We start from the raw sequence: 57,671 nt of genomic DNA, 5'->3' as shown, positions 1-57,671 counted from the left end.
TTGGCAACGGGAGGCAAGTAACCATGGAGAACGTGAACTCAAAGGCGGTCGTGCAGCCGCAGAACTCACCGGGAGGCAACTGGCGCAGCCGGTTGCGTATCAACGTACGGCAGTACACGATGATCATTGCGCTGCTGCTCGTGTGGAGCATCTTCACTGTGCTTACCAAGGGGATCTTCATCAGCACAAGGAACCTGTCGAACCTGTTCCTCCAGTCGGCTACCGTTGCCGTCATCGCGTGCACAATGGTGCTGGTCATGGTTGCAGGCCACATCGATCTGTCGGCGGGTTCCGCGGTTGGTTTCACCGGCGCCGTGGTTGCTACCCTCATTACCAAGGCGGGTTGGCCGACACTGCTGGCCATCCCGGTGACGCTGCTCCTTGGTTTGGTCATCGGGGTATTCCAAGGGTACTGGGTGGCGTACGTCGGTGTACCGGCGTTCATTGTTACGCTGGCAGGACAGCTCATCATGCGTGGTGGAATCCTTGGCGTGAGCGGTGGCAACACCATCAGCCCCAACAGTGAGCTATTCCGTCAGTTTGGCCAGGGGTACCTTCCTCAACTAGTCTTCAAGGGCGCCGGTTTCAACGATTTCAGTGCTCTCATCGGCATCCTTGCCGTTATCCTGTACAACGTCTCGGCATTGCGCAGCCGCAGAGGGCGTATCAAACATGGATTTGCGGTTTCGTCACCACGCAATCAGATGTTCAAGCAAGTGATCATATCTGTTGTCATCGCGCTGGTCTTTTCCATCATGGTCTTCTATCGCGGGATCCCGTACGCCATTCTCATCGTCATGGCGATGGTTCTCATTTTCAGTTTCGTCTCACAGAACATGACGTTCGGGCGGTACGTGTACGCTATCGGCGGCAACAAGGACGCCGCACAACTCTCTGGCATCAACGTCAAGAAGACGAACTTCCTGATTTTCGTGCTTCAGGGACTTGCGATCGCCATCGGTGGTATTGTCTATACCTCCAGGTTGAATGCAGCAACGGGCGGGGCAGGCTCGGGCATGGAACTGGACGTCATCGCGGCGTGCATCATTGGCGGCACCTCGACGATGGGTGGCGAAGGCACGGTATTCGGAGCCATCATTGGTGCTCTGGTCATGGCGTCGTTGGACAATGGCATGAGCCTGATGAACCTGGGCGTCGTCTACCAATATGTCGTCAAGGGAATTGTCCTGCTGATTGCCGTGGCGGTCGACGTCAGCACACGCAGGAAACAGTAACGGCATGGGCAGGAAGGCCGTCTCCTCGTAGCTGACCTGCCCGCATGTCAGGAGTGCGTCGTGAGCAGCGGCAAGGTCGTGACCATAGGTATTGTGTGTGCCGATGTCATTGCGAGACCAGTGAACAGCATGCCTGGACGCGGACTGCTTGTGCCCATTGACCAGCTGGAGCTGCACACGGGTGGGTGCGCGACCAACGTAGGCATCGACCTTGCCCGACTTGGGGTGGCCTGTAGCGTTTTGGGGAAGATCGGTCGCGACGGTCTTGGCGATTTCGTCCTGCACACACTGGAACAGGAAGGGGTGGACGCCAGGGGTCTGCGGCGTGCAGAGGGCGTGCAGACGGCGGCTACGGTCGTGTTAGTAGGGCCCGACGGCGAGCATTCGTTTCTCCATTGCCTCGGTGCCAATGCCACGCTTGTTGCTGAAGACGTCGACATGGAGCTCGTGCGGTCGGCTGACATTCTGGTCGTTGCCGGATCTCTCCTCATGCCAAACCTGGACGGAGAGCCGACGGCGGAGATCCTCAGAGCCGCCAGGGAATGTGGGGTGGTAACCCTGCTCGATACGGCGTGGGACGCGTCAGGAAGGTGGATGAAGTCAATCGAGCCGTGTTTGCCGTTCTGTGACTATTTCCTGCCAAGCGAGGCCGAGGCGGCCATGTTGAGCGGCGTCACTGAGCCGGAGGCGATGGCAGCGTCGTTTGTCGCTCGTGGCGCACGGAACGTCATCATCAAGCTGGGCGACAGGGGCTGTCTTCTGCGGACAGAGGACGATGTCATAGAGCATGTTGCCGCTCCTTCCGTTTCAGTCGTCGACACAACCGGCGCAGGTGATGCGTTCGTTGCCGGGTTCACGGTGGGCCTCGTGCACGGGTGGGATGCCTCCCGGTGTGCTCACCTTGCGGTGACCGTCGGGGCCATGTGCGTTACTGCTGCAGGGGCTTCGAGCGGTGTACGGTCATTCGCCGAGACGGTTCAGGTCATGGAGCGGGGAGGGCTGATGTAGGGAGGCCTGCGTGAGTGGACTGTTCACCGGGTATGTCGGTGAGTCCACAGGGTTTGCCGGCAGCCTCCTTTGCAAGTGGCGCGGCTGCGACAGCCGCGCCACCCTCTCGTACTCCAGATGCCCCCGGTTAGACCGACGACAGCCGGTCTCCTCCCACCGGGGGCATGTGAGTCTGTTGTCTGGAAAGGGGGAAATGACATGATCGAAGGCAAGCTGAACGACACAGGGGCCAGCCTTCTGTATGGGCAGGTAGGCGGGGGACCAGGGTCTTTCATCGGCCCAGTGCACCGCGCCGCTATCGCATTGAACAACCAGGCGAAGCTGGTTGCCGGAAGCTTCTCCGACATCCCGTCGGAGACGGTCCAGGTTGCGAAGGACCTCGGCATCGACACTGACCGCGCGTATGCCGATTTCTATGACATGGCCCTCAGGGAGGGAGCGCGAGCCGAGAGCAGGATCGACTTCGTCATCATCACGGTCCCCAACCACATCCACTTTGCGGTAGCCAAGGCATTCCTCGAACAGGGCATCAACGTTGTTTGTGAGAAGCCGATGGCGTTCACCGAGCAGGAAGCGAAGGAACTGGTCGTACTTGCCGGCGCCCACAAGGCCGAGTTCATGGTGACGTATACCTACACCGGCTACCCCATGGTGTGCGAAGCCCGAAACCTCGTCAGGACCGGCGCTCTCGGGACCCTCTGCGTCGTGGCTGCAGAGTACCTGCAGGACTGGCTGGCCGACCCCATCGAACGTGCAGGCACCAACCGCCAGGCCGTCTGGCGCACGGACCCGCAGTATGCCGGCGTGTCCTGTTGCGTTGGCGACATCGGCACGCACATCGAGAACCTGGTGCACTTCATCACGGGACTGGAGATCGAAAAGCTGGCAGCCAGCCTCGAGACGTTCGTCGAGGGGCGTCCGCTCGACGACAATGCCTACATGCTCGTGAAGTACAAAGGGGGAGCGTCCGGGAACTACTGGTCGTCGCAGGTGGCCATCGGCAAGGAGAACGGCCTCCGTATCCGCGTGTACGGGACGGATGGCGCCATCGAGTGGGAGCAGGAGAACCCCAATGTCCTCCGATTTCAGAAGAAGGGCGGCCCCCTGCAGTTGCTGACGCGTGGCAGCGGATACCTCTCGGCCGCTGCAGGGCACTTCACGCGCCTCCCTGCCGGTCACCCGGAAGGGTACTTCGAGGCATTTGCGAACCTGTACAGGAGCTTCTGCAATGTGCTTATGGCCAGGAAGCAGGGCCACGCCCCGGATCCGCTGGACATCTTTCCGACCGTCGTCGACGGCGCCCGCGGGACCAAGTTCGTGTTTGATTGTGTGAAGAGCAGCAAAGAAGGCGCGGCATGGGTCGACGCCTCCTTCGACATCTAGTAGGGGCAATATGCGAACAAGCCGCGGAAACCGGTGGTTCGTGCTTGGGACTCTTTTTGGGTTCATGCTTCTTCATCAGGCCGACATGCTCCTCATAGGGCCACTCACGACGCCGATCATGGAGACGTTTCACATCAACGAGGCCCAGATGGGTGCCGTTGTGACCGGTGCCCTCATTGTGGGAGGCATCCTCTACCCGGTGTGGGGATATCTGTACGATCGGTATTCGAGGCCGAAGTTGCTCGCGCTGGCCTCGTTCCTCTGGGGCTCGACCACATGGCTGTCGGCCCTGGCGCCTACGTTCCCCATCTTCGTCGCCACGCGTGCTTCGACCGGTATCGATGATGCCAGCTACCCGGGCATCTACTCGTTGCTCGCAGACTACTTTGCTCCCGCTGTGCGGGGGCGCGTCTATGGTTTGCTGCAGATCTCAGCGCCATTTGGCTACATCGTCGGCATGGTCCTGGCGACGGCGCTCAAGGACGTTATCGGATGGCGAGGAGTGTTCTATGTGACGGGATCGCTGGGGCTCGTTGTCAGTGCGATCATTTTTCTCGGCGTGCACGACGCTGCACGCGGGAGATCGGAGCCTGAGCTCCAGAACGTTGCGGTGCTTCAGGAACACCACTTCGAGTGGCGTACCGCAGGTTGGCTGCTGCGGAAGAAATCACTGGTCCTTCTCTACCTGCAGGGGTTCTTTGGAGTGTTTCCCTGGAACGTCATCACCTACTGGTTCTTTCGGTATCTCGAGAAGGAACGCGGCTATAGCGCTGGTGAAGTCCTTTCGACCATGATTGTTGCCATTCTGGTGCTGGCAGCAGGGTATCCTCTCGCCGGTGCGCTGGGCGACCGCCTGTTCCGCAGGACCACACGTGGCCGTCTCATCGTGAGTATCGTCGGCGTCGTCATGGGCACCGTGCTATTCTTCATCACCATGAACGTCCCCGTAGTTGCGAAGACCACGTTTCTGGTGATGCTCGCCGCTTCGGCTCTCTTCACCCCGTTCGCATCGCCCAACGTCATCTCTACAGTCTGCGATGTTACCCTGCCTGAAGTGCGCAGCACGTCCGTTGCCATCCAGAATTTCGTCGAGAGTGCGGGAGCGGCACTTTCGCCGCTGGTCGCAGGTCTCATCGCAGTCAGGCTGGACCTGCGGACGGCGATTGTCGTCATCTGCACATCGACGTGGGCCGTGTGTGCCTTGCTGTTTGTGGGCGCCATCATCCTCGTGCCACACGACATCGAGACCGTCCGCGCTGAACTGCGCCTGCGAGCGCAAGCTGAGCAGCCGCTGCTGTAGCCCCCTGCGGGCTCGGCACCAGGGGGTCGACATATCCAGACGCTCGAGCTACGGTGGTGACACGATCGTCGGGGACTGACCCGCCATGATACGGGTCGCCTGCTCGAACAGTCCAGGAAGACCTTCCATTTCCAGGCCAAAGCGCACGATGACCAGCAGGGCGGCTTCACCATCACGGGCCGCCTCAGCGACCGACTGGACAGCCCCGTTGTGGCCGGACCAGTAGTCTGTGAGGCTGTTGGCGCCAAGGAGCGAGCTGTTCTCGAAGCAGTTGAAAAGGGCGTCGATGCTTGCCGCCTTGGCCTCGACGGTGGGGACGGCGAACACGAAGAAGGCTCCGGCTGGATCGAACCCGATAGAACCCTTCGCTTTGACGTCGATGACAGGCATGGGGTACGGAGCGCGTGTCCATCCGTCGGCTCCAGGAAACGGGTTTCCGTCCACCGACATCAGGTGCGCGGATAGACCTGACGCTCGAAGCTCTTCCAGGCACCTCGACGCCTGGGCATAGAGGAGTACAAGACGCTGGTGCACAAGACGAGCTACTTCGTCCATAGACGCCTCCCGGGTTCCTCCCAGCAGTATAGAAGTGCCTTGGCATGGTGCAAGGAACGTCGCCTGTCCCGGCTGTAACGCGCCGGGCCGGAGTGGCGATTCTGTAAGTGCCGGACCTCGTCCACATCCACGAGGTCGAGGCCCGGCAGCCTTCCTCAGGGGCGGAGTCGCGCCCGCCCCTCATGTTGCCGGCCCGGTCGTTCCTGCAGCGTTGTCCGGAGTGAGACACAATTGCGAATTCCATGCCTGCTTTGGAGATGAGGATCAGGGCGCATACCAGGGTTAATGTCAAGCAGGATTCGCGACGAGTTGGATTGACGGACCCCCTCAGAGAGGGCACAATCCTGCTGTGGCAAAATCTCTGAATTGGAAGGAGTACCACAAAACATGACCAGAGGAATTGTTTCTTTTGACCTCGTCGCTGCTCTCATGGTTGTTGCTTTCACCGGGTGCGCAAAGAAGGCCGTTTATGTCGACGGTTCCTATGTCAGCCACTCTGCCGCCGATGATCGTGGCAACGTTGGTCAAATCACGCTGACGATTGCTGGTGACAAGATCACCGAGGCCAAGTACGTCGAGCTCATGCCCAAAACCAAAGACAACTACTCATATCCGACTGCTATCGACGCTATCGCCACCATGCAGGCCAAGCTCATCGAGACTGGCGACATCGCCATGGTTGATGCTGTTGCAAAGGCAACCGGCACCAGCACGCTCTTTAAGGAAGCAGCCACTGCTGCCCTGGAACTGGCCAAAAACAAGTAGCCTCTCTTGAAGGACATACCACGTACCATCAGGCCGGCCTTCAGGATCCGGCCTTTTCCATTGTGCACCAGGCTTCTCTCCGTCGTTGCCGCGAAGGCCGGAACCCACATGTTGCCAGGAACACGCCGTCACGCGGATAAGCCAGTGCACTTTCGCCCGGAGGACCTATACTATCATGGTTGAGCAGTGAAACGGAGTCTGGGAGGCAACGATGCACAGGGATGAGTTCCGCTATCGCAGCAAAGACAACCTGAACCTGTATGCCCGCGTGTGGACGCCCGAGGGAGACGTGCGCGGCGTGGTCGCCTTGGTGCACGGTGTCGGCGAATATGGGGGCCGGTACGTGGATATCGGAGGCAGCTTCGTCGACCGTGGGTACGCGTTTGTGGCAGGAGACCTGCGGGGACACGGCGTGTCCGAGGGGAGGCGGGCGTTCGTATCCCGCCTCGACGACTTCATGGAGGACCTGGACCGGTACTGTGCCGAAATCCGGGCACACTTCCCCGGCAAGCCACTGTTCCTGTACGGCTTCAGTATGGGATCGACCATCGGTGCCGCGTACCTGGTTCGCAGACACCCACGGCTGGCGGGCGCCATTCTCTGCAGTGGTGGCTTTGTCATGCCGGCGGCATCAGCCGCGGCCATGGGCAAGGTCAGGGTGCTGCGGCACGTTGTGCCCACGATGACCGTCAGCAACGGCATGGGCCCCATGCGCGGCAAGGTATGCCATGACGTCGGCGTGCTGGACGCGTATGATGCGGACCCGCTGGTGTACAAGAAGATCACCGTCGGATTGGCGGCCGTCATCGGCGAAACCAATACCGAAGCACTCGCGCGTGCCGGGGAGGTCCAGGTCCCTCTGCTCGTGATGCACGGCGAGGACGACGTTGTCGCACTGCCCGAAGGGTCACAGCGTCTTGCCGCAGGAGTATCGGGCGATGTGACGCTCAAGCTGTGGCCAGGGCTGTACCATTTCATCCACCATGAGCCGGATGGGGCAAAGGAGCGCGTGCTGGCCTTCGCTGCCGACTGGCTGGACGCGCACATCACCAAGGCATGACTGAAGCTCGTTGAACCGGCGATCCTCAGAGGCCATCGCCTGGAACACAAACGCCCCCGCGTAAGCGGGGGCGTTGAACGTTTGAGACAGTGGGCCGCTAGGGTGTTGCCGCAAGGGCGGCGTCAGCAGTAGCCAGACCTGCACCCGTGGCGTCATCGAGCCAAGAGATCGTCTCCGAGCTTCCATCGGGGTTGTAGATCGTGCGCGAGCCGGCCGGAAGCGGAATGGCGCTTGCTTCGAGGAACGTCTCTGCCTGAGGCGCTGTCAGTGAGGGGTACTTCTGTGCCATCAGCGCAACAATGCCCGCCACGTGGGGTGATGCCATGCTCGTGCCACCCAGGTAGTAGTAGCTGATCTGACCATTGACCTGGTAAGGCCCAACACACCACGAACCCGGAGCTGCGACATCAAGGTCCTGTTCAGTATCGATAGCGCGACTGGAGAAATCTGTGATGTAGTAGTCGGCGATATTCGTGGGGTCAGGAACGTTCAGAGTGCGCCACCATCCTGCCGTGGTCCACTCACCTATCCACCCTGATGCTGCGACCGAGATGACAGGTGCATACGCTCCAGGATACCCCATGCCTGCCGTGCCTTCATTGCCGGCGGATGCCACGATGATGACACCCTGCTCGATGGCATAGTCGATGGCCGCCTTCTCCATGGCGTCAAGGCTGGGTCCACCGAGGCTCATGTTGATGACGACAGGGTAGTTTGCAAGCGGACCAGCCTTCAGTTCGCCCACGTACTCGATGCCGCGCGCGACGACCGACGACCAGCCAGAGCCATTCTGGTTCAGGACTTTGACAGGAATGATCTTGGCCATCGGAGCGACACCGTTCACGAGCCTTGTGCCCATGTTGTAGCCAAGGATCGTGCTGGTGACGTGTGTCCCGTGGCTGTTCTGGTCCTGCCCCCACTTGTTCGGCTGCTCTGAGACGAAGCCGGCCTCCCCTCCGCCACCGCCGAAGCACTTGGCATACTGCGTGGCAATTCGCTCAGTCGGGAAGTAATACGGCCAGTTGTTGACAAGGCCGGTATCCAGCACCGCGACATAGACGCCCGTCCCATCATAGCCGATGGTGCGGCCCACGCCGAAGTCAGTGACGTTGATCGCATCGAGGTCCCAGGTGTTGATGCCCCCAGAGAAGTCAGTGACGGCGGTTGTGGACACAGGTCCTGTCTTGCGCTCTGTATCCGGGTTGGCGGCTGCGACGTAGGGTAGTGCCTGGATGACAGCCAGCTCCGACGCCTTGGCCTGTATGGTCACAGCTTTGATCTCGGCGATGACGTCCCGGACCGTACCGTGAGTGCCCAGGTCGGCCAGGATGGATTTTGTGACGTCGGTCTTCAACAGGACATTGATGCCAATCATGCCCTTTGTCTGTGCAACAGCCACATTCGACAGTGCAAGCATTGCGACCAGCGCAATGCAGGTGATGAGAGCCATCAACCGTGTGTGTCTCATAGTACCTCCTGTGGTATGAACTACCATCACGGTACCACACTGCAGTTTCTTTTCAAGGGCGGGCCGAGTAGAGCGTGTCGTCGAAGCAGGAGTGTCAGTCCAGAGTGTCCAGTGTCACTTCATCGACGCCGATCTGAGCACGGCTCAGACGGCCGGCTCGCTCTCGAGTTTCTTCTCGCCTGTAAGGGCACGGATTGCGGTGCAGTCCTGGGAGACCTCGAGAGTCCCCTGGTAGATGCCGTCCTTGCCGTAGACGGCGAAGTACCGGATGTAGATGAACTTGCCGCCGAGTTCCAGCCAGAAGTCGGCCGTGGAGCGCTTTTTCGCGCGGAAGTCGTCCAGAATTCGCTGGACCTTGTCCACGCTCTGGGGCGGGTGGCAGCGCTGTACCCTGCGCCCGATGTCCAGCCGTGTGCGCGGAAAGATGCGCCCTGCGGCAGGCAGGTTGAAGTAGGTCACCTCGTCGTCCGCGTTCACAAACGAGACGTCGACCGGCAGCGTATCGAACAGTGCAAGCAGGACGTCGAGGTCCATGCCCTCGAACAGGTCGCAACTGGTATCGCTCATCGGTTCTCCTCCTCTGGCAGTGCAAAGAACCCCAGTTCCTGGGATTCCTGCTGAAGATCCTGCCAGTCCTTTTCGGACAGCAGGTCGAGTGCTACGTTGTACAGAATCTCCTGTTCTTTCTTTGCGTGCTGGACGAAGGTCTCCAGCCAGTGCTGAAACGCGCCCGCCAGCACCTGCGCAAACTGCGCGTAGGGCAGGGCGTCGGGTGCCCCGTGGATCGTCTTGTCGATGACGTCGCGCGTTGCCTTCATGCGGTTGTGCTCAGCCCACATGATCGCGGGAGGTTCTTCGACGCCATACCGTTCCAGCAGGGGGAACAGCGTGTTCTCTTGCCGGGCGTCGTGGCTCTGGGCCTCGTGCAGATGCTGCATCAGGCGGCGCAGCTCGGTGAGCACGCTCTCCGCCTCTGCGTACCCGTTCAGCGCGCCGAGTGTCCTGGCCAGGACAAGTCCTTGCTCGAGCCAGGCAATGATGGCATCCTGCTCGTCGATGAAGTGTTTCAGCGGATGGTCATCTGGCACCACCGTACGCGAGCTTGCCAGCTGGTCGCGAAAGACGTCCATGTGGACGTCGCACGCTTCCATGAGCTGGTCGGTGGAGAAGCCCTCACGTGCCAGTTCCGCCTCGGCTGTCGCGATGAGAAGTGGGTCCGCCCTGGCAATCAGCTCCTTGAACTGCGCCTTGCACCTGACAGGGTCTTCGCCTGCGTACAGTCTCCGGAGGACAGCCTTGAGGTCTTCCTTGAGCTTGGCCGGAGCATCTCCCGATGTCGCTGGAGCGGTTCCCTCGGTATCACTGCGGACCACGGCCGCTTCCAGCTCTTCCACAGTCCAGCCGGCACGTTCTGCGACCTTCCGCAGGTCGGTGCGAGGGGCCATGAGGCCGATGACGACCGGGTTGCCGAGGAGCTTCAGTTTTGGATTGATCGATGCAAGATAGGCCGCCGCCCGCGGGTGTTCGGTCAGGACAGCGGAGAGTTTTGTTGTCGGTTTGTACATCAGGTTACCTCCCATACTGAACGCTGCATGCCAGGAAACTCGTGTCTCACTGTGCTCAGTATACAGGAAACCCCGCGGCGGTATAATGAATGCTCGCGTGGCACAGCGCCGCGATGACAGGAGCCCGCATGAACGAAGAACTGGCAGTCCATATCGCGGCGTTCGCCGCTGCAATCGAGGACGAAGTCACCGCCGAGAAGGCCTCGGAGCGGACGAATCGCCATTCCCTCGTCGAGGGCACATTGGTGTCGGACAGCGGCGACGAGAACTTCCTCTACTTCTTCAGCACCCCGTACGAGGTCAACCTGCCCGAGGAAGCTATGGTACAGCTCGACGTGGACGGCCGCGTCGTGCAGGGCGTCTACGTGGGCGGGGACCGGGACCTGGTGTCGATTGCCTCCAGCGAGTTCCTTGGGGCTCTGGTGCGCGCGGCCACGATGATTGCTACGCCATGGGACCTGCTGTTGAAACTGGAAGACAGGCTGAACGCGCTGAAGGACGAGGACGATTGTGGCCGGGCTCTTGCTCTGCTCAGTCCTCCTGCCCCCGGGGATAGTCTGCCAGAGCTGAACGGGGCCTTCGCGGACAACCGGTGGCTGGACCCGTCACAGCGCGACGCACTGCAGAAGGTCGCAGAGTGTGACGTCAGCTTCATCTGGGGTCCACCTGGCACCGGTAAGACGCGGACTATCGCCTACCTGGTGCGCGAACTCATCGAGCGTCACAAGAGTGTCCTGCTGCTGGCACACAGCAACGCGGCAGTCGACGTCGCGACGCTTGCCGTGGTGAACGCCTGCCGTGGGACACCGTACCTTTCCTGCGGTGCCGTGATCCGGTACGGCATCATCACCAAGCGCGACCTCCTGGTCGAGTCCGACATCAACCCACTCAACATCCTCGCTAGGCGCAACGTCGACGCTGAGCGCTTTGTGGGTCTTCAGTCGCGGCGTCGTGACCTGCTGGAGCATGCGAAGCGAGAGGAGCTGTTCGACACCGCCGAATTCGAGACGGTGAGGGGCGACATGGGCAGACTGCGCCACCGTGTCGACAAGGAACTGAAGAAGCTGGTTGCGGAGACGCAGGTCGTCGCCACGACGCTGACGAAGCTGGCCTTGTCGGACGAACTCATGGAACGCTCGTTCGACGTGGTCATCATCGACGAGGCGAGCATGTCGCTGGTACCGTATGACGTCCTGGCTGCCTCGAGGGCGCGGGGCAAGATCGTCTTCGCGGGCGATTTCATGCAGCTACCCCCCATCGCCTCCGGCACGACGGCGGCCGTCCGCGAGTGGCTGCAGCGGGACATCTACCAGGTGCGGGGCATCACGAAGGCGGTGCGCGCCGGCGAGGACGTGCCCGATATGGCCATGCTGCGCACGCAATACCGCATGCACCCATCCATCCGTTCGGCCGTGAGCCGGCTGTTCTACCAGGACCGGCTGGACGACGGCGAGCGCGTCATCGTTCGCACCAGCTCGATTGCACGCCTTGCTCCGTTCGAGGGACAAGCCTTGGCCGCCGTGGACACATCGCTTCTGCAGACACGGTGCTACCGGGAGGTCAAAGGGTACTCCCGCCTCAACCTGGTGGAGGCGGTCACGGTGATGACGATCGCCGCCGGCATGCTCTCCCGCTACCCGGACATCAGCATCGGGGTGGTGACGCCCTATGCCGTCCAGGCACGTCTCCTGGGGACCATGGCGCGCGAACTGGCGCTGGACCGGGAACGGCTGACGATCTCGACCGTCCACCGCTATCAGGGTTCAGAGGTAGACGTCGTCATCTTCTCGCTGACCGACGGAGAACCACAGTGGTCTATGTCGACACTGACACGAGGCAATCTGGAGGACTGGGACGTCGACCCGGCGCCTCGCCTGCTCAACGTCGCGCTCAGCCGGGCACGCGGCAAGTTCATCCTGGTGGGCGACCTCGATTTCGTGCACGACCGTGGGGCGCAGGATTCGGTCCTGAGGCATATTGTCAGCATCATCGAGCAAAAGGGAGCGGTGCGCCGCGTCGACCCCAGGGCTCTCCTCGACATCAAGGAGTGGTTACCCAACAACGTCGTGGGCGGCCAGCGGATCATGGTGGGGGAGCGCGCCCGTCATCAGGGCTGGCTGCTCGAGCAGGCGCGTGCCGCACGTCACACGGTGACCGCGGGTGTGCCGCAGGGTGCCCACGTCTCGCCGCTCATGGCACGCCTGCTGGCGTCGGTTTCACCAGATTGCCGCCTGCACTACGCCGACCATGACGGCCTGCGCGCGGCCGCGGCGCATTTCGGCGCATCCGAGCCATATCCCGGTGAGGGCGTCCTTGAAAGTTTCGTCCAGATCGGGTCGCATCCGCTGCTGCTGGAGGGGACGCTGGAACGTGGCGCACGCTCGGCATACCTGGCCCTCGACCTGCCTGCAACCAACTGGTTCTTCCTCAAGAACGCGGGCTTTGTCCCTGAGTCCTTGCTCGGGCGCAATCCCGAGGCGGCGAAGGGCAAGGGGCGCAGACGACGCGGACTCGGGGACGACGTGACAGCACAGGATACTGCGTCCGCATCTGCAGCCCATCGCAGTGTCGCGCCCGCGCAGCCCGAAGAGGCGCCATTGCCACTCACCGATGGGGAGCCGTAGCCCCCAAGGCAAGAGGGTTCGCCCCGGCCGAAGAGCGATGAACAGGGGCGCATGGGCCTTGGCCATAGTGCGGCAGTTGACAGGCGACAGTCCTCCGCCACACTGATACAGGAGATGTATGTTTTCCGGAGGTGCCGATGTTCCTGCTGGTTGCTGTGCTGAACAGTGATGCACATGTGCGCAAGGTACTGGAGGGTTTTACTGCCATCGATGTCGGTGGCGCAACGGTCATCGACAGCCGGGGCATGGGTCAGATGCTTGCGGCCGACATCCCGATCGTGGCCAGTATTGCCCGCCTGCTGGGTGGTTCACCGGTGCAGGCGAGCAGCAAGATGATCTTCTCGGTCATCAGCAACACAGAAGCCCTGGAGCGCGCCAAGAAGATCGTGCTGGGTGCAGTTGGGGACTTGACCCAGAAGGGCGTTGGCATCATGTTTGTGGTCCCCGTCTCGGAGGCATACGGATTGATCGAGCCGGAACCGTTGCGCTCGGACATCCCCTAACCGGACTTCGCTTCCGGCCAGAGTCGCCTGCTAGCCGGCTGGACGGATACCGATGGCCTGTCGCAGTGGCTCGAACTGAGGCAGATCCATGAAATTGCGGGTGGCCTGCGTGAGCGAGGGCATTTCTTCGAAGTCCGTCCGAGTCTGGAGGACGACGTCGAGAATGCGCGAACGCAGCAGGTGACATGCCCCTTCGATGCGCTTTCGTTCACCCTCCCCGCCCTCAGCGCAGAACACCTCTATCTCGAGCCGCTCCACGAATTCGACGACTGGATCATCTGCCGACGCCGATGCGTCGGCAGCCTGGATGAGGGTCACGAGCGGGATGACGTGATCCACGAGGACGTAGTAGCCAAGCTGAAGAAGTCCTGCCACCGTCAGGCGTGGTTGTATGCCCGCGAACCTGTCTCCGTAGCTGGTAGCCAGCTCACGCTCATAACGAGTGATATTTGCGGCCATCAGGTCGACAGCCTGCTGGGCTGTCAGGGCTTGTTTGTCCGTCGAACCGGCTGCCCCCTCTTCCTGAAGGTCGGCATCAGAAGCAGTGCATTCCAGCACAGAGCCTGTGCGTTCGCGGTACAGGTCGACAAGAGTCCGCAGGACGGCGTGCGCGAAAAACCCATTCTCGTCGACGAGATGGCTGGCTGCAGCTCCGGATGCTGCCGATCTTCTGGCCACTTCGGCATCGACAACCTTGCGGTCAGGGCCATCCTGCGAAGAGAACCAGAGGGCCACGTCCGGGTAGGCTGCGAGAAACCATGTTGGGAAGCCAGTGGGATGCTGCATCGACAAGGCCATTTGTGCCGCAGATGGAGTCGGCTGGACGCCACTTTCCTCGGTCGACTGTTCCATGAGCGCAGCCACGTTGGCCAGATAGACAGATGGGGCAATGCTGTCAGGCATGAAGAATTCACGGGCGTAGTGCTCGAACTGCTCCGCCTGCTGGTCCCCCTTTGGCAGATCTGCGATGCTGTTTTCCCAGATGCGTGTGTTGATGTTCATGACAGGCCTCCCAGTGGACGAGCACGGTGGTCATGCGCTCCATGACTATCAATTCATGCTACCGTCCCTGCGCCGGTTTGTCAATCGTGCCCCGTCGTGAACGCACGCACGGCATGTGGAGACCGAGGAGAGTGCGTTGACAATAGGCAAGGAAGCGATATATGTTCCATGAGTAGAAGAAACCAGTGTGCTGCTATACTACATGAAGGCACGGCACAAGTGGTGATTGTCCGGCCGATTTGGAGGTACTGATGGACGAACTCAAGAGGGTACCCATCGAAATAAGGGGCCTGGACGATATCCTGAAGATTGTTGTCGACCGCGGGGCCTCAGACCTGCATTTACAGGCGGGAACGCCGCCCATGCTGCGTATCCACAAGCATCTGTTGCCGATTGGGACCGAGATGATGTCAGGAGGCGGCATCGAAGCGCTTGTGTTTCCCATCATGAACGACGACCAGAAGACTGTGTTCAAGCAGCATCTGGACTTCGACTTCTCCTACTCGGTCAAAGGCCTGGCGCGGTTCCGTGTGAACGTCTTCCGGCAGCGGGGCACGATGGCCGTGACCATGCGGCGTATCCCATTCACCATCCCCGACTTGGATTCACTCGGGCTGCCAGAGGTCGTGAAGGACCTGATCAAGCTGGAGAAGGGCTTTGTGCTCGTGACGGGGCCGACCGGCCATGGCAAGTCGACAACACTTGCGGCGATGATCGACAAGATCAACCAGGAACGCGACGTCCATACGGTCACCGTCGAGGACCCCGTCGAGTTCCTGTTCCAGCACCGCAAGGGCATCGTGGTCCAGCGGGAGCTGGGCGAGGACACGGAATCGTTCGCACATGCTCTGCGCGCCGTGTTGCGAGAGGACCCCGACATCATCCTCGTGGGCGAACTGCGAGACCTGGAGACGATTGCGGCAGCTCTGACGGCCGCCGAGACCGGACACCTGGTGTTCGGGACCCTGCACACCAATTCGGCTCCGCAATCCATCGACCGTATCATCGATGTCTTTCCCGCCGCTCAGCAGGGGCAGATCCGGGTCCAGCTGGCGAACGTGCTGTCAGCCATCGTGACGCAGCAACTTCTGACGCGCAGAGACGGCAACGGGCTGGTCGTGGCCACGGAAGTGCTGATAGCGACACCGGCCGTCCGGAACCTCATCCGTGAGAACAAGTCTTACCAGATTGTCTCCACGATGCAGACCAGCGGTGCCATGGGGATGATGACCATGGAGAAATGCGTCAAGGAGCTTGTGGCCAAGGGGATCGTTGCGGCTGACGTGGCCCTGCGGGCAGGAGTCAACGTCAAGGTCTGACGCTGGAAATGCAGAAGGGGCGCAGCCATGGCTGCGCCCCTTCTTGTTATGCCCTGATGGACGTGCGGCTGCTACGATATGACTTCCGTCACCTGACGGGTGATGATGCCGGCGCTTTCGATGCTCGTGAGCATACCGTTCGTCCCGCTGACCAGCTGGCCGTCGATGAACTGCTGCATCACCGGACGGATCAGAGCGTCCGTGAGGTCCGGCTTGGGGCTGTTGAACTCCATTGCATAAGTCTTTCCGGGTGTGTCGGTGCCGAACACGAGGCGAAGGACGGTGGTCTGAGAATCAGCCATGGGTTACCTCCTTACTCCACGAACGCGGACCGCCTGTTGCGTACGATGGCGGCCGTCTGCTCAGTGAGCAGAGTCATGAGCTGTCCGGCGCACGCATATGCGACGGCGTCTGTGGCAAGCGGGTTGACGTAGGCGATGGTCTCGCCCTTCTTGCTGACGAACGTGATACGGATCGTTCCTGCCTGTTCCTGGACGGTCATCTGTGCCTCCTGTGTTCTGGATTTCGGGTACCCGTTGGAGTTATGGTGCACCCATCGACAGAAGGGTTCAGGATGAGCCTGTGGTGCTGTTTACGCTCGATGTCACCCCGTGGGACCGGCGAAGAGGAGCCCTCGTTCCATGAGCTGCCGGACGACGCGCATCGAATCCACAGTAGGAGCAGTGTTCGCTGCGATGAGATCGTTCAGGGTCATGCCGTCGCGCATGACCGCCAGAAGGCGGAACTCCTCGACACTGATGTGGACGGGGTCATCGGAAGGGACGCCGTGACTGAATGCCACGCCGGTGGCAGGAAGGGCCGCACTCAGGGATTTCATCGCATTTCGTGCCTCGTCGATGGTCGCCAGCGCTACATCCATTGGAACCGGGACGTTCTCGTCCTGAGGGGAGAGTGCGCTGTCGACGCTGAACTCGAATGAGCCATCCACACATATTGCTGCTTCACGCAAGGCCTCAAGCCCATGGAGAGAGCCACACTGGACGGATGCTATCTCCCCTCCCAGAAAGGACAGGTCGACCCGGCGCGGTATTCCCAGTGGTGTCGTAACGACGAGACGCAGTGTGCCTGTCTTGTGACCGTTCCGAATCAGGCCAAGGATAGCCTCGAGAGAGAAGTCCCTGAGTGTTCCACGTAGCTCCATTTCGTGCTCCCCTTGCGGTCGCCCGTGACCATCGCCATCGGCGTTCCACGTGAGCGTTGAGCGGACCTGCAACTTCATGGTATGCCACCGCGTCCCTTTTGCAACAGTGTTGCTGCAGGGAGTACGGCGAACATGGCATTCTGAAAGGGAGTCCGCATCGAAACCTGATCTACAGCGCGTCTTCCGGCGTCTTGCACAAATTGTGAACGATTGTCTGCGAGACCTGCCCTTGTGTGCCGCGATGAACTTGCTAAGATTACGAACGTGTTAGATGAGAAGGTTCCGACTTTCTTTCTCCAGCCAACTTCCTACAATGGCGAGAGGCGTAAGCCTTTCGCCTTTTTCATTTCCTGTCAGCAGCGATGTCTATTCCTGCTGTCTCAGATGGTATCGTTTTACTTGACACCATAACGCGCTAAACTCTCTTGAAGGGGCGTGGTACGTGACGCTTAGGAGGCGCATATGGCTCAGGATGATGGTGAACTGATACGATTGGCTCTCGAACAGCTTCCTGACGGCGTCGTCGTGGCCGATGCTCATGACCATGTGGTTACGCTCAACGCTCAGGCGCGACTCGTCAGGGGTCCGCGGCCGGATGCCGGCATTGCTTTTCCCCTGCTCTTCGCCGGCTCGGTGACCGAGGATGTCGAACAGGGGCTTGGAGCACTCCGGACAGGAACAGCGACGGAGTTCTCGGTTGTCGAGGGCAACCCGTCAACAGGCAGGGTCTATGAACACCGATGCGTCCCCGTGAAAACGTCGGGAGGTACCTATGCCGGTACTACCGTTACCTCTCACGACGTGACAGACCGGCAGCTTCAGGATGCCTGTCACGAGGCGCGAGTCAGTGGGCTTCAGCAACAGGTCGCGGCCCTGCAAGATGCGCTGCAGGAGCGTTTTGTGGACGGCATGATCACGCTGGTTGATGCACTGGAGGCTCGAGACCAGTACACGTGCGGGCATTCCACCCGAGTCGCCTTCATGGCGGGCAAGGTTGCTCGCAGGATCCTGGGCCATGCCGCCGATGCAGCCGAGATCCAGCTGGCCGCCCGTCTCCACGACATCGGCAAGGTAGCGGTCCCCGACCGCCTGCTGGACAAGCCATCCCGTCTGACGCCGGAAGAGGTGGTGCTCATGGACACACATCCTCTGGTCGGCGAGAGCATCCTGCGCCCCATCGCGCAGCTGCACAATGTTGCGGCTATCATCCGCAATCACCACGAGCGATGGGATGGAGCAGGCTACCCAGATGGCTTGTCGGGAGAACACATTCCGGTCGGCTCTCGAATTATGGCTCTCGCCGACACATTCGATGCAATGACGTCTCAGCGTCCATATCGCTGTTCTCTCTCGGTGGCAGAGGCTCAGGAGGAAATTGCAGGACACCTTGGGACGCAGTTCGATCCAACAATAGGGCTGACATTTCTCGACATGATCGGTTCTGGCGAGATTCTGTCTGAGGACCAGCTCGACAGCGAGACCGGATGATCCGCCGCGTAGCATCGCAGAAGCGACACCTCGCCGTGTCGCAGAGTTCCGAGAACTTCCTGCTGTTCTCGTACGGTGACTACTTTGAGCCCGGAAACGTCCGATGGGGCGGTCTCCGTTTTTTCAACGATGACCTGCTTAACCCCGCGGGTAGTTTTCCACTCCACTTCCATGATGAGATTGAGGTCGTCACCATCGTCGTGGCAGGGGAAATACGACAGCGGCAGGGGGTTCAGCCTCCGGTACGCCTTCGTCCAGGAGATGTCCAGGTCCTGTCTTCCGGCACCGGCGTCCGTCACGAGGAGATGAACGAGTGCCCCGGAAAGGCCCATTTGTATCAGGTGGGGATCTTTCCGCGGGTGCCGGGACTGATGCCCTCCCATGTTGAGGCTGCATTTGGAGCGCTTCCTCCTCCTAACGAGCTGGTCGCAGTTGCCTCGGGTCAGAACAAGGCCGGGGCGATTCCGATGAACGCGGACGCGACCGTTTTCGTCGGCTTCCTCGAGCGCTACCAGATGATCGAGTACCGGATGACCCCGGACCGTTGCGCATTCCTCTACGTGACCCGTGGCGCTCTGACTGTCAATGGGGTCGACTATGAGTCAGGGGACCAGGCGCGCATCGCGGACGAGCCCGAGTTCATGGTGGGAGCGATCGACCACTCGGATTTTGTCCTCGTGGATGTGCCGACGCTGGGGCAGACGATTCGCGAATAGCGTACCGGAACAGGTACAAGCCACGGGGAAAAAGCGAGGGGCCCCAGACGGGGCCCCTGCGAAGGAGGGCATGTGATAACGTTTGGCGCTATCACATCTCTATTATATCACTTCTGTGCAAACGCTGTCAAGAGGTTCGGATACTGGCCGGTCTTCTCGTTGCTGAGCGATGATTCGAGCTCTTTGGCGAATTCACGCTGTTTTCATGATGTTTCGCGGCCAACGTGGACTGACCGTCACGGCCGGCCGAACGCTGAGGACGGCTGGAACCCGTACTGGATCTGGGGTCCCAGGCAAACTCGGTTTCGCGCCTTGGAGCCGGGGCCTTGTAGTCGAAGCCGGAGAGGGTACGCCGTTCGATTGGTGTTCCCAAAACCTTCTCAATATCACGGACCAGGATCGTGTCTTCCTCTGTGACCAGCGTGAACGCATCTCCCGAACGGAGAGCTCGGCCGGTACGCCCGATGCGATGGGTGTACGCGTCCGTCGTGTCCGGGATGTCATAGTTGATGACGTGGGAGATCTGCGTCACGTCGATGCCGCGGGCCGCGATATCGGTAGCGACCAGTACCTTGTAGCTGCCGTCACGAAAGCCGCCAAGTGCCGCCTGGCGTGCGCGCTGTGACAGATTGCCCTGCAGCGACGTCGCACGGTAGCCTTCATTAGCCAGCTTCTCGCCAAGTTTCTTGGCACGGTGCTTGGTGCGGGTGAAGATCAAGACTGACTCCGTGTCGGTGTGCTTCAGCAGCTCGATGAGCAGCGGTGTCTTGAGGTGCTGCGGTACCGGGTAGAGAGCATGTGAAACCGTTTCTACCGGAGCGGAGTGGCCGATCTGGATAGTCACGGGGTCATGGAGGATAGCATCGGCCAGATGGCGAATATCCTCCGGCATGGTGGCGCTGAACAACAGATTCTGACGCTGGGCGGGGAGGTTCTTGATGATGCGGCGGACATCGGGCAGAAAGCCCATATCCAGCATCATGTCCGCTTCGTCGAGGACGAGGACCTGGATCCTGGTAAGGTCGACTGTCCCTTGAGTGATATGGTCCAGCAAACGGCCTGGGCAGGCGACGACGATGTCGACGCCGCGCCGGAGCGCATCGATCTGTGGATTGATGCCGACGCCGCCATAGATGGTGAGGACGGTGAGGCGAGCCTTGTGGCCCAAATCACGGAAGTCCTCGGCGATCTGCTCGGCCAGTTCCCTGGTTGGGGCAACGATGAGGGCGCGCAGCGAGCCATGTGGCCCCGTCAGCAGGCGCTCCATGATTGGAAGTGCGTATGCGGCCGTCTTGCCTGTGCCGGTCTGGGCAAGGCCCATGACGTCATGTCCTTCCATGACAGGGGGAATACCCTGCTCCTGGATGGGTGTGGGTGTGGTGTAGCCGCATGAAACAATACCCGCGGTGAGGCGGGGGTCGAGATGGAATGAATCAAATGTCACGTGAGCTCCTTGTGCCGGCGCTCGACAGGATGACGCTCTCAGACAGTCAGCAGACGGCTCTTTCATATGTCGGATGTCGCCGCACGGGTGTGGCGAGTGCTATTGGACCCATGCTATGAGACATCGACAGTGAGCGTTCGATCGGGTTTCCCCGACCGTCTGTTTCCCTGTGCACAGACCTGCAAGACACTATAGTATGGGATCAAACAGGGCACTGTCAACGAAGGTTGTGTGGTGATCGCGATTAGGGGCACTGCGGCCCTTTGCCGAACGTGGTTGCCCGATCGGCAAAGAGGTTCCCAGGTGACCATCTTCCTGTTCCGTCGAGCGTAATGAAGTGTCGGCCGACGGCTTCTGCAAGTGCCACGTCGTGTGTGACCATGACCAGAGCTCCGGGGAAGACGGACAGGGCCTGTTCCAGCTGTGCTACAGCGTCGATGGCGAGGTTGCCCTCGAGTTCGTCGATGACCAGGAGGTCGGGTCTGGTGGCGACCAGCCGGGCAATGAACACGCGTTTCTGCTGGCCTATGGACAGCTGCTGCATGGGTTGGAAGACCTGGTTGCCTTCGATGCCGAGTGTCCCAAGGAGCATGCGTGCGTCCTCACTGCCGATGCCGCTCGTCTGCCGTACGAGGTCGATGGGAATGTCCTCGCCATGGTCCAGTGCAATTTGCTGTGGGACGAAGCCGACCTTGACCGATGGCGACAGCATCACGTCTCCTGCATCCGGTCGCCGCTGCCCGATCATTATCTGGAGCAACGTGGACTTGCCCGCCCCATTCGGTCCCAGCAGGCACCAGTGCTCACCACTGTGGATGGTCAGCGACAGGTCACGGAACAGGGTAAGCCGGCCGGCCAAAGTTGTGACACGCACCAGCGAGACCAGGATGCCACCGCGGGTCGAACCCTCCAGGACGTAGTTTCTCGTCTTCTCGATGAAGGGTTTCGCCACGCGTGCCTCGGCAAGGGACCGTGCCAATTGCGTGCGCATAGCCTTGGCACGTTTCTCCATCTTGGCGGCCTTGTGGCTGAAGAAACCCGAGCTCGACTTGTACGCCAGCGCCTCGATACTGCCAGCCCGCTCCTTGACCATGCCGATGGCTTTCTTCAACTGCTTCACCTTGCGTGTCTGCACAGCGTAGATATCGCGGTCGTGCTCCTGTTCAGCCTTGACAGTCGACACGTACGTGGCATAGCCGCCGGCGTACAGACGCGCGCGTCCACGCGTCAGCTCCAGGACTTGCGTGCTGACCAGGTCCAGGAAGTGCCGGTCGTGCGACACGACCACATACGGCCGGTCGAGGTCCTGAAGCATTGCGGCCAGCTCTGCGCGCTTCTGGATGTCGAGATGCGAGGTGGGCTCGTCAAGGATCAGGAGGTCGGCTCGAGCGAGCAGTGCTTCCGCGATGCGCAGCCACAGGCGCTCTCCGACGGATAGCGACGCAACGGTGTGATCCCAGAGCTCTTCCGGCAGTCCGATGCCTGCCAGGGTGCGCTTGACGTCGGCCAGAACCGTATAGCCGCCCTGCGCTGCAAACTCGGCGGCCGCTTCTGCTGTGCTGTCGACACTGGAGTCCAACTGCATGATGCTCCAAACCGTGGCGAGGCGCGGGTCGCGAACCGCGAGGGCGCATGTCATGACGAGCCGGCTGTCGCCCGGGTCCATCTCGACGAGAGCGATGCGAGGGGATGGGCGTGAACGCGCGACGGTACCTGTGCTGGGATGCAGACTGCCTGTCAGGAGACCCAGCAACGTCGATTTGCCGCTGCCGTTCGGACCGATGATGCCGAGGCGTGACGCATCAGAGACGGCGAAGGTGACTCCCTCGAACAGGGGCGTGGTCTGGTTCGGATATGAGAAGGATAGGTTGGTGCATGTGATCTGCATATGTTCCTCCGTGTTGGTCGCCACGGTGCCGAAGGCATGTGACGGAGTTGGTGCTACGGTATAGCGGAACTATGCAATTCGCACTCGAGCAACCTCCATGGGCGGCCAGGCAAGGCCTGATCGTGCAACCATCGTACAACTTACTATCGTATTGGCAAGTGGCGGTCCAACTCTACCGTGGTTTGTCCTCGTGCCTGCGGAACGGGTTCCAGGACCTTCTGGCTGCGGCCGGCGGTTCCGGCTCAACGGGACGGGAGATGACAGCCTCTGGCGTCGAGCGGAGCGGCGCCACCGGGGTAGGCGGTGTGACCACCGGCTCGACCGGAGCCATGGGGGCAGGCGTCTCCACTGCAGGCTCCACGACCTCTTCAGGCGTTGCCGGCTCGATGGGGCGTGTGATGGCAGGCGTCTCGATCATCTGGGAAGGAGTCTCTTCACGCTGGGGGACGGATACCTTCGGCTTGGCAGGCAGGGGTTCCTGAACCTTGGCCGTTGCCGCTAGCGCCTGGGCGACGGGTAGCTGTGGAGAGAAGGCCGGAGGAACAACGACAGGAGCAGGTGCAGCCGTCGCCGGAACGCTTGCGCTCTCGGTCTCACCCTCTTGAGACCAGTGATGGGCCAGGGCCGTCGGTATCTCGGCAATGTCGTGGATGCGAACGTCTGCGAGCTCCAGTTCCTGTGGAGCCCAACCGTAGACGGCGCCTATCGCAAAGTAGCCTCCCGCGTACGCGGCCCGCATGTCGTCAGCTCGATCCCCCACCATCGCGCACTGCTCTGGGTGAAGCTCATTCCACACCTCGCAGAGCATCATTGCCTTCGTCTGGTCGGGGTGGCTGGGTACGCGGACCACCGTGAACAGGTCGCGGACGCCTGCCCGGGTCAGGATCATCTCAGGATACCACCCGGGGGCATTGCTGCATACGCCGAGCTTCCATCCATCCAGTGCCAGGGCCCTGAGGATGTCTGCGGCACCAGGGTACAGCTCACCCTGTGTCTTCACGTATTCCTGTTCCAGGAGGTCGAACTCAGAGGCCAGCTCCTCGGTCGATTGGTCGAGCTGAAGCTGTTCCAGCCAAGCGCGCCATTCACTGCCACTCTGGCCGATGAAGCTTCGAAGAAACGCCTCATCAGGCACCGGGAAGGCATGACGGCTGGCAAACTCTCGTACAGAGGGAAAGAAGGACGTCTCTGTCCGAAAGAGGGTACCATCCATGTCGAACATGATCAACTTCATCACTGGCCTCCTGTCCTGCGTTGCGCGCCCGCTGTTGCAGGTACTGCAGCACATGCATTGTAGGGCCGTGGACCGTGTCGTGCAAGACGGCGGCTACAGGTTGCAGTGCGACAGTGACGGCATAGGATAATAGGAGTGGGCGCCGGAGCGCCGATTGGCAAAGCGAGAGGAGTCACATGAAGAACCTTGTCGTCATTGGTGGGCCGATAGGAGTTGGCAAGAGCGCGGTATGCAGGGAGTTGCTGAGCCGTCTCGACAAGGCGGTATGGCTCGACGGCGACTGGTGCTGGACGATGCATCCGTGGCAGGTGACGAACGAGACCCAGGCGATGGTGGAGCGCAACATCATCGTCGTGCTGCGCAACTATCTGGCCTGTTCTGCATACGAGACCGTGATCTTCGACTGGGTCCTGCACAACGAACTCATCGTCCGCACAATCCTTTCGGGGTTGCAGGACCTGGAATGCAGGTTGACACGCGTCTCGCTGGTCTGCACCCCCGAGGAGCTGCGCGCTCGTCTCATTGCTGATGCATGCCCCCCGTCTGCTCTTGACGAAGCCGTCCTGCGTCTCCCCCTGTACCAGGCACTTGACGCCCCCTGCCTGGATACGACCGGTCTGACGGTGCCGCAGGTTACGGACCGGGTGCAGGAGATGATCCGCGCGGGAGGCAAGCGCCCCTGAGCGTTGTTTTCGACAACAGCAGGTGTTCGCAGGTTCTGTGAAGACCTGTGCGGAATGGATGCCTGAACGCTGCTACAATATGGGTACAGGTGGCGACGACAGGCCGGCAGACTGCATCCGGGAACTCCACCGTACGGGAGGCACAACCGTCGACATGAGGCATCCAGAAGGCAGGCACGTTAGTGAGAAGAGGGTGACGCTCAGGGGGCCGGCTGCCATCATGCTGTGTCTGGTGCTGCTGACCTCTCTCATGTCCGCGCCTTTTTCTGCGCTTGCCGAGACACTGACTGTCGGTTCTACTGTCGAAGTCACGGGCACAGGGGGAGACGGCCTCAACGTGCGATCGTCGGCTGACAGTGCTGGAGCTGTCGTCGGCGTCGAGATGGACGGGGCTCGCGGGGTCGCCCAGGAGGGTCCGGTTGTCAGTGGCACCTTCACCTGGTGGCGCGTCCAGTGGAAAAGCGGCGTGATGGGCTGGTCGGTCGACAAGTATCTCCAAGTGGCTGTCCCCAGTCCGATTCCCAGTGCGCCGACGGCCCTTGTGGCGACAGCCGGGATCGAGTCCGTTGCGCTTTCATGGAGTCTCCCCGAGGAACCCGGAACCGCCCCGATTACTGCTTGGCGTATCTACCGCGACCGTCACGCGGATCCGTCGACGCTCGTTGCCATACTGAATGTCGGTGATCAGGGCTTCGACACGCGGACCTGGACGGACGGCCCCATGCTCATCGGCGGCAGGCCCTACTGGTACGCCGTCAGCGCCGTCAACGCGAACGGCGCAAGCGATCTCTGCGAGGGTGTCCAGGCGGTTCCACAGGTGGCCCCGATGCCGACAGGCATCTTCTTTCTTCCTCCGGAGCTCGATTTCGGCGGCGAGCAGACGTCGCTCGTCCTGACGCTCCAGAATACTGGGAGCACGCCGGTGACGTTTGACATCATCCCTGGCGCCTCATGGCTGGTCGGTGTTGCGCCCACGTCAGGGAGCGTTCCTGTCAGCGGAAGCCAGCGCATCAACATCGGGGTGCAGCGGACCGGTATGCCGGCGGGGACCTACAAGAGTCTCGTCCGCGTCGCCTGTTCCACGGGCAGTATGAATATCCCTGCGCAGATGCGCGTAGGCATGATCCAGGGCATCGATGTGTCCCGGTGGCAGTGCGGGGGCGACCATGCCGGCGACCCGATCAACTGGGCCGCGGTGCGTTTCGCCGGCTACCAGTTTGCTTTTGTCAAGGCGACCGAAGGAGTGAACATCACGGACGCCTTCATGAGCGTGCTGGTACCTGGTGCGCGTTCCGCGGGACTGCTGACAGGAGTTTACCACATCTGCTGGCCCGCTGAGAACACAGCTGCCGCTGAGGCGGCCTACTTCCTGAAGACGGCCGGACAGTTCATCGGGCCAGGGTTCCTTGTACCTGTCCTGGACATCGAGCCACGGTACAACATCAAGGGCGCGGCCATGGTGCGCTGGATCGACGAATGGTCTGGCATCGTACGTGGAGCAACCGGGGCTAACCCTCTCATCTACTGCAGCACGTCGGTCGCCGCGGACCTCCACAAGGCCGACCCCACCATCGATGGACGCTATCGCCTGTGGATCGCGGCGTATACACCATCAGCCCAGCCAAACACCGGGGGCTGGGACAGCTGGGCGTTCTGGCAGTATGCCGACAATGGAACCGTTCCGGGCATCGGAGGGCACAGCGTCGACCTGGACTGGTTCAACGGCAATGAACAGAGTCTGTCACAGTACGTCATCGGTGGGATCACCCCCGCGTCATACACGCTGCTTTCTGCGGTCATGGGCAATGGCTTGCTGAGCGTAGAGCCGCTGAGGGGATCGTATCCTGCAGGGAGTACGGTGACCTTCACCGCAAGGCCGGCTCCCGGATGGGAGTTCACGGGGTGGAGTGGCAGTGTCACTGGCACAGCCAATCCGCTCGCGCTCACAATGGATGGCAACAAGTCCGTCCTGGCGACGTTCGAGAAGTCTGTCGACCCGAACCAGCATATCATCACGCTTTCCGTCGGTAGCAAGGTCGCCCATCTGGACGGTCAGATCGTGACCCTGGACACCCCTCCCGTCATCGTGGGAGGTCGAACGCTGGTGCCATTGCGACCCATCATCGAGGGTCTGGGCGGCGCAATCACCTGGGTCCCCGAGACGCGTAGTGTCGAAGTGGGCTTCAACGGAACGATCCTGCTGCTTCAGATCGGCAATCGAACTGCTGTCGTGAATGGCGAGGCGGTTGTCCTGGACGTTCCAGCGGCCATCATGAACGGCAGGACCATGCTGCCGGTGCGCTTCGTCAGTGAGCACCTTGGCGCAGAGGTCCAGTGGGAAGAGCTCACGAAGACCGTCACCATCACCGTCAACAGCGCGACCGTCTCCGGGGGAACGTCGACCCCGCAGTAGGTGCCTGCGTGGGGCGACCGGACTGTCAGATCATGCCGAGAGTCTGCGAGATGTCTGTCAGGGTCGATCGTGTCTGCTATTGCCGCTGATACGTTCCCATCAGCTGCCCCTGGGAGAGGACGTGCCCTTGCATCGCGCTATCCAGTTGTGCCCGCGAGGCGGACGCGTCCAGATTCAGCAACGTATCCAGAGCGTACATCCGGAAGTAGTAGTGATGGGCGTTTCCCTTCGGGGGCATCGGCCCGTTGTAGCCACTGCGTCCTGAGCTGGTGACACCCTGGACAGACCCGTCCGCCGGCATTGCGTCTGAAGCCGCTCCCTCCGGTAGACTCGTCGTGGACGGAGGAATATTCCACATGGTCCAGTGAACCCAGGTCCCGCTGGGGGCGTCCGGGTCATCACAGACCAGGACGTAGCTTTTGAGGCCTGCCGGGGCTCCGCTCCATGCGAGGTTTGGCGAAATGTTCATGCCCTGCCCCGTGAACTTGACGGGGATGGACGTGCCGGCCGAAAACGTACTACTCGTGATGGTGATTCCCATGGGTACCTCCTGCATGTCAGTCGTTCTTGCTCGACATCCCGCGCTCCATGCAGTCAGGATGACGAGCGTACATATCAGAACCAGTCTTGATGTCCTTCTCACCAATCATCTGCCTCGCGCATTGCAGCTCCAGCCCTTGCGGTCCACCCGAATGATGAGTGACCGGGCTTCTGTCTGCAAGTATACATCGTGCCCCGCGAAGGGCAATGCCCAGCACAAAGGCCCCGGCGGTTGTCCGCCGAGGCCTTATGTTTATCTCTGCGTTCTGCCGCAGTCAGGGTTCTCCGAGCGTTACGGCGCCAGCTTGATGGTAACGACCACGGTCACCTTGCGAGCAGCCGGGGCAGTTCTATCCGGGCGCAGCCCGTCGACTGGAACGATGGCAGTCAGGATGTCTCCCACCTTGCGGATGGTGACGGGTGACGTGCCGTCAGAGAAGAGCGGGATAGTCTTCGACTTGAGGACAATGGTACGGTTGAGGCGGTTTGCCTGTTCCACCGTGTGTGGGGTCGAAGCTTCGAGGATGTAGAGGTACGCCCAGTGAGTCGCAGGGACGTCCGGATAGCGGATGTCTCCACTCAGTCCGGTCACCTGCGAAGACGTACTGATCTCACGGCCGAGTGCACGGTCGGCGATTGCGGTGAACTCTGAACGAAGGATATGAGCGTCCGGCTTGTAGGTCCCGTCCGGATAACCGGTGATGAGCCCGTACTTTTGCATGGACTCAATGTACCCAAGTGCCCAGTTGGTTGCAGGGACGTCCCTGAAGGAGGAGACCAACAGGTTGTGAAATGGTTCGACCTTCAGCATCCGCAGGAGGACAGCGGCTGCCTCGGCGCGGGTGATGAATGCATCAGGTCTGAACGTTCCTGAGGCGTCGCCTTCCATGATGCCTTCGGCAGTCATGATCTGAATGTACCCCGATGCCCAGTGGGTCGCAGGGACGTCCGGGTAGGAAGGGTTGGTGTTGGACCAGCCGAGTCCAAGCGCACGGGACAGTGCCGTAGCGACTTCTGCCCTGGAGACGTTACGTTCCGGTTTGAACATTCCGTCCGGATAGCCGACGACGAACGTGTGGTGGTACACCTCTTGGGGCACGTTGCAGTTGACGGCTGTCAGTGTTTGAGCGACAGAGCCCGTTTTCCCAGGGGAATCGGTGACCGTGACGCTGATCGCGTATAAACCATCAACTGCGTACAGGTGACGAACGACCAGTCGCCGGTCCGTTGATGAGCCTGTGACTACTGGCGTCCCATCACCGAAGTTGACTGTCCAGGTGAACGGAGCCGTGCCACCGGTCCAGCTTTCATCGACCACGATCTCACTTTGGCGGCAGATCTGGAGCGGGAGAGCGAGTGGATTGAGGTGCAGTCCGAGTGGTGGCGCAATTGGATTCAGAGCCACGCTCGCCGTGTTGTTTGAGAGGTTGGGATCTGTCACCGTTGAACTGCCCACAGCGGTATTGGTCCGATTGGCTGCCATCTGGACGAGGGTGGTCATCGTGAGTGTGGCTGTCTGGCCGTTAGCCAGAGTTCCGACGGTCCAGATGCCGGTACTGGACACATACAATCCCTGCGTAGCTGAGAATGATACGAATGTGAGCCCGTTGGGAAGCGCATCATTCACCACGACGTTCGTGGCAGTGTCGGGTCCAGCGTTCTGTATGCGGACGGTGAAAACGATCTGCGCTCCAACAAGAGGAGCCTGGTTGCTGACGCCCTTTGTCACGACCAGGTCTGCTCGCGGCGTCGGAAGTTCGGCCTGTGCGTTGACAGTGACCGAGGCCGTGTTGTTGGCAAGGTTGGCATCCGCAGTCACGCTTGAAGCCACGGCAGTGTTGGTGAGGTTACCTGCCTGAACGACTGCAGCCAGCATCTCCAGTGTCGCGTGTCCACCACTCGCCAGTGTTCCTGCTGTCCATGTAGACCCAACGTACGTTCCTTGCGAAGCTGTGGACGAGACATATGTCAGACCAACTGGAAGACTGTCAGTTACCACCACGCCGGTTGCGGTGTCCGAACCGTTATTGGTGACGGTAACGGTGAAGCTCACCTGTGTGCCAACGTGAGGCGTAGCGCTATTGGCCGTCTTGGTAATGGCGACATCGGCAACGACCGGCGCAGGGGCTGACGCAGGAGCTGAAACGGTAGTAGCAATGAGCGTAACTGCGGTCTGCGCAAGTGCCCTGCCGTTGAGTGTTGCTCCGTTTTGCATCGCAATGTTCGTCTTGGCCAATATGATCCCCTCAATGTGTGAGCCCGGCTTAAGGGTCACAGCATCGGCAACCTGCCAGAAGATGTTCTTGGCCTGGGCGCCGCCGACCAGGAGGATCCGCTTGCCGGTCGCAATGTCGAGAGTCCCCGTTATCTGGAAGACCCAGACATCATTCGCGCCACCCGAGAGGGTGAGATCCGTGGTTATCGTCACATTGGAACCCCAGGTGTAGACGCCGGGGACAAGGGTTTGACCGGCGACAGTGCCGCCTCCGATATTCAAGAAGGGACCAACTCCTGGTGTTCGCCCGGCAGCAGCAGTGTATGCAGCTTCCATATTGGAGACAGCCGTGGTCATATTGGCTGGAGTAGGGGGAGCATAGTCGGCTGCATATACTTTGCCGGTCACCAGAGATGATGTCGAGAATACATTCGCAGCGTCAGCTACTAAAGCAAATCCGGTTATGGTACTCGCCGCGGCTGGACTCACTCCAATATCTCCAGTCACGTGGGTGGTCCCAGTTGTTGAGATTCCTGTTTTGGTCAGAATCGCGAAATTGCCCGCTGTTCCAAGACTGACTGCTGCTGGACCAGCTGCGCTTGTGTCGAGCACGGATGCGAAGACACCGGTGAACATGGACATAAGTAAGGATAGTGCAACAAGTGTTGCGAGAACTTTTCTCATGTGTTACTCCTCTGGAACTTGTGTCGCCCGCATCGAGGATGATGGCGACGCGCGTGGGCATCAGCCCACACAGACGTTGGTATGACCGGAACCTGCAGACTACTATCGAGTGTCGCCTGCTATGGAAGGCCTAGTGCAGATTGTGACCAGTTGAAGCGGGGACGGACTCCCCACTGTGGGGAGGCTGTTTGTGGTGATGACGTAGAAGGCGTGTCTGGTGAACCAAGACTCCACCAAATCTTCGATCCTCGCTTGTAATGCATTGCCTCCCTTGCGAAGCATGCAACGAAGCAGTCCCCGTTCACCACTTGAAATCGCTGTAGTTGCCAGACAATCAGATGAAACAGTTCGTCAAACGCTGTTCCTTTCCTGAGCGGACACGCGCGACAACTGTCCAGAGCTCATTGTTTGTAGCGCCACCCCTTCGTATCGACGCACTCTCCCTTCCACTATGATATCCCAGTTGGTGCCGGAAGGTTGCATACGGCCCGAAAAACAATGACTATGAAGCCCGCTTCCACGAACGGCTGCTCGAAGAGCCAGACGAGAGGAAATGATGCATGTCTGGCGACACGAAGGCGTGGTTGTGAATGCCGGCTTCCCGCTTTGGCGTGGCGTTCGTGTATGATGTGGGCGTGAATAACATGGCCGGTCTCGACATACGGATCGTACGGGCGACACCGGACATGGCCGGCTACGTGGACGGGCTCCGCAGCAATTTCGCCGTGAAGGCGCGTGTCAAGGTTTCCATGTGTGGTGACACCTATGACTTCGACGTCGATTCCGTCCAGCGTCCCTATGAGAAGGCAGAGACCAGCCGTCCCGACTGTGCCTATCTCGGCAGAGATGACGCGGCCGTCTATCTCGCGTTTGTCGGAGAGAAGCTGACAGGTCAGGTGTGTGTCCAGCAAGACCACAACAACATGGCACGTGTCTGGGGGCTGCGCGTTGAGCATGGCCATCGCCATCACGGCATCGCGACGTCGCTCATGAATACTGTCAAGGCATGGGCTCTTGCCCGGGGACTGCACTGGCTGCGCGCAGAAACACAGGACGTCCACGTGACGGCATGCATGTTCTACCGTGACTACGGCTTCGTCATCGGTGGATTCGACCGTCTCTACCTGCAGGCCACGCCGGGCAGCGAGGACGAGACCGCTATCGTCTGGTATCTCGAGGTCTGAAGCTCTCGGACACAGTTTCCCTGAGGGTTCGGCTGTCGTCTGGCCAGGGATGTTGACCAAATTCCTCGTTCTGTCATGCTGATGTCAGCGGAGATTCCTATACGGTTGAGCATGACCCAGTAGGAGGAACACGATGGTCTTCCTGTCGCGAGAAGAAGCGGGAGCCAAGCTGGCAAGTGAGATTCGGGACCAAGGGTTGACCTTCGACCTTTGCTGTGGGATTCCACGCGGCGGTGTCGTCGTTGGGTCTGTCGTCGCTCAGGAGCTCGGCCTGCCGTTTGGCGTCCTGCTCATCCGCAAGATTCGTGCCGACGCGAACCGCGAACTTGCCGTGGGGGCTCTCGGGTACGCCGGGAACGGCGAATTTGCCACGGTTCTCTCCCCGGAATCAGCCCACGAAAAGCGCGAGCACCTCGAGGCCGAGATTGGATTCGAGAAGGAGCGCCTCGTCCTCTACGCAGAACTGTTTGAGCGCTATATTCCTCAGACTTGGGAACGGGGTGCGCGTGTGCTGGTCGTGGACGACGGCATTGCCACGGGAGCGACTATGATCGCGGCCCTGGACGTCGTGACCGGTATGGGCGGCTTGCCGACGGTCGGTACGCCTGTCGTCGACTGCGAAGTGATGCGTCAGCTGACCGAGCGTGGATACCGCGTCGTCGCAGTTCACGCTGCCGAATGGCTCATGGCTGTAGGTCAGTTCTACCAGGATTTCCACCAGGTCAGCGACCGTGAGGCGCTCTCCTGGGCCAATCGGGCGTTCCGCCCGCGGCGCATACCCTAGAGCACGAGCGTCAGCCGGCTTTCCCTGTCGACTCGCCGAAAGCGTGTCGCGCCTGCCGCAGGAAAACCATCATACTGAGGTAAGCGACGATCCCCACCGAGAGCTGGGCAAGCGGGGCGAGCCATCCCACTGCGGGAACCAGTGCTGCCAGCGGCCAGACGATCATCAGCAGGATATGAACGCCTTTGTACTCGGGCCACAGGGTCGTGGATCGGTCTGCGATTTCGTCGTCTCGCCGGTCAAGAGCAAGCTGAAGGAGACCTCCAATCAGGTGCCAGGTCATCAGCAAGTTGAGGGCGATAACACCAATGCCGGCGACTGTGAGCACTGCGCCGACAGGTGTCCTGAACGAAGGACCGGTCAGCATCAGGGCGCTGGCGCCGCTTCTTACAGGCTCATAGAAGTCCGCAAGCGAGACCAGTGCGGCGATGGGCGCCAGGCGGGCCGCCTTGGCGAAGCGGTCGTTCAGGTGGCTGACACGCCTCAGGCCGGCGGCTATCAGCAGATATCCAAGAACGTCAGGCAGGACGTCGAATCCCCAGACGCGTAGATCGAACAGAAACACGTATCCGGACCACAGAAGTTGAAAGGCACTGGCCATCATTCACTCCCCTTTTCGCTCGCCGGTTCCGGAGAACGGCAAATATGCTGAGTTCAGTTTATCCCGATGTCGGGCGGACGCAACGGCCCCCCGGTACTCCTTGAGCATGCTCCTGAGCCGCCCAAAGATGTCCACAGGGTTCTGCTGCGGGCGGGGTTGCAGGGTCATCTCAGATGAAATCTCCTGTTGAGGACGACGAACACAACCAGCGCCAGGACTGCCAGGACTCCGGCAGATGCAAATACCGGCATGTAGCTGCCCGTCACGTCGAAGACCGTAGCGCCGACAGTGGGGGCCAGCGCCCCGACGCCAAACGCAGTGAACACAAGCCCATAGTTCACACCGAGATGTCGAGTGCCGAAGGAGTTGGATGTCATGGTCGGGAACAGCGCCAGCGTAGCAGCGAAGCCCCAGCCGAGGAAAGCCGAGGTCATGTACAGTGTTCCACGGTCGACGGCTAGTGTTGTGAACAAGAGGAAGGTGATTGCCTGTATGACGCATGTCACGATCATGACTCGAACACTGCCAAACCGATCGCCGAGATACCCAGCGAGGGGCCTTCCGAACCCGTTGAACCCGGCGAACACTGATGTTGCGATGGCGGCGCTGGCAGGTGTCAACTGTAAGACCAGCTTGCCATACGAAGGGATAAGCCCTACGCTCGTCAGTCCGCCAGCCACTACCAGGGCAAGCGCGGTCCACAGCAGCCAGAAGATGGGACTGCGTGTCATGTCACGCGGAGCAAGGTCACGAGGAGCCTGGAAAGCCATGGTGGACTTGGTGACCGGAACTGCATACCCAACTGGAGGATTCCGCAGCATGCTTGCAGCAACGAGTGAGACAATGCTGGTCATGAGAGCGCTCATCAGGAGTGTGCCTTCGATGCCGAAACGGGGGATGAGGACGGCTGCCTTGAACGGAGCGAACACCAGGGCGGCCAAACCAAAACCCATGACACTTGTGGAAACCGCGAAGGCAGGGCGATCGGGAAACCACTTGCGTACAGGAGGAGCAACGCAGGCGTAGGTCAACCCGCAGGCAATCCCGCCCAGGACCCCGTAGCTCACGGTCAGCCACCAGACAAAGGGGAAGCGCCCAACGAGTGCCGCGAGACCATACGCGGCGAAGAAGAGCAGGGCTCCGGCACTGGCGATCCGTCGAGGCCCCAGTCTGTCCTGGAGTCTGCCGGCGGGGACCATGGCGATAGCGAAGACGACCATGAATACCGTGAACGGGAGCATCGCCGCAGCGCTGGTCCAGTCAAAGCGGTCAGCCAACGGATCTACGTAGACGCCCCATGTGTAAGAAAGCCCACCCATGAGGCCAAGCAGAAAGCCGGCCAGGGGGACTGTCCACCTCGTCTTGATGGCCATGTTGGGCTTGTCGCGTTCCGTGGCTGAATTGGCGAGCGTTTCCGTGTTCACCCCATACCTCCCATGTCGTTGTTCAGCAGGACCGTCTGGGCGCCGGTTTCACGGGCCCTCTTCGTCCCGGAAGTCGGCAAACGAATACTGTCAGCGCTGCAAGCCCGAGGTGTGAGGTGCCAGAACGGACAGAAGCAGGATGAGGCCTGCCTCGATGATACCCGTCAGAGTGAGAGCGACGAGAGCCACGTTGATGGAACGCCACCGATCACGTCGGTAGGCGACGAGGATGAGGACGGCGAACAGCACGGTCTGAGCGACGAGGAACATCTCGACGAGCCACAGCGGACCACGCCAGGGCAGTGCGCCCGTATCGCGCACCCATACGAACAGCGCATACAGTCCGATGCCGAGAACTCCGTTGAGGCTGGAGACAAGCAGAGCTTTGCCAAAAGCCTGCTGTTTGCTGCAGCACCACCGTGAAGCCAGCCACAGCGTGACCGTCATCAGCAGGACGTCCACCACGCGTGCGGGAACGGACATCAACCAGGTATCGGAGAGCAGCCAGGAGAGTAGCATAGCAGAGTTCCCGGGACTGTCTGCCCGCTAGCGCCCGAGGACGCTGATCAGCATGGCGGCGACAATAAACAGCACCCAGATGATGATGCCGATCAGGGCTGCCTTGCTCTGTGCCTGATTCTTGCGCGCATTCCGGTTCAGGAGACTCGCGGTCTGGCTTGGAGTCCGCTGTGCCATGGAGCTCGTCAGTAATTGCAGAAAAGCAGGAAGCGGCGTTTCAGCTTGCTGGTACCTGTTGGCGCCGTGGGTCCGTATGTCGCCCGGTTCGGCCTCGGTCGGCGTGATCTTGTGGGCCATCATGAACTCAATCTCTTCCCTGGTCAGCGGGGGTGCGGCATAGTCAATAACCGCACTATAGTTGGTTGACCGGTCACGGTCATATCTCGAGTAGATCGGGCCTCGTTCCTTGTTGAGTTCCATAGATGTCATCCCCCTTGCCACGTCGGTCCGTTGTGGCGCCGTAACGATTGTGCTTTCTTATTCTATCACATTGTGGATTCCACGTCACGTGGTCCGATGCTCTGAAGAATCTGTACAGTCAGGCTTGGTGGCGCTCCGCGAGGTACCGTCCCAGTTCCATGACATCCTGGGACACGAACGGCTCGACGTCGGGACTTGGGATGCCATAGTACGCAGTGAACGTGGCTGCCGCCAGGTGGTCGAGCGGGGTGGGCCATGCTGCATACGCGGCTGCGGGGACCCTCTGCTGTGCGCTGTCTGCAGTGGTCAGCAGGTCCAGCAGGTTAAGGCGAAGCATGGTCATGGGGCCGGCATATGACTGCATGAGGTCGGCAGGAACCAACCATCGCAGGGCGTCATCCAGCCTGATGATCTGTTCGGGAGCTTCCGCGAGCGGGCGGCGCGCCAGACGGTCACGCAGGACGGCCATCACGCCAAACACGATGCCCGTCAGCAACAGACTGCCGATAAGTGCGATAGTGCTCTGGACACGGGGAGCCATGCCAGAGGTCCCAGGCACCAGAGTGAATCCGTAGAGGATGCCGAGGTACAGCAGGATGGCATAGGCGGCGGCGCCGGCGATCTGGGTCGGGTCGAATAATGCAGGCCTGCCCTGCAGTTGCCCTATAGGTGGTCTCAGCCGGACCTCTGTCGGTCGCGTCGTCGTCGTACCGCCAAGTGTGGATGGTTGCTGGCTCATGGTTCCTCCTCATCGAGATGTCGTGCTGTCATCTTAGGTGACGGGCATCCCCGTACAACAGACTGCCTGTCACAGTATAGGCCATACAGAGATGAGGATGTAACCAGGACTCGCCAGGGACGTATGCCAGGTGACTGGGCATGACTCGTGGACGTTGTCCATGGGGCCTGGCCGGGAACCAAGTGAGCACGCAGTACGTCTTGATAGGTGAGGACCACATGGTCCTGCACAGGCAGCACGCTGGAGGATGATCTCATGATGAACATAGGAAAACCTTTGATGCTGGCAATCGGCACGCTCGTCGGACTCGTATCGGTCGCCTTGGCCAACCGCCCTGGGTATGAGCGGGTCCCGAACGTGGATGGACGTGAATACGTCATCAACAGGTGGACGGGCAGGGTCTCCGTCATCGACACAGACTTCAACGCCCAGAAACCTCGCTAGAAGTCCAGACTGTCCTGGCCGGCAGCAATGCCGGAGGGGTGCCTTGCTGCGACAGCGAGGATGCCCCTACCGCTTCGCGGCGCGCCAGAGCGTGGCGATCCGCTCCTCTTCTTCAGGGGTCAGCTTGTAGTTGGTGAGGTGCGGTGACTGGATGACGTGCATGTTCCACAGTACCGCATCCTGCAACAGGGCCGCTCGTGTCAGGCATCCTTCCTCAGGGGTCAGACGAACATTGTCGAGGGTGATGTCGACCGAAGGGACCGTTGGTCCCGGCTGGTGACTCACCCACCCTTTCTTGCCCTCGTCCGGGATGACCCGAGCCTCGGTCATTAGAATCCCGTGCGCGACGATGCCACCCGTTCCCGGCCGGTTGCCGTCCAGGCGCCAGATGTACACCTCATCGTCCGGGTATATATCTTCCGCGGCGCGCTTCTGCCGCACATGCCACGAAATCTCGGCGTAGTTGCGAAGATAGTCATCGAAGGCGGGAAAGTCTTTGGGACTCCCCTGAAACAGCCAAGTCGCCATGTCGTACCTCCCATGTCCGTTCCTGACAGTACTGTACGCCGTTGCTCGTATTCATCAAGAGAGGAGTTGAATTCCTGTCAGCATGGTTGACCGACTGACCCTCCGGCAGTCGCTACAGGTCGCGCAACCTCCGCCCCTCCCATACCTGGGCCAGGCGCGCGTCTTCGACCGCGGTCAGCTTGTAGTTGGTCACGCTGGGCATGCCGATGGCGTGCAAGTTCCGCAGGATGGCGTCCTGCAGGATCTCTGACCTGAGCAGGCAACCGGAGCGGGGCGTCAGGCGGACGTCGTCCAGCCTGATGAGGACCGTTGGGATGGAGACGTCGGGCTTCTTGCGCAGCCAGGTGACGAAGTTGCTGTCAGGGCGCACGACAGCCGGGCCGGACAAGATCCCATGAGCCACGATTCCTCCCGTTCCGGGGGAACCGCCATCCGATCGCCAGATGTAGACGGGATCGCCCAGGTGCATCTCGGGGATCAGCAGTTGCTGGTGGACGTACCACCGGATGTCGCGGTGCACCTGCAAGTACGCGTTGAGGTCGAAGTCCTTCGGGTTGCCCCGAAACAGCCATGTCGCCATCTCCTGCCTCCTGGTCGCTCCTTCTACTGCATAGTCTATGTCGTCAAGGGTTCTGTGCAAGACAAGAAACCCTGAACCGCAGAATGCATTGCTGTGTCGTGTCAGGGGTTATGTGCATGTCCGGCGGACAGGTTCATAGCAAAAACCCCCGCACGAGGCGGGGGTTTTCTTCAGGACGGTCTGCTGGGGATTCTAGAACAGATAGATGACGCTGACGCTGATTAGGATGTCCATGGTTCCGGCTTCCACAGGGGCTGGTGCGCTTTCCTTGGCCATCGCCATGTCGCTCCTGTAGATCGCGTTCGGAGAATAGGTATTCTCATTCACGTTGACCGTCTGGACGGACAGGATGGTCTTGCCGGCTGCCTTGGCGACGACGTCCGCTCTCTTGCGGGCGCTGGTCATGGCGAGGTCGAGGGCGGCGAGCCTGGTCTGTTCGAGCGTTGCATCGTCAACATCGAAGGAGATGCCGTTGACCACGTTGGCGCCATTGTCGGCGATCAGGCTGACGATCTTGCCGGCGTCCTTGATAGTGTGGACGATGACCATCATGGTGTGGTTCATGTCGTAGCCGACAAGGACAGACTTCTCGGTTTCCTTGTTCCACTCGTACCTGGGCTGAAGGCTGTATCCGGTGGTCTGGATATCCTCATCCTTGATGCCGGCGGCCTTGAGGGCAGCGGTGATCTTGACCATGATGGCGTCGTTCTCAGTCTGCGCAGCGCTGGATGTCTCCTTGCTGGTGAAGACGCCGAAGTTGATGCGCGCAATGGTTGGCTTGACCGTGATCTTGCCGGTGCCGGTCACGCTGACTGATGGTGTTGGAACGGTGGTCGTCGTGTCAGCCTTGACAGACTGTCTTGCGGCAAGGGCCGGCGAAAAGGCGATGACGGCCGCAATGGCCACGATGGCGATGGACTGCAGTGCAAGAAATGCAAATCTCTTCTTCATGGTATACCTCCTGTACTACACAAGTAGGATGTGTGCCTGCCTTCGTTCGGCAAGTCGTGGTTCGTGTTCATTGCTAGGACGTTGCAGTTGCGTCAGAGTTCCCGTTGTCGGTGAAGTTTTGCGCCCCGGCGGGTCGCATCCATCCTTCCCGCGCAACGCAAAACCCCCGCACGAAGCGGGGGTTCGTTGGGACAAAATCTTGTTGATTCTAGAACACGTAGGTGACGCTGACGCTGATCAGAACGTCGAGAGTCCCTGCTTCGACTGGGGCTGCGCCGGATCCTGAGATTGCCATGTCGGCCGCCTTGTACATCGGGTACGGTGTATAGGAGTTCTCATTCACGTTGACCGTCTGAACCGACAGGATGGTCTTGCCGGCTGCCTTGGCGACGACGTCCGCTCTCTTGCGAGCGCTGGCCATGGCGAGGTTGAGGGCGGCGAGCTTGGTCTGCTCGAGTGTCGCATCGTCGACGTCGAAGGAGATGCCGTCGACCGTGTTGGCACCATTGTCGGCGATCAGGCTGACGATCTTGCCGGCATCCTTGATCGCATGAACCGTGACCATCATGCCGTGGTTCATGTCGTAGCCGTTCTGGATGTTCTTCTCATTGGTCTTGTCCCATACCCATCTCGGCTGAAGGCTATATCCGGTGGTCTGGATGTCCTCTTCGCTGATGCCTGCGGCCTTGAGGGCAGCAGTGATCTTGGCCACGATAGCGTCGTTCGCGGTCTGGGCGCCATTTGCCGTGTCGTTGTGGGTGAAGACGCCGAAGTTGATGCGTGCGATGGTTGGCTTGACTGTGACCTTGCCGGTGCCAAGCACGCTGACGGTCGGTGTCGGAATGGTCAGCGATGTTTCAGCCTTGACGGACTGCCTTGCCGCAAGGGCGGGCGAAAAGGCGATGACAGCCGCAATGGCCACGATGGCGATGGACTGCAGTGCAACAAACGCAAATCTCTTCTTCATGGCATACCTCCTGTAGTGCATTGGCAGGTCTCCCTGCTCTCATGTTCGACGAACTGATTTCCGTCGTCATTTATAGGACGCATGACCGTCCCCCGAGTTCCCGAAACCTGACCCTTGATACTCAACAAGTGCCTGGAACAACGGCAAGCATCAGTCACCGAACTACATCAACCTGTCATTCTCTTGACGCCATGGACCTTGATGCTTGCGATCGACTGGACCAGGTCCTCGATACGGGGGTCGTCCTGTTCTGTCAGCCGACGCCCGTGCTGATCCTCTACCTGCACGGCTGCGCTGGACTCGTCGACGATACGCACGTCCTCGAATCCGGCGCCCCGTATGACTGCCAGGTACTGGTCTTTGAGGATGGCCCCCGCGACACACCCGACATAGGCCTCCACCGACGTCCGCACCCGCTCCGGCAATTCCTTCAGGAGCACCAGGTCGGAGACCATGAACCGGCCGCCGGGTCGCAGGACCCTGTAGAGTTCCCTGAACACCTTTTCCTTGTCCGGGACCAGGTTGATCACGCAGTTCGAGATGGCCACGTCGACCGAGTTGTCGAGCAGCGGCAGTGCCTCGATGTCCCCCAGCAGGAACTCCACATTGTCGTACCCGCCGGCCTTCGCGTTGGCTGTCGCCTTGGCGATCATCTCCGGCGTCATGTCCACGCCGATGACCTTGCCGGTCTTGCCGACTTTTCGTGCGGCAAGGAAGCTGTCGAACCCGGCGCCGGATCCCAGATCAAGGACAACATCCCCTTCTTTGAGGGCCGAGAAGGCGAGAGGATTGCCACAGCCGAGACCCAGGTTTGCACCCTCGGGAACCGCTGCGAGGTCCGCGTCAGAGTACCCCAGGCCCTTGCTGATGTCGCCGACGGCTTCGTCGGGCATGGGGCGGCATCCTGAGCCACATCCACATCCCGAGCCCGTCGCTATCTTCCCGTACTTGTCCTTGACGATCTCCTTGATCTTCTTGTCGACAGGAAGTTCACTCATTTCTCCTCCTTGTCGTCCATCCAGACGGCTCGCATCACAGGCCCTACGACACCCTTGACCATGTCACCAAAATCATCTGCCCTGAACATCATCAGGAAGCCCAGCTTTCCGTTGTTCATGGAGGTTGCGATCACCAGCTTGTCGCCCGCCACAAGGCCGACCTTCTCCCGCAGGTCCTTGGGAAGAATCATCTGCCCGCGCTCGTCGATCGTAACGACGGATTCCACCTTGCAGCATTCGGCTGTCGATGGTGTGCAGCAATGCTGTTTCTGCTTGTTGTCTGCCATGATACCTCCTATCCGTATAATCAGTTGTTACTGATATTGTGGATAGGACTGAGTTCCTGTCAAGACACCGTCCGCTCGTACTGAACGCCACACGTGTAGCAGCGCCGGTCATGGACGCAGATGGGGCTGCCGCACGACGGGCAGACCCAACGGGTGTTCTCGATGACCATGAACTGTTTCAGTCCCAGCTCGCGGATGCGATCCAGGTTCTCCAGCATGCTCATGCCATACTTGGTCCGATAGCGCAGGTCCAGCTGTCGGAGTCTTCGGCACGGATACTTGGTGCAGTCGAAGCAGAAGGTGGCTCCCTCACTCCTCAAGGCGCACGTCTTGATACTGCAGACCAGGCAGTGCTTCTGCTTCGGCCCCTCTTCGGCTAGGCACCCGGCACAGCGGTTCCTGTCGCGCAGGTGGGCGAGACAGATGCCGCAGTCCATGCCACACGGCGCCATCATGGAGGCAGGAATGCTGGTTTTGCGGTTTAGGTCATCGTCACCTGGCGCGGGGCGCTTCAAAGTCCACCTCGACTGCAGACTGTAGCCGGACGCCGCCGTGGCTCAGGGTTGTGTTCCACTCGTTGATGACATCACGCGCCTTTACGTTGTAGTTGCTGTGGGCGTCCTTCACCAGCACGACGTCATACCCCAGGTCGTGCCCGCCGTTGCACGTGGCCTGGACACATCCGTGGGTCACAAGTCCCGCCACGACGACCCGGCGCACGTGCAAGGCATCCAGCTCCGCTTTGAGCGGCGTGTCCTCGAAGGCGTTACCGTGGCGCTTGCGGATGAAGTTGTCCGACTTCAGCGGGATGAACGCCGGATGCAGCTTCCAACCGTCTGTCCCCTCCACCAGCGTCTTCTCACTGGAATGCTGGATCCAGAACACTGGAACCTTGGCCGCATGAGCCTTGTCCGCCAGCAGATGGATGTTCGCCAGCAGTCTGTCCTCGTCGTAGATTGGGAGGGTCTTGGCGAACAGCTCCCGTTGTACGTCGATGATCAACAGCGCAGGCTTGCCCCCCATCACGCGTGTGTTCACGACCGCAGGCGGACTATCTGCTGCTTTCTCAGCGGGTGTCGTGCCGGACCACTGCTTGGTTCCCCTGCGGATGCCGGTCCGTGCCCAGCGGTAGTGAGCGCCGCTGCATGAGTTGACATAGGCAGCCAGCGTGCTGATGCCGGTCCACTTGTATCGCCCTGACGTGAACAGCTCCTCCTCGGACAGCAACCCAGCCACGTCCAGCATGTGCTTGTGCGATGCCTCCAGCTGGTTCCTGACAGCTTCCAGCTTGGCATCCTTGTACCGCTCGTAGATGTCCTGGTTCAGTGCAGGCAGCTCGCTCCAGTTGTACCCCTTCGCCGGTGTGGCCGGTTTCTGTCCGCGCAGCCCTGCCTCGTACCAGCCCATATACATCCTCTGCCATTCCAGCAAGTGGGCCAGGATATCCTTAATGGACCAGACGCCGATGACCCCCGGCCGGACCATCTCCTCCGGTGTGAATGAGGCCACCTGCTTCCCTAGTGCCTCGTACTCCTTCTGAGCCTCATCCAGCAGTTGCTGTCTGTTGATCGGTTTTGGCATGACTACCTCCTTGCGTGGTGTTCCCGGGGATGTGCCGCGGTTGTCCACTTCAGAATACACCAGATGCAGGTTCCTCGTCAACGCCTCGCTCTGCTGATCCGTCACTCCCGCGAAGGCGGGAGTCCAGCTTGTTGCTTACGCTGTGTTGGTCACTTCGTGCCGGGCACCCCAAAGTCGACCTCGGCAGTAGCCTGCAGCTGGACGATGCCGTGGCTCAACTTTTCGTTCCACTCGTCGATGTCGTCATGAGCTTTCACACTGTAGTTGCTGTGGGCGTCCTTCACCAGCACGACGTCATACCCCAGCTCATGCGCACCATTGCAGGTGACTTGGATACAGTTGTGGGTCAAAAGGCCCGCCACCACGACGCGGCACACGTGCAAGGCATCCAGCTCACCCTTGAGTGTTGTTTCCTGAAACGCGTTGCTGTGATGTTTCTGGACGGAGTGGTCCGTGGTCAGCGGTTGCAGCGCTGGATGCAGTCGCCACCCATCGCTGCCCTCCACCAGGGTCTTCCAACCGGAGTGCTGGACGAAGAAGACAGGAACACCCGCTGCATGTGCGCGGTCGACCAGCAGGTTGATGTTGCTCAGGAGCTGATCTGCCTGGTAGATGGGCGTCGACTTCTCGAACAGCTCCTGTTGTACGTCAATGACCAGTAATGCCACCTGCTTCAGTTGTTCCATCGCGGACTCCCCCTTGCCAGCGGGTCAGCTCCCGTTTTTTGCACATCGCGTCATCGCGACCGCAGTCTCAGGCAACGCCCGCATGTCCAGATGGTCATTCATAGAGGGTGATTCTCATGCGCCCTGGCCTTCCCGAGTCTTGCCTGTTGGGCTACTCGTTGTTCCCCTCGGATGCCTTGACGCAGTAAGGTGACGCAGCGCCTATATGTTGGCTTCGTAGTGAGCAGTGGGGTCGTGAGTGCCCGACTGCACGGCTCGTATAAGACCAGCCCCAATGAGGCTTCTCAGATGTCGTTGCAGGGTGCTGTGACTGATATGAAGCTTGACTGTGAGGGCCGATGGCGTGTTGATGCCATCCCTGAGGATGGCCGAAAACACGCTCAGAGCGGTCCCCGAGAACCCCACAGCTCCTGCTTTGATCTGCAGGACGCCGGTCTTGATGACTTGTTCGCTCTTGCTCTGTACTTCCTGCATCTGTGTGGCCAGACCGCCCACGTAATATTCGAGCCAGCCGGTCATATCCATGTCGTGTTCACGCACACGTTGCAGGGCTGCATAGTATGCCGAGCGATCCCGGTCATAGAATTCGCTGATGGTGGACAGGCGCTTGAAGTCGTAGTTGCCACGATACATTACTAGCATGGCCAGCAACCGAGCCGTGCGGCCATTGCCATCGATGAAGGGGTGGATGTGCACCAGCTGGAATTGTGCTATGCCACTCACCAGGACCGTGTTGACGCCTGTGTCTGCGTTGAGCCATTCCACGAGATCGGCCATCAACGGTTGGACTTCATCAGCAGGCGGAGGAGTGTACACCGTTTCCCTGGTCACCGAATCGACGATCAGGTTCTGACCAAGTCGATACTGGCCAGGTGTTGCCGAGTCTCCCCGCACGTCGGTGACCAACCGTTTGTGGATCTCGCGGATCAACACCTCGCTCATAGGCTCGACGCTGCCGATATATCCAGCAACCAACTCAAATGCGGTACGGTAGTTGAGCAATTCGCGCACATCGTTCGGATTGGCCTCTGGTATCGTCTGCCCAGCCAGCAGCTGCGTGGCCTGCTCAAGCGTCAGCTGTGTGCCCTCAATATGCGTCGTATGGTGTGCTTCCAGAGTCAAGGCGTTTGCCTGCATGTCGCGGATCCAGTCGTCCGAGAGCCGTGCAGCCGACATAAAACCAACGGACCGCTCGATGCGTGTCAGACCTGCAACAATTGCATTGTTGATCGAGAATCTTGGTTCAAACATAGCAGCCTCCTTTGTCCAGTATAGTCAAGCGGTGGACTGGTGCCAGCTTGCTGATTCGTCATGCTTGCGCAGGGGGCTTATCCGTCACTCCCGCGCAGGACTTTTGGTGTTCCACCTCTAGCGTTATGTGGTACGTTTCAGGTATTCGGCAAGAAGCAACGCCCTGTCAGGGTCATCTTTGAGAGAACCTGCGGCGATGTTGCACGATCTACACAAGAGGCCACGAATCTTGCCCGTTTTGTGGTCATGATCGACACATAGCATTTTGGAACGCCCCCGTACCCCACCCACAGCACTAGTTCCGCAAACGGCACATTTCCCGCCCTGCAGCGCGAACACAGCGTCATACTGCGCTCGTGTTATTCCGTAACGCTTTAAGCTGTAATTGTAAGAGACTAGCGCGCTTTTTGCTGCTATCTCTGTGCGATGCTCTTCTTTAAATGTTTTCTTGGCCCTAGCAACGGCCGCTTTTCCAGTCTCAGTTTGTCGATACGCTCTCATGTAGGCTGTTCGACGTGCACGTTCTTCGTCTGTCATTGCCTCTCACCTAATCCTTTCCTAATCCCTTTTGACCTAGTGGCAGCACCAGGGATTAGGTCCGGGGTCACCCGGGCAATTACTCCGCGTCAGCTAGCTAGTTCACTGTACCAGACACGATCTCCGCACATAGATTCTTCCAATACGGCAGTTGTTCCCCGATCAGTGACTGAGCCCACCTGAGGAACCTCATGAAGTCGGGCGTGTCACTGGCAGGCCAGTAGGCGCAAATGACACGCAATCCGGTTCGACTGCCTTTGCCAGGGATTGCAGCGCACGCCATGTGCTTGACCTTGTAGAGGTGACAGCCATTGGTCCCGTAGTTACTCATGATGACGTAGCCGTCATCATATGACTGACCGGCCTTGCCTAAAACACGCAGCCAGACGTACAGAGCCTTGGCGAGGACCGTAAGGTCTTCATCAAGGCTCGGATAGCGTTTCTTGAGATGCTTCAGGTCGCCTTCGAATTCTGGCGTGTATGGTGTAGCCCTAAACATCTTCAGTGTACTGCCGCCGGGAATACGGCGGGGTGCGATAGAACACCAGCTCGTAGTCTATGACTTGACCATCTTTTGTGGCAAGCCACGGAACATCGCCATGGGAGTACTCGCTGATCTCCTTGCCATTCCTGTCGGACAGACGGGACAGAACATCCTCGATGACTTGAAGCTCTCGTCCCGACAGGACAGAAAGGTCTGGCGCTCTGCGGGCCAAGTACTTGGTCTGGAATCGCTCAAAGTACTTGTTCTTGACCTCTGTCAGGTCTCCGTCCTGCTCCATCCTCTGTACGATCTTGGTGAACTCCATCGGTGTCGGGCCGTACTGGTTCTTCTGATACCGAGCCCCGATGAGTTGTTCCTCATACTGCTCGTAGTAGTCGAAATCCATGAAGTACAGAAGCTTGTAGACAACGGTCCGACCAACGTTGGGTTTAGCACCAACCCTATTCAGGATGTAGAGCAGGACTTCCTTGAACTTCTCCACCTTCTCCTGTGGAACACTTACACGCATCGACTGAACGGGTTCCTCATTCTCCCTCACTCCCTGGATAACCACCTCTGGCTCCTTGTCTGGGTTCAGCAGATAATCTGCAGGAGTCTCCAGAATATCCGACAGTCTCTTGAGATCACTTGCCGAAAGCTTTCGCTTCCCGGCTTCCATCTGCGACACCGTCACTCTTGAGATACCTAGTAGTTCTGCAAGCCGTTGCTGGCTGTATCCCAGCTGTTCCCGTATCGACCGGATTCGTTTACTGAGGAGCCCGTCGAAATCGCTGGCGTTGTCCATGGTCAATCCTCCTCTCAGCCCTTCCCTTTGCATTATGGAGATGTAATGTATTGTGTCAATATGATGTAACATATACTGACAGTGTTATGATCGTTCGCCGCGTTCATTGTCTCTGGAATGCTGTCGGCGTCTCATGGACAAGAGTTTCCGCCTCCGCGGGAACGACAAGACGCGGCTAAAGTTGTCATGCCCGCGCAGGCGGGAGTCCATCTTGTTGCATTTGGGGCTACAATACTTCACACGGAAACACCAGCAAGGTTCAGGGAGGGGACATGATGTTCAGGGCATCGGTCGAAAGGTACTCGGAGGCCGTCGCGCAGCAGAATCGCCACGCCGCCTTCCCCAACGTCACCATCACCCACTCCCTGGAGTCCCGGCCATACTTCAGAGAGGAGGTGTAGCATGCCTGGATCAAGATTCGCAAAGAGGCTAGCCTTGGTGTTGCTCATTCTGAGCTTGCTGTCCTCCCCACTTGTCTACTATCTTCTCAAGTTCAGAGCTACGAGAGGACTTGCTGTACTTCGGACGGTTAGCGAGACGACCATTGATGAAGCAGGGGGAGAAAAGAGACATATGTCGATACAAATCGCCCCCTTGCCTTCGTCTCGCTTTCGTGTTTACAGTGCGTATCTCGGTTTTGAGATATCTGATGATGCACATCCTGAAGTCCACGTAGACGGATTCTTCTGCCCGTATCCGTCTACAATTCCTCTCACCACCTGCGCGGTGAGGGAATCCGGGGAAGACAACAGCTACAACCTGGTTCTATACCTGGGAATCGCCGACGACACGGGCACCGCAGTTGAATGGTGCCAAGGAAGAAAAGTCATAGAACCGTATGTGAGGGAATTCATCTCAAGATTCCAGAGCGAACCCAATTCCTTCTCTCCAGTTGAACAGCTTCGCCTTTTTGGAGAATATTTCTGGGGAGTTGTTTTGCGTCGGCTGAATCCCTTCTCACTACCAATGCCTGGAGAGTTTCCATTCCTAGCGATGCTATTCATGTATGTCGTTGGCCTGCCACTTGCAGTCGTACACCTTGTAACCCTGATCTACCTTCCTCTCATCGTGGTAATCCCTCCCGTTCTTTCGACCCCATTTTTCTTTGTATGGTTCTTTTCTCTCATACTTCTCACCATCGATTATTTCCATTCCTTCAGAATGACCAGGAACCTTTGGAGTAGAGTCACGAGTCACTTCACGCGAAAGTGACGTTGAAGGGGGGACCACATGTTGCCGTCTCCCCAAACCCCTCGACAAGAACTCTTGTCTTACCGGACAATTTGAACGCTGCCCTGCCCCCTATTGTGGCCCCGTGTTTGAGAGCGAACCGCTCGCTATTATCGAGAAGTGCCCATATCCAATAATAGGACGTCGATTTGCGCTCCATATTATTGCCGGCGATAATAGCGATCCGAGCAAAAAGGATGGCAAGCGATATAGTAGATATCTGTGAGATCGATGCAGTAGAGATCTGCAAAAGCGATCATGTGACAAATCTAGTGCTCAGTATGGGGGGAAAAGATGGAAGACACAAAGACTCCGACATTCAGGAAGTTCCCAAACCCCAACTTCGACGTGCATTCCGACGGTGACTACTGGGAGAAGTTCAAACCGCTGAAGGACAAGACTGCACTGCTCATCATCGACGTCCAGAAGCACGACCAGGACCTGTCGGTCGAGCTCAGGGATTCAGGCAACATCTACCTGTACGACCGACTGAGCGGGACAGTCATCCCAAACGCCAGGCGACTACTCACGTTCTTCCGTGACCAGCAGATGGTCGTGACGTTCGCGACACTCGGCAATCAGCGTGAGGACGGTCGTGACCGTTCACCTACTCAGGCCAGACCGGGCTGGAACTACACGCTGCTCAAGATCGGCTCGAGGGAGCAGGAGGTTGTCGATGAGCTGAAGCCCAGGGATGGCGAGGTCGTCGTCTGCAAGACCACGGACAGCACTGTGATGGGTACCCAGTACGGCCACATCCTGAGATGGATGGGCATCGAGCACGTGGTAGTCTGCGGCTTGTTCACCGATCAGTGCGTCTCCAGCACCGTGCGCGACTTGTCGGACTGGGGCTATACCGTCTTCCTGGTGGAGGACGCCACGTCGGCCATCAACGCCGACCTTCAGATCTGGGAGACCAGGATGCTGAACCAGATCTACTGCAAGGTGGTCTCAACTGACGAAGTGCTCCAGGATCTGGCGACCCAATAGCGAGCGTGACGCAGTACGGTGACGCAGTACCTAGATGTTGGCTTTGTAGTGAGCAGTGGGGTCGTGAGTGCTCGGATTGTTAATCGATTCTTCAAACCCTCATATGTACCGCTAATAGGCGGGTGTCTAATGCCCTGTGCGAATTGAAGACAAGAAGGTAGTAATGAATCTCTGACGAAAGCAGCTCCAACCTTGTCTCATCGACCACTCTCTTCTAGCATCTACCCTTATGGAGGGTAACAACAATACTACGGCTTCGTTGTGATAAAGGGCTTCTTATCCCTTTTGCAGATAAGCTGTATCGTGTGGTTGCCGGATATAGCCGCCGTAGGCATGCCGCCGCCCGGGTTCACCCACTGACCCGCCATGTAAAAGTTGTCCAGCCCAGGAAGGGTTTTACGCATTGATGAAGTGAATGATTCGGCACTGAACACCCATCCTTGGTAAGCGCCCCGCCAGTTGCCGGTATACCGTTCCCAGGTTATGGGAGTAGCGACATCACGCATTTCCACCTGCGCTGTGATGCCCGGGAAACGCTGTTCCAGCCCGGCGATAACGTCACCGGCAATCCTTTCCTTCTCTGCTTTGTAGCGTTCCGGGTCCTCCCGCAAATTCTTCCAGTAATCGTAATCGGTCTCGAACCCGACCACGGCGATGTTCTTACCGGGAGGCGAGAGGGTAGGATCGAAGTTATAGACGCGTACATTCAGGTACTTTTCTTCCTTCCCGGCAACAACTATCGGTTTATCGAGCGGATAACTTGTTCCGGCGATGGAGGGGGGAACGTCATCGAAGGTACGGTTTACCCCCAGCGCCACGTATACCAGCGGCTTGAAAAGATCAGGGTGCTCATACCTGTTTCTTATCTCATCGTCAGTATATTTGCCTTCGAGCATGTCGAATATCGTGGTTCGGCCGTCGGCTGTGGAGATAACCCAGTCAGCCCGGTGTTCCGTCCCGTCGGCCAGCTTTACACCTACGGCCTTGTCACTTTCGACCAGTATCTTTTCGACTCTGGCATGTACGTGCAGTTCCCCACCCAGCGCCTTGTAGCGCCGTTCGATCGGCTCGACCAGAGCCAGCGCCCCGCCGATGACATAGCCGGCCAATTTCCGGTGCTGCATGGCAAGCGCCATCAACGACATTATCAGAGGAATATCGCCACCGAAGGCAAGCACAAAGACCTCGCGCAGATATGGGTTTCTAAAGCGTTGGGCATACTCCCTGGTGTTCACCTTACTCCATTTGCGCATCATGTTCCCCAGAGGGAGCATCTTCATCATGGCTATGTTATCGAAGAAGTTGTTCAATTCGGGCGGTTTACCCACCGGAAAGTCGAGATTTGCAGACCGCTGTACTTTAGTGAGTTCCCTGATAACGCCTTCATCTTCCGGAGCCAACTCCAGCAGATACTGCTCGAAGCGTTCGGCATCGCAATAGACGGAAAAAGCTTTACCCTCCCTATTTTCGATTACGGCGTTCAGGTCGTGGTTATAGATCTTCCAGTTCTGTGCTACCCCCAGCTCCTCCCAGACTTGATAGTTACCGGACCCGGGTTTAGTCCCCATCAGCCAGTTCATCGCGCCGTCGATAGTGTACCCGTTGCGCTTCCAGGCGGTGGCGACCCCGCCGGTGATGCTGTGCATCTCGAAGATGGACGTTTCATAGCCGTTCATACGGCCGTAGCAGCCGGCGGAAAGACCGGTAAGGCCTCCCCCAATGATGACTATTGACTTCTTCATCGCCTCCTCCTTTTACACAAATTCATTTGAATAGATACGCATACTCCTGGCAGTTCTGCGAGCTGTTGCTGGCTGTATCCTGGCTGTTCCCGCATCGACCGGATTCGTCTGCCGAGGAGATCGTCGAAATCACCGGCACTATTCATCGTGAGTCCCGCTCTCTGCTCCTACTTGAGTACTATGGATGTGTAATGTATTGTGTCAATGTGGTGTAAAACATACCGACAGTAGTACGACCGTTCACAGGCGATGTGTCCGCCGGTCCGTGCATGTGTGCGAGGATGTCGCTGTCGCGAACCAGTCTCTGCAAGCGCACGAGGCGCTGTCTCTTGCTGCGTTTTGTGTTACAGTCGTTGACACGGTAGCGCTGGCTGGACTCAGGGAGGGCACATGGCGTTCAGGGCACATCCCCCCAGAACTTGAGTCCAGAGATTCAATTCGGCTAGCGGACGAGAGGACCGAGTCAGCCGTCAGCCTTGAACGACGGAGACTCTGGTGGTTTCGATCCTATGTTCCCGTTTGCCAGAGTGTACAGCACTTTCTGGCGCACCGCCGCACGGATGACCCCTTCGATCCGCTCTCGTGTCTGGTCATGGACAGCCTGTATGCCAAGGATCCGGGCGCAGCCGATGACAAGTCCATCCGTGGGAGCAGAACGGTCGGATTCGAGAATCAGGGTGATTGCGGCCAGGATCTCCTCGTCGCAGATCAGCTCAATACTGGCCAGGGAGGCATCGTCGCGCCAACGCGGGGCTACTGTGCTCATGGATGCGGGCCACAGGAACTCGCCTTTCTGCATGATCGGTGCATCAAGAAACGCGTCCAGCAGCCCGCCATATGTGACCTGAGGCTTGGCCATGGCGTTCCTGGCCTTGTCCCACGAGCAGGCATAGTTGATTGCCCGATACACCTTGTCCTGGATTCGTGGGCCTGCTCGCTGGAATCCCCACAGACTACGCACACGCTTCACGACCTCAGCCTCGTGGATCGGCCCCTCCGTCAGCACTACCTCGACGACTACCGACGCGACTGCAACAATTGATGCCTCTCTCAGGTCGATCGTAGTGAAGACGCCACGCGTCGACGTGCACATCGCGTACGGTTGACCGGCAGCGTACTCTACCTCCCTCGGTCGCGTCGCAACAGTCTGGCCCCCAGCCTGACCTGGTGGCGGACTCCCCCAAACCGAGCCACCCTGACCTGAACGGGGGTCACCGGAAGACCCCGCTGGCGAGACCCCCCTGTCTCCGTCGTCATGCTCTGCGAGACGGCGGACCTCGTCCAGGAGACGCGCACGAACGCGGGCGCGGTCACGGAACCAGTCGGTCGACCAGACTCTGACGATGCGCCAGCCCAGCCCTTCGAGAATCTGCTGACGCAGACGGTCGCGGTCGCGTGCGACGCGTGCGGAGTGGTACGTGGCTCCGTCGCACTCGACCCCACAGAGATACCTGCCGGGCCGAACCGGGTCGACGACCCCGATGTCGACTCTGAAGTGAGCACACCCCACCTGCTTCCTGATCGTGAACCCGGCGTCTTGGAGCAACTCCCCGACGGCAATCTCGAAGGGGGACTCTGCGTCCTCCAGAGTACCGGTCGTGATGGGAAACGTCCTCGTCGCAGCGTATTGTAGGAATGCCCTCAGCGCCGAGAGTCCCCTCCCTTTCCCATCCGCAGGGATCATCTCGGCCTGGAAATTGGCGAAGACCACGCACTCTATGCGCGCACGGGTCATGAGCACGTTAAGTCTGCGCTCGCCCCCCAGTTTGTTGATGGGGCCAAAGTTCTGGGAGAAGTGGTGGCTCTCATCGAAGCCGTAGCCAACGCTGACAAAGATGATGTCACGCTCGTCCCCCTGGATCGTTTCGATGTTCTTCACGAAGCAGTGTTCCGGATTGGTGCGGTCGAAGAACTGGTCGAGCTGGGGGTTCGTCTCGCGGAGGACCGCAAGCTCGTCGTCTATTGCGCGCTGCTGTTCAGTGTTGAATGTACCGACGCCCAGGCTCAACTCCGGATGTTCCTGATAGTGCTGGACCACCCTTCGCGCGACCTGCGCGGCCTCGACGCGGTTCGTGCGGCTGCGTCCACGGTCATAGACCCCCTCAGGCACATGGACGAAACTCAGCCCCAACCCTGGGGCAATGTCGACAGCTGACGGATAGACACGGAGGTGATTGTCGTAGAACTCACGGTTTGACACGGCAATCAGAGACTCATGCCTGCTGCGGTAGTGCCACAGCAGCTCTTTGTGGCACTGACCGGGCAGGGCATTCTTGCACAGATGCAGGATGCTCTCGACATCCTGGACCGGGACGTCTCCGATGTCTTCATCGTCGATTTCGTCATCGGACGCCATCCGGTCAAAGAACGACGTAGGCGGAAGCTGCCTGGTGTCTCCCATCACAATGAGCTGCCTGCCCCTCAGCAGAACCCCAAGGGCCTCCTCCGGCTTGACCTGGCTCGCTTCATCGAAGATGATGCAGTCGAAGCTGGCGGTTGCCGGGTCAAGGAACTGGGCCACGGAAAGGGGGCTCATGAGGAAGCATGGCTTGAGGGCCTGAATGTAGCGGCCCGCGTCTCGCATGAGCAATCGAATGGGGCGGTGGCGCCGCTTGCGGTTGATCTCGCCCCGCACGACGCCCGCCTCGGACCCGTGAATGGGATTCGCAAGGATGGCGGGCCTGCCGTCTTCGATCAGCCGAGCAAGGCGATGTTGATTCAGCTGAATGATTCGGCGGTCCAGCCGAACGAATTCCTCGATGGCAGCCTCATGAGAAGCACCACTGAAGCGAGCGAGCGCCGGGCATTCGTTGAACGCCTTCCGCAACAGGGTATCCGCCAGGCATGCGTCGAAGTACGGCACGAGTTCAGCCGGAAGGAACCGACCGCTCTCTGCCGTCTTGACAAACGTCTCGCCAAGAGCCTTGCGGCAGTCGGACCGCGCAACGACATACTCGGACCATGAAGGAAGCATGTCGGTGCTTTGGATCCACATGTCCAGGAGTTGAACGAGTTTGCGGGGAGGCGTGTCGTTCACAAGTCTCGCGCTCACGTCGCAACCGACGCGCGCGTACACGCCAAGGAGGGACGACCTCGCTTCGTTCATTCTCTCCTCCATGTCATGGATCTGCGCCAGGCGCTCGCCCGCAGGGCGCACCACTGCTGCGAGCACTTTCGTGGTCAGTCTGCCCTCATCAATAGCGGCCCAAAGCCGCAACATCCAGGTAGAAATGCGTGCAAGCTGTTCCGGATCGCTGTCTTCCCCCTTCCATGCACTGCCGAAGTACACTGTGCCCGTGCCCGCTTGGCTGGCGACCCACTCTCGCTCCTTGAGCAAATCCCTCAGTCGTACCAGTAACTCGAGCATCCGCCGGTCACCCACGGGCTTGTCGAGAGCCAGAAGCGCTAGCACGCTTGCGTGAGCGCGCCTGTATTCGCGGCTGAACATCCGACCAATCCGCTGAGGGAGCGTCTCGTAGTACCTGTGCGTCTCGCATAGCTGCAGATATGAGGCCATGGCACTATCCACCTCCGCCGACGCCAGCCCCTCCTCGTACCTGAGTTCGGCATCTGATCGCATCGTCTGGATATGGCGGATAGCGTTCAGGAGTCCGTCGGACGCACCAGCTCCTCGGTGCCACTCCGGACCTGTGGAAACGGCCAGTTCAACCGCAGGGGCATTCACTGCCTCAGGTGCACGCTGGACGGCCACAAGCGCCTCGGCAAACGTGCTCGTGGCGGGAATACCCAGTTCCAGCAAGTTGGCAATACCTTCGCTCGCTCTCTCGGTGGATCGCCTCGCTGCCTCTAGGAGTCGGCCTATCGTCGGCAAGTCATTTGGCATCAGAATCCCGACTTCGCACTCACGCCAGGGGCTCTCCGCCACAGAGCCCACGCCCTCCAGATGGCGACTCAGGGCAAACACTGCCTGCCTATGGGTGTTGATCTCGTTCTCTTTCCATACATCGGCGGCGTCGAACTCCTGCGTCTCCAATGGCAGTAGGCACTTTCGAAGCCGCGTGATTGCCCTCTCCTTCAGGCCAAACAGGGCGAAGGGCGATGACTTCGCTGCTCCAACGGGACCGCCCAACGCGCGGGCGTATGCTCCCAACTGAGCCCGTAACTCATCGACCCGCGCGTAGTCGGCGGTGTCCGCCTTGTGCGGGCAGACCTCGTTCTCAAGCACCTTCCGCAGCTGGTCGACGAAGTGCTCCTTCGTTGCCTTGTCGCTGTGCAGCTCAAGGCAAGCCGTACCCAAGCCCACGCCGTCAAGCCGCAGCTTGACCACGTCAAGCGCTGCCATCTTCTGGCTTACGAATAGCACCTTCTTGCCACTTCCCAGCAGCTCGGCGATGATGTTGACGATAGTCTGGGACTTACCTGTGCCCGGCGGCCCCTCCACGACTAGGCTGCGACCGGCCTTGGCGTCCTCAATCACGGCAATCTGTGATGGGTCAGCGTCTACGACGTGAAGTATGTCCGCGGCATGGAGCTTCTCGTCGATCATCTCCGGATCGAATCCCGGTCCATCGTTCCCAGGAACTGGCTCACTGAATAGGAGGCTGCGCAGCAGGTCGGAACTCTCGAAGTGGTCTGTCTCCGACCAGGCTTCCGGGTCCAGGTCATGGTACAGCGAGAAACCTGCGAAGCTGAAGAAATCCAGTTCGACGAGGTCGAGGACACGCCACTGGTCGGGGACGGACCGTCCGACCGACTGATAGTACTCATCGAGCTCGGCAGCCGTCTCCGGGCCATTGAGCTGCGGCAGTTCGATGGACTGTTCACGCAGTTTCGCCTGGAGCGACATGTTGGCGACGACATCGTCGCCATTCCAGACAATCTGGTATCCCCTGCCTTGCCGCAGCGCCTCGAGCCTGACCGGGACAAGCACCACGGGGGCCCTGTGGACCATATCTGCCGCGTCGGCCTCGCGCCACTCAAGAAACCCCAGTGCCAAGTACAGGACGTTGTAGCCTCTCTCCTCGACGACTGCCTGCGCGTCTGTGTCGAGATCCCGCAAGCGCTTCGCAAGGTGCTCCAGGTCATAGGAAGCCTCTGCAGAGGAGTTGCCCGAGGGGATGACGAGTTGGCTCAGCGGAATCGGCGGGACTGGCGGCCGTTCCGTGAGCGACTGCCCTGACGTGCTGGCACCAGCCGATGATTCTGTGCCGTCGACGCCTCCATGGGCAGTATGTGCTTCGTCGTCGGTGAACAGGCTGCCCAAGGCCTTCTCCAGATCCACTCGCCCAAGGACTACGATGGCCTTCTCCTGATTCACCAACACGTCGAGCGCGACGCGCGGGTCAATGCCAAGGACACGCAGCGAACGAGCCTTCGTTGGGCGATAGTTGAGGAGTCGGTTCCGCATGGTCAGGTCGAGCAGGTTTCGACGAGCACCCTCCAACTTCTCTTTGAGCCTTGGATCCATGACACCCTCCTGCTCCGGTCGATATCCTGTACTTGAGCCAAAGGCCGAACAGATGCCCCGTGGCGTACGTGACTACTCCGTGCGTAGTCTCTCGACTAACACATACAACTCGGTCACTTGCTCAGAACCTCTCCGTCAACTCTTGCGCTTGCTACTCCGGATCCTCATCGCCATTCTCTTCGCTCCGGGTGCTTCAAGCGGGGAGAAGTAGGTGGGGATGGAGCCTCGATGCAGCGTTGGTGAATCCTCCGTGCATACAGCGAATCGCGGTTCCTAGCTCCTCCAAGAGCGAAAATCAAGAACCCCTGATGCACTTCGATATGGCTCGTGTCAGGTACTTCTCGTCGAACTCATCATTGCGAAGGATGTTGCTGCCGACGGCATCGACATGAGCGATCTTGTAGTCCGATATGGCCGACTCCACAAGGGTCATTGATCTCGTGTACGTATCCTCCATCTTCCCGTTGTCATCGAGAGCTGCAAACAAGTCTCCCTTCAGCTTCTGGAACTCGGACTTCCGGCCTTTGAGATCTAGCGCTGAGTCACTATGTCGCAGGAGCGCGCACGCCGTGCGCACAAGGTGCAGCATGCCGTAGTCCATGACATCCTGCTCGGTGAGACTGGCGCTACCTGCATGTATGTTGTCCCTATTGATGGAATAGAGGCGAAGGTACAGTAGATACGCAATCAAGTAGGCGTCGTAGTCGTAGTCGACGTCGAAGACCTTTCCGTAGTTGTCCTCAAACGTTCTGGACGGGTTGTTGCGCGATTGGCCTGGTCTTCTCCAGAATATGCTGTACATGACTTGGAACAGACGTATCACAGGTACAATCCGAGATGCCGGCTTCAGCCTCCGGCGATAGAAGTTGATTCGCCTTTCATAGTAGAGAGTGTACGGATGGTAGCCCAAGAAGTGTGCCTCAATTGCCTTCTGGATAGGCTCATTCGCATGTAGAGCAGTACCCAGCACAGCAGTCTGGGAGTTGGTGGCATCTACTATGTCTGCCTCCACCTGCTCGTCTGTCGTCTGGATGATTTTGACAACGACGCGACACGAGTCATCGTTCTCAAGTGTTCCACGGCACTCATTTAGAACGTTTACTGTTTGGCATCCATTGACTACCTGGAAGTCTCTCAGAGTGAGATCCTTGTCCAACTTGTTGCCTTGACGGCACACGATCGTCACGCCGTTGTTCAAGCACCAGAAGTTCCGCCGCGCCTCTGACTTCAGGGTCTCAGCAATGTTCCGATTCACCTTCTTCTGATTCCCGTAGTAGTCCCTGACATTGTATTGGAAGTATCGGGGATCAAGCTGCCCCTGATCGTTGGCGAGCAGACCCAAGAGAGACTTCACATCGACGATGCCAAGCCAGCCTAGCAAACCAGGATTGTTCTGCCGATCTACGTATTCAATGACGTCTCGGCAACGCAGTTCGCCAGAGTAGGAGTCCTGTGACCCAAGTGCAAAGACCTCCTTTGCACCCAAGTAGTGCACGCGTGCATCTGCTGCGCAGTTGCCTGCCAAAGACGCAACGAGCTTCTTCGCGACGGTCGAGACGCTCTGATTGACAGAGCTGGCATCTCCAAAGCAGATGTAGTAGACGTTTACTCTCAAGGCGTTGGCATTCGAGGCTGAAGCCCAGCGTTTGACGGCATTCCTTGCCAGTTCCCCTCGTCTGCGAAACACGTCGTTTCCAGCAAGAGGTTCGCGATAGCTGAAGATGGCATCGACGCCACTTTTGGTTTTCAGCATCTGGCTTTCCTTGAACCCATTGTCCGTTGTCACTTGTACGACCTTCAACTCGACTTGGGCATCGGCTGTGATGCTGTCTAGGTCGGAGTCTTCCTCCAACAGTTGTCCCGAGCTGAACACGTAGATTGCATCGACCCCGCAATCGCCTGAGTCGTCAGTGATACCTGCCACGACCTGATCGTAGTCCAATGAAGCCGGCTTCAGCAGGGTCCATGTACAGTACACAAGAAATCTCTTGTTCTCACTCACGAATCTGGAGTCGGGGTCGTCTCTGAAGAACTGCTGTACCCGCGCCTCAATCAGTGCTCTCAGTGCCATAGACCCTCCCAGCAACAAAACTCGGTCGTGTTGATCGAACTGCGCGCCGCCTCTTGTGTCTTCATGAATCAGTGTATGGTCGATGCTCTGCGCTGACTAACCATCAGAATTTCTCCGCAAACTCTTGTGCTGCCTTGTCCAGGTCCTGGTCGTCGACCTCTTCGCCACGGGTGGCCCAGGCGGGGA

53 protein-coding genes (1 of these 53 running past the window's edge) are annotated in these 57,671 nt (G+C 59.4%); 19 read left to right on the top strand and 34 right to left on the bottom strand.

Annotated elements, in window-relative coordinates:
* The 5 genes from C0398_07790 to C0398_07770 all read left to right on the top strand — a co-directional run.
* Window positions 1–21, top strand: partial view of a xylose ABC transporter ATP-binding protein gene (locus tag C0398_07790; GenBank protein MBA4365880.1) — the 3' end only. Its footprint begins 1,497 nt before the window's first position; 21 of the gene's 1,518 nt are visible here — the last part of the coding sequence; the start codon falls outside the window, past its left edge; it ends in the stop codon at window positions 19–21.
* Between the two features lie 2 nt (window positions 22–23).
* Entirely contained in the window at window positions 24–1,235 is a 1,212-nt protein-coding gene (locus C0398_07785) for a sugar ABC transporter permease (GenBank protein ID MBA4365879.1), read from the top strand.
* 36 nt (window positions 1,236–1,271) lie between these two features.
* Window positions 1,272–2,243 (top strand): carbohydrate kinase, encoded by a 972-nt coding sequence (locus C0398_07780; protein ID MBA4365878.1) that lies wholly within the window; start codon window positions 1,272–1,274, stop codon window positions 2,241–2,243.
* Between the two features lie 198 nt (window positions 2,244–2,441).
* Window positions 2,442–3,626: an oxidoreductase gene (locus C0398_07775; protein MBA4365877.1), complete on the top strand. Its 1,185-nt coding sequence runs from the start codon at window positions 2,442–2,444 to the stop codon at window positions 3,624–3,626.
* Window positions 3,627–3,636: 10 nt separating this feature from the next.
* A complete protein-coding gene (locus tag C0398_07770) occupies window positions 3,637–4,926 on the top strand; it encodes an MFS transporter (GenBank protein ID MBA4365876.1) in 1,290 nt (429 codons plus the stop codon).
* 48 nt (window positions 4,927–4,974) lie between these two features.
* On the opposite strand, the gene C0398_07765 is transcribed toward C0398_07770, so the two are convergent.
* Window positions 4,975–5,481, bottom strand: a complete 507-nt coding sequence (locus C0398_07765) for a hypothetical protein (GenBank protein ID MBA4365875.1) — start codon at window positions 5,479–5,481, stop codon at window positions 4,975–4,977.
* Window positions 5,482–5,868: 387 nt separating this feature from the next.
* On the opposite strand from C0398_07765, the gene C0398_07760 reads away from it, so the two are divergent.
* On the top strand, window positions 5,869–6,246 hold the full coding sequence (locus tag C0398_07760) for a hypothetical protein (protein MBA4365874.1): 378 nt from the start codon (window positions 5,869–5,871) through the stop codon (window positions 6,244–6,246).
* Window positions 6,247–6,457: 211 nt separating this feature from the next.
* On the top strand, window positions 6,458–7,306 hold the full coding sequence (locus C0398_07755; GenBank protein MBA4365873.1) for a lysophospholipase: 849 nt from the start codon (window positions 6,458–6,460) through the stop codon (window positions 7,304–7,306).
* Window positions 7,307–7,403: 97 nt separating this feature from the next.
* Here the strand turns inward: C0398_07755 and C0398_07750 are convergent, their stop codons facing one another.
* From C0398_07750 to C0398_07740, 3 genes are all read right to left on the bottom strand, one after another.
* On the bottom strand, window positions 7,404–8,801 hold the full coding sequence (locus C0398_07750) for a Subtilisin DY (protein ID MBA4365872.1): 1,398 nt from the start codon (window positions 8,799–8,801) through the stop codon (window positions 7,404–7,406).
* Between the two features lie 117 nt (window positions 8,802–8,918).
* Window positions 8,919–9,341: a hypothetical protein gene (locus C0398_07745; GenBank protein MBA4365871.1), complete on the bottom strand. Its 423-nt coding sequence runs from the start codon at window positions 9,339–9,341 to the stop codon at window positions 8,919–8,921.
* Window positions 9,338–10,354 (bottom strand): hypothetical protein, encoded by a 1,017-nt coding sequence (locus C0398_07740; GenBank protein ID MBA4365870.1) that lies wholly within the window; start codon window positions 10,352–10,354, stop codon window positions 9,338–9,340. The genes C0398_07745 and C0398_07740 overlap by 4 nt, the downstream gene beginning before the upstream one ends.
* 74 nt (window positions 10,355–10,428) lie before the next feature.
* Here C0398_07740 and C0398_07735 point away from each other — a divergent pair, with 74 nt between their 5' ends.
* Both C0398_07735 and C0398_07730 read left to right on the top strand, forming a co-directional pair.
* The gene (locus C0398_07735) at window positions 10,429–12,963 is read left to right on the top strand and encodes a hypothetical protein (GenBank protein MBA4365869.1); all 2,535 of its coding nucleotides are present in this window, start codon (window positions 10,429–10,431) and stop codon (window positions 12,961–12,963) included.
* Between the two features lie 137 nt (window positions 12,964–13,100).
* A complete protein-coding gene (locus C0398_07730; GenBank protein MBA4365868.1) occupies window positions 13,101–13,466 on the top strand; it encodes a hypothetical protein in 366 nt (121 codons plus the stop codon).
* Between the two features lie 30 nt (window positions 13,467–13,496).
* On the opposite strand, the gene C0398_07725 is transcribed toward C0398_07730, so the two are convergent.
* Window positions 13,497–14,468, bottom strand: a complete 972-nt coding sequence (locus C0398_07725) for a hypothetical protein (protein ID MBA4365867.1) — start codon at window positions 14,466–14,468, stop codon at window positions 13,497–13,499.
* A gap of 251 nt (window positions 14,469–14,719) precedes the next feature.
* Between C0398_07725 and C0398_07720 the strand changes: the two genes are divergently transcribed.
* Window positions 14,720–15,787, top strand: coding sequence for a type IV pili twitching motility protein PilT (locus C0398_07720; GenBank protein ID MBA4365866.1), 1,068 nt, complete (start codon window positions 14,720–14,722; stop codon window positions 15,785–15,787).
* A 71-nt stretch (window positions 15,788–15,858) separates the two neighbouring features.
* Here C0398_07720 and C0398_07715 read toward each other — a convergent pair whose 3' ends face one another.
* From C0398_07715 to C0398_07705, 3 genes are all read right to left on the bottom strand, one after another.
* Window positions 15,859–16,089 carry a hypothetical protein gene (locus tag C0398_07715; GenBank protein MBA4365865.1) on the bottom strand — a complete coding sequence of 77 codons (231 nt, stop codon included), beginning with the start codon at window positions 16,087–16,089 and terminating at the stop codon, window positions 15,859–15,861.
* 11 nt (window positions 16,090–16,100) lie between these two features.
* Window positions 16,101–16,289, bottom strand: coding sequence for a hypothetical protein (locus C0398_07710; protein MBA4365864.1), 189 nt, complete (start codon window positions 16,287–16,289; stop codon window positions 16,101–16,103).
* Between the two features lie 102 nt (window positions 16,290–16,391).
* Window positions 16,392–17,027, bottom strand: a complete 636-nt coding sequence (locus tag C0398_07705; protein ID MBA4365863.1) for a hypothetical protein — start codon at window positions 17,025–17,027, stop codon at window positions 16,392–16,394.
* 384 nt (window positions 17,028–17,411) lie between these two features.
* Here C0398_07705 and C0398_07700 point away from each other — a divergent pair, with 384 nt between their 5' ends.
* On the top strand, window positions 17,412–18,437 hold the full coding sequence (locus tag C0398_07700) for a hypothetical protein (protein MBA4365862.1): 1,026 nt from the start codon (window positions 17,412–17,414) through the stop codon (window positions 18,435–18,437).
* On the top strand, window positions 18,434–19,153 hold the full coding sequence (locus tag C0398_07695; protein MBA4365861.1) for a pirin family protein: 720 nt from the start codon (window positions 18,434–18,436) through the stop codon (window positions 19,151–19,153). The genes C0398_07700 and C0398_07695 overlap by 4 nt, the downstream gene beginning before the upstream one ends.
* 127 nt (window positions 19,154–19,280) lie before the next feature.
* Here the strand turns inward: C0398_07695 and C0398_07690 are convergent, their stop codons facing one another.
* From C0398_07690 to C0398_07680, 3 genes are all read right to left on the bottom strand, one after another.
* Window positions 19,281–20,663, bottom strand: coding sequence for an RNA helicase (locus tag C0398_07690; GenBank protein MBA4365860.1), 1,383 nt, complete (start codon window positions 20,661–20,663; stop codon window positions 19,281–19,283).
* Window positions 20,664–20,841: 178 nt separating this feature from the next.
* The gene (locus C0398_07685; protein ID MBA4365859.1) at window positions 20,842–22,485 is read right to left on the bottom strand and encodes a hypothetical protein; all 1,644 of its coding nucleotides are present in this window, start codon (window positions 22,483–22,485) and stop codon (window positions 20,842–20,844) included.
* 172 nt (window positions 22,486–22,657) lie between these two features.
* Window positions 22,658–23,773: a hypothetical protein gene (locus tag C0398_07680; GenBank protein ID MBA4365858.1), complete on the bottom strand. Its 1,116-nt coding sequence runs from the start codon at window positions 23,771–23,773 to the stop codon at window positions 22,658–22,660.
* A 122-nt stretch (window positions 23,774–23,895) separates the two neighbouring features.
* Between C0398_07680 and C0398_07675 the strand changes: the two genes are divergently transcribed.
* Both C0398_07675 and C0398_07670 read left to right on the top strand, forming a co-directional pair.
* Complete coding sequence (locus tag C0398_07675; GenBank protein ID MBA4365857.1) at window positions 23,896–24,402, top strand: nucleotide kinase; 507 nt, start codon at window positions 23,896–23,898, stop codon at window positions 24,400–24,402.
* A gap of 37 nt (window positions 24,403–24,439) precedes the next feature.
* Entirely contained in the window at window positions 24,440–26,815 is a 2,376-nt protein-coding gene (locus C0398_07670) for a hypothetical protein (GenBank protein ID MBA4365856.1), read from the top strand.
* A gap of 76 nt (window positions 26,816–26,891) precedes the next feature.
* On the opposite strand, the gene C0398_07665 is transcribed toward C0398_07670, so the two are convergent.
* Window positions 26,892–27,356 (bottom strand): YbhB/YbcL family Raf kinase inhibitor-like protein, encoded by a 465-nt coding sequence (locus C0398_07665; GenBank protein MBA4365855.1) that lies wholly within the window; start codon window positions 27,354–27,356, stop codon window positions 26,892–26,894.
* Between the two features lie 291 nt (window positions 27,357–27,647).
* Window positions 27,648–30,254 (bottom strand): hypothetical protein, encoded by a 2,607-nt coding sequence (locus C0398_07660; protein ID MBA4365854.1) that lies wholly within the window; start codon window positions 30,252–30,254, stop codon window positions 27,648–27,650.
* 590 nt (window positions 30,255–30,844) lie between these two features.
* Between C0398_07660 and C0398_07655 the strand changes: the two genes are divergently transcribed.
* Together C0398_07655 and C0398_07650 are read left to right on the top strand one after the other, a co-directional pair.
* On the top strand, window positions 30,845–31,438 hold the full coding sequence (locus C0398_07655; GenBank protein MBA4365853.1) for a hypothetical protein: 594 nt from the start codon (window positions 30,845–30,847) through the stop codon (window positions 31,436–31,438).
* Window positions 31,439–31,571: 133 nt separating this feature from the next.
* Window positions 31,572–32,222: a hypothetical protein gene (locus tag C0398_07650; protein ID MBA4365852.1), complete on the top strand. Its 651-nt coding sequence runs from the start codon at window positions 31,572–31,574 to the stop codon at window positions 32,220–32,222.
* A gap of 10 nt (window positions 32,223–32,232) precedes the next feature.
* On the opposite strand, the gene C0398_07645 is transcribed toward C0398_07650, so the two are convergent.
* The 5 genes from C0398_07645 to C0398_07625 all read right to left on the bottom strand — a co-directional run bounded on the left by C0398_07645 (window position 32,233) and on the right by C0398_07625 (window position 35,925).
* The gene (locus C0398_07645) at window positions 32,233–32,826 is read right to left on the bottom strand and encodes a hypothetical protein (GenBank protein ID MBA4365851.1); all 594 of its coding nucleotides are present in this window, start codon (window positions 32,824–32,826) and stop codon (window positions 32,233–32,235) included.
* A 161-nt stretch (window positions 32,827–32,987) separates the two neighbouring features.
* Window positions 32,988–34,247, bottom strand: a complete 1,260-nt coding sequence (locus C0398_07640) for a hypothetical protein (GenBank protein ID MBA4365850.1) — start codon at window positions 34,245–34,247, stop codon at window positions 32,988–32,990.
* 90 nt (window positions 34,248–34,337) lie between these two features.
* Window positions 34,338–34,766, bottom strand: coding sequence for a hypothetical protein (locus tag C0398_07635; protein ID MBA4365849.1), 429 nt, complete (start codon window positions 34,764–34,766; stop codon window positions 34,338–34,340).
* A gap of 27 nt (window positions 34,767–34,793) precedes the next feature.
* Complete coding sequence (locus C0398_07630) at window positions 34,794–35,186, bottom strand: hypothetical protein (protein MBA4365848.1); 393 nt, start codon at window positions 35,184–35,186, stop codon at window positions 34,794–34,796.
* A gap of 118 nt (window positions 35,187–35,304) precedes the next feature.
* A complete protein-coding gene (locus C0398_07625) occupies window positions 35,305–35,925 on the bottom strand; it encodes a hypothetical protein (protein ID MBA4365847.1) in 621 nt (206 codons plus the stop codon).
* Between the two features lie 255 nt (window positions 35,926–36,180).
* Here C0398_07625 and C0398_07620 point away from each other — a divergent pair, with 255 nt between their 5' ends.
* On the top strand, window positions 36,181–36,369 hold the full coding sequence (locus C0398_07620; protein ID MBA4365846.1) for a hypothetical protein: 189 nt from the start codon (window positions 36,181–36,183) through the stop codon (window positions 36,367–36,369).
* Window positions 36,370–36,435: 66 nt separating this feature from the next.
* Here the strand turns inward: C0398_07620 and C0398_07615 are convergent, their stop codons facing one another.
* From C0398_07615 to C0398_07555, 13 genes are all read right to left on the bottom strand, one after another.
* A complete protein-coding gene (locus C0398_07615; protein ID MBA4365845.1) occupies window positions 36,436–36,897 on the bottom strand; it encodes a hypothetical protein in 462 nt (153 codons plus the stop codon).
* Window positions 36,898–37,009: 112 nt separating this feature from the next.
* Complete coding sequence (locus C0398_07610) at window positions 37,010–37,477, bottom strand: hypothetical protein (protein ID MBA4365844.1); 468 nt, start codon at window positions 37,475–37,477, stop codon at window positions 37,010–37,012.
* 192 nt (window positions 37,478–37,669) lie between these two features.
* A complete protein-coding gene (locus C0398_07605; GenBank protein MBA4365843.1) occupies window positions 37,670–38,428 on the bottom strand; it encodes a hypothetical protein in 759 nt (252 codons plus the stop codon).
* A gap of 208 nt (window positions 38,429–38,636) precedes the next feature.
* Entirely contained in the window at window positions 38,637–39,416 is a 780-nt protein-coding gene (locus tag C0398_07600) for a hypothetical protein (protein MBA4365842.1), read from the bottom strand.
* A 146-nt stretch (window positions 39,417–39,562) separates the two neighbouring features.
* Window positions 39,563–40,393, bottom strand: a complete 831-nt coding sequence (locus C0398_07595; GenBank protein ID MBA4365841.1) for an arsenite S-adenosylmethyltransferase — start codon at window positions 40,391–40,393, stop codon at window positions 39,563–39,565.
* A complete protein-coding gene (locus C0398_07590) occupies window positions 40,390–40,680 on the bottom strand; it encodes an AbrB family transcriptional regulator (GenBank protein ID MBA4365840.1) in 291 nt (96 codons plus the stop codon). Before C0398_07590 ends, C0398_07595 begins: the two co-directional genes overlap by 4 nt.
* A gap of 59 nt (window positions 40,681–40,739) precedes the next feature.
* Complete coding sequence (locus tag C0398_07585; protein ID MBA4365839.1) at window positions 40,740–41,135, bottom strand: hypothetical protein; 396 nt, start codon at window positions 41,133–41,135, stop codon at window positions 40,740–40,742.
* Window positions 41,136–41,172: 37 nt separating this feature from the next.
* Window positions 41,173–42,261, bottom strand: coding sequence for a hypothetical protein (locus tag C0398_07580; GenBank protein ID MBA4365838.1), 1,089 nt, complete (start codon window positions 42,259–42,261; stop codon window positions 41,173–41,175).
* Window positions 42,262–42,410: 149 nt separating this feature from the next.
* Window positions 42,411–42,947 (bottom strand): cysteine hydrolase, encoded by a 537-nt coding sequence (locus tag C0398_07575; GenBank protein MBA4365837.1) that lies wholly within the window; start codon window positions 42,945–42,947, stop codon window positions 42,411–42,413.
* 201 nt (window positions 42,948–43,148) lie between these two features.
* Entirely contained in the window at window positions 43,149–44,198 is a 1,050-nt protein-coding gene (locus tag C0398_07570; GenBank protein MBA4365836.1) for a Fic family protein, read from the bottom strand.
* 123 nt (window positions 44,199–44,321) lie between these two features.
* On the bottom strand, window positions 44,322–44,699 hold the full coding sequence (locus C0398_07565) for a hypothetical protein (protein ID MBA4365835.1): 378 nt from the start codon (window positions 44,697–44,699) through the stop codon (window positions 44,322–44,324).
* 133 nt (window positions 44,700–44,832) lie between these two features.
* Window positions 44,833–45,234: a hypothetical protein gene (locus tag C0398_07560; protein MBA4365834.1), complete on the bottom strand. Its 402-nt coding sequence runs from the start codon at window positions 45,232–45,234 to the stop codon at window positions 44,833–44,835.
* Window positions 45,227–46,024 carry an XRE family transcriptional regulator gene (locus C0398_07555; GenBank protein MBA4365833.1) on the bottom strand — a complete coding sequence of 266 codons (798 nt, stop codon included), beginning with the start codon at window positions 46,022–46,024 and terminating at the stop codon, window positions 45,227–45,229. Before C0398_07555 ends, C0398_07560 begins: the two co-directional genes overlap by 8 nt.
* Window positions 46,025–46,426: 402 nt before the next feature.
* On the opposite strand from C0398_07555, the gene C0398_07550 reads away from it, so the two are divergent.
* Window positions 46,427–47,236, top strand: coding sequence for a hypothetical protein (locus C0398_07550; protein ID MBA4365832.1), 810 nt, complete (start codon window positions 46,427–46,429; stop codon window positions 47,234–47,236).
* Between the two features lie 312 nt (window positions 47,237–47,548).
* Window positions 47,549–48,244, top strand: coding sequence for a cysteine hydrolase (locus C0398_07545; protein ID MBA4365831.1), 696 nt, complete (start codon window positions 47,549–47,551; stop codon window positions 48,242–48,244).
* A 248-nt stretch (window positions 48,245–48,492) separates the two neighbouring features.
* Here the strand turns inward: C0398_07545 and C0398_07540 are convergent, their stop codons facing one another.
* From C0398_07540 to C0398_07530, 3 genes are all read right to left on the bottom strand, one after another.
* Window positions 48,493–49,986: an NAD(P)/FAD-dependent oxidoreductase gene (locus C0398_07540; protein MBA4365830.1), complete on the bottom strand. Its 1,494-nt coding sequence runs from the start codon at window positions 49,984–49,986 to the stop codon at window positions 48,493–48,495.
* Window positions 49,987–50,449: 463 nt separating this feature from the next.
* Window positions 50,450–55,414 (bottom strand): hypothetical protein, encoded by a 4,965-nt coding sequence (locus tag C0398_07535; GenBank protein ID MBA4365829.1) that lies wholly within the window; start codon window positions 55,412–55,414, stop codon window positions 50,450–50,452.
* 295 nt (window positions 55,415–55,709) lie between these two features.
* Complete coding sequence (locus C0398_07530; protein ID MBA4365828.1) at window positions 55,710–57,485, bottom strand: hypothetical protein; 1,776 nt, start codon at window positions 57,483–57,485, stop codon at window positions 55,710–55,712.
* Window positions 57,486–57,671 lie beyond the last annotated feature (186 nt).

It is taken from the genome of Coprothermobacter sp., assembly GCA_013824685.1.
Classification (GTDB): domain Bacteria; phylum Caldisericota; class Caldisericia; order Cryosericales; family Cryosericaceae; genus Cryosericum.
The sequence above is the reverse complement of the archived record's forward strand: the minus strand, read 5'-3'. Positions and strand labels throughout refer to the sequence as shown.

Bases quoted from the DNA above. Each gene is read 5' to 3' on its own strand.
- C0398_07785 (MBA4365879.1), top strand. From the start codon at position 24: ATGGAGAACGTGAACTCAAAGGCGGTCGTGCAGCCGCAGAACTCACCG.
- C0398_07775 (MBA4365877.1), top strand. From the start codon at position 2,442: ATGATCGAAGGCAAGCTGAACGACACAGGGGCCAGCCTTCTGTATGGG.
- C0398_07770 (MBA4365876.1), top strand. From the start codon at position 3,637: ATGCGAACAAGCCGCGGAAACCGGTGGTTCGTGCTTGGGACTCTTTTT.
- C0398_07765 (MBA4365875.1), bottom strand. From the start codon at position 5,481: ATGGACGAAGTAGCTCGTCTTGTGCACCAGCGTCTTGTACTCCTCTAT.
- C0398_07760 (MBA4365874.1), top strand. From the start codon at position 5,869: ATGACCAGAGGAATTGTTTCTTTTGACCTCGTCGCTGCTCTCATGGTT.
- C0398_07755 (MBA4365873.1), top strand. From the start codon at position 6,458: ATGCACAGGGATGAGTTCCGCTATCGCAGCAAAGACAACCTGAACCTG.
- C0398_07750 (MBA4365872.1), bottom strand. From the start codon at position 8,801: ATGGTAGTTCATACCACAGGAGGTACTATGAGACACACACGGTTGATG.
- C0398_07745 (MBA4365871.1), bottom strand. From the start codon at position 9,341: ATGAGCGATACCAGTTGCGACCTGTTCGAGGGCATGGACCTCGACGTC.
- C0398_07740 (MBA4365870.1), bottom strand. From the start codon at position 10,354: ATGGGAGGTAACCTGATGTACAAACCGACAACAAAACTCTCCGCTGTC.
- C0398_07735 (MBA4365869.1), top strand. From the start codon at position 10,429: ATGCTCGCGTGGCACAGCGCCGCGATGACAGGAGCCCGCATGAACGAA.
- C0398_07730 (MBA4365868.1), top strand. From the start codon at position 13,101: ATGTTCCTGCTGGTTGCTGTGCTGAACAGTGATGCACATGTGCGCAAG.
- C0398_07725 (MBA4365867.1), bottom strand. From the start codon at position 14,468: ATGAACATCAACACACGCATCTGGGAAAACAGCATCGCAGATCTGCCA.
- C0398_07720 (MBA4365866.1), top strand. From the start codon at position 14,720: ATGGACGAACTCAAGAGGGTACCCATCGAAATAAGGGGCCTGGACGAT.
- C0398_07715 (MBA4365865.1), bottom strand. From the start codon at position 16,089: ATGGCTGATTCTCAGACCACCGTCCTTCGCCTCGTGTTCGGCACCGAC.
- C0398_07710 (MBA4365864.1), bottom strand. From the start codon at position 16,289: ATGACCGTCCAGGAACAGGCAGGAACGATCCGTATCACGTTCGTCAGC.
- C0398_07705 (MBA4365863.1), bottom strand. From the start codon at position 17,027: ATGAAGTTGCAGGTCCGCTCAACGCTCACGTGGAACGCCGATGGCGAT.
- C0398_07700 (MBA4365862.1), top strand. From the start codon at position 17,412: ATGGCTCAGGATGATGGTGAACTGATACGATTGGCTCTCGAACAGCTT.
- C0398_07695 (MBA4365861.1), top strand. From the start codon at position 18,434: ATGATCCGCCGCGTAGCATCGCAGAAGCGACACCTCGCCGTGTCGCAG.
- C0398_07690 (MBA4365860.1), bottom strand. From the start codon at position 20,663: ATGAAAGAGCCGTCTGCTGACTGTCTGAGAGCGTCATCCTGTCGAGCG.
- C0398_07685 (MBA4365859.1), bottom strand. From the start codon at position 22,485: ATGCAGATCACATGCACCAACCTATCCTTCTCATATCCGAACCAGACC.
- C0398_07680 (MBA4365858.1), bottom strand. From the start codon at position 23,773: ATGTGCTGCAGTACCTGCAACAGCGGGCGCGCAACGCAGGACAGGAGG.
- C0398_07675 (MBA4365857.1), top strand. From the start codon at position 23,896: ATGAAGAACCTTGTCGTCATTGGTGGGCCGATAGGAGTTGGCAAGAGC.
- C0398_07665 (MBA4365855.1), bottom strand. From the start codon at position 27,356: ATGGGAATCACCATCACGAGTAGTACGTTTTCGGCCGGCACGTCCATC.
- C0398_07660 (MBA4365854.1), bottom strand. From the start codon at position 30,254: ATGAGAAAAGTTCTCGCAACACTTGTTGCACTATCCTTACTTATGTCC.
- C0398_07655 (MBA4365853.1), top strand. From the start codon at position 30,845: ATGCCGGCTTCCCGCTTTGGCGTGGCGTTCGTGTATGATGTGGGCGTG.
- C0398_07650 (MBA4365852.1), top strand. From the start codon at position 31,572: ATGGTCTTCCTGTCGCGAGAAGAAGCGGGAGCCAAGCTGGCAAGTGAG.
- C0398_07645 (MBA4365851.1), bottom strand. From the start codon at position 32,826: ATGATGGCCAGTGCCTTTCAACTTCTGTGGTCCGGATACGTGTTTCTG.
- C0398_07635 (MBA4365849.1), bottom strand. From the start codon at position 34,766: ATGCTACTCTCCTGGCTGCTCTCCGATACCTGGTTGATGTCCGTTCCC.
- C0398_07630 (MBA4365848.1), bottom strand. From the start codon at position 35,186: ATGGAACTCAACAAGGAACGAGGCCCGATCTACTCGAGATATGACCGT.
- C0398_07625 (MBA4365847.1), bottom strand. From the start codon at position 35,925: ATGAGCCAGCAACCATCCACACTTGGCGGTACGACGACGACGCGACCG.
- C0398_07620 (MBA4365846.1), top strand. From the start codon at position 36,181: ATGATGAACATAGGAAAACCTTTGATGCTGGCAATCGGCACGCTCGTC.
- C0398_07615 (MBA4365845.1), bottom strand. From the start codon at position 36,897: ATGGCGACTTGGCTGTTTCAGGGGAGTCCCAAAGACTTTCCCGCCTTC.
- C0398_07610 (MBA4365844.1), bottom strand. From the start codon at position 37,477: ATGGCGACATGGCTGTTTCGGGGCAACCCGAAGGACTTCGACCTCAAC.
- C0398_07605 (MBA4365843.1), bottom strand. From the start codon at position 38,428: ATGAAGAAGAGATTTGCATTTCTTGCACTGCAGTCCATCGCCATCGTG.
- C0398_07600 (MBA4365842.1), bottom strand. From the start codon at position 39,416: ATGCACTACAGGAGGTATGCCATGAAGAAGAGATTTGCGTTTGTTGCA.
- C0398_07595 (MBA4365841.1), bottom strand. From the start codon at position 40,393: ATGAGTGAACTTCCTGTCGACAAGAAGATCAAGGAGATCGTCAAGGAC.
- C0398_07590 (MBA4365840.1), bottom strand. From the start codon at position 40,680: ATGGCAGACAACAAGCAGAAACAGCATTGCTGCACACCATCGACAGCC.
- C0398_07585 (MBA4365839.1), bottom strand. From the start codon at position 41,135: ATGATGGCGCCGTGTGGCATGGACTGCGGCATCTGTCTCGCCCACCTG.
- C0398_07580 (MBA4365838.1), bottom strand. From the start codon at position 42,261: ATGCCAAAACCGATCAACAGACAGCAACTGCTGGATGAGGCTCAGAAG.
- C0398_07575 (MBA4365837.1), bottom strand. From the start codon at position 42,947: ATGGAACAACTGAAGCAGGTGGCATTACTGGTCATTGACGTACAACAG.
- C0398_07570 (MBA4365836.1), bottom strand. From the start codon at position 44,198: ATGTTTGAACCAAGATTCTCGATCAACAATGCAATTGTTGCAGGTCTG.
- C0398_07565 (MBA4365835.1), bottom strand. From the start codon at position 44,699: ATGAGAGCGTATCGACAAACTGAGACTGGAAAAGCGGCCGTTGCTAGG.
- C0398_07560 (MBA4365834.1), bottom strand. From the start codon at position 45,234: ATGTTTAGGGCTACACCATACACGCCAGAATTCGAAGGCGACCTGAAG.
- C0398_07555 (MBA4365833.1), bottom strand. From the start codon at position 46,024: ATGGACAACGCCAGCGATTTCGACGGGCTCCTCAGTAAACGAATCCGG.
- C0398_07550 (MBA4365832.1), top strand. From the start codon at position 46,427: ATGCCTGGATCAAGATTCGCAAAGAGGCTAGCCTTGGTGTTGCTCATT.
- C0398_07545 (MBA4365831.1), top strand. From the start codon at position 47,549: ATGGAAGACACAAAGACTCCGACATTCAGGAAGTTCCCAAACCCCAAC.
- C0398_07540 (MBA4365830.1), bottom strand. From the start codon at position 49,986: ATGAAGAAGTCAATAGTCATCATTGGGGGAGGCCTTACCGGTCTTTCC.
- C0398_07535 (MBA4365829.1), bottom strand. From the start codon at position 55,414: ATGGATCCAAGGCTCAAAGAGAAGTTGGAGGGTGCTCGTCGAAACCTG.
- C0398_07530 (MBA4365828.1), bottom strand. From the start codon at position 57,485: ATGGCACTGAGAGCACTGATTGAGGCGCGGGTACAGCAGTTCTTCAGA.